Raw genomic sequence first — 44,691 nt, 5'->3', positions numbered from 1 at the left:
CTTAAAATATAAAACGCCCGATGAAGTACACCAGGCGTTTTAATTAAAATACTGTCAACCTATATCAGGACGGGACACTTTTGTAAATAAAAAAGCCGCTATACAGCGGCTTTCTTGATCATTTTTCAACAATCTTAAAATTGTCTTGGTCTAGAACGGTAGTACCCATATACAAGAATGATGTTGGGTGGGTGAGTGCTAGTTACCTTTGTTAGGGGGGGGAGTAATTTTTGGTGTGGTTATAGTTTACACTAATTATAATTGTGTAAAGTAAAGAGTGGGATAAGCCATTTTATCAGCGTTAATTTTACAGTTTGATACCAGTTATATCCCTTATTCTAAGTAATTTCTTTGATACTTATTTGTAACGTGACCTATTGGTGAGTATGTTCAATATTTAGGTTTTTAACCGTTACGTTCATTGTAAATATAAAGTTAATGTCACTTTGGTGCTCTATCTCTCTATAGTACTCAGGAAACTCATACTCAGAACTATTTATTGATGTTATATTATCAGCTTACAAGTATTTAATTTGCGATATAATTTTTAGAATCAATTTGCTTATTATTTTCAACTAAATAGATTTAAAGAAGATATAAATGAAATTAGAAGACTGGAAAGAAAAAAATCCGTATTTCATAGAGTCAGTGAAAGTAACGAAGCTATTATCCAAGTATGATATTACTTGGAAGTTATCAGACACTAATGTCTTAGTTGGAAAAAATGGTTCTGGTAAAAGTACACTTCTTCAATTATTGCATCTAGCGCTTGATGGACCTGATGGAAAAGACAGAAGCATTAATTCTGTTGCTCCAAAGTTTGATAGCATTACTGTCACACTTAACAATGGCATGGCTACTACAGTGTCATCAGGATCTAACAATAACCATAATCAAAAACTTAAAAAGCTACTTGAAAATGTAATTTCTGATCCTGAATTTAGGGAAAAGATGCGAAAGAATTCCGAAGATAAGAATGATGTAGACTTTAAAACACTTTTGGAAGCTTTAAATGTAGATATGAATGAAGAAGGTACTGGCAAAGTAAAACGTACTATCTCAGGCTCAAGTAATTTTATTGATTATTCAAAAGATGATAATGGAATTAATTTATTTAAACAGAATATTTCTATGGAATTCATTTCGACCTTCGACATGCTGTTGTTATCGAAAGAAGAGTATGCCGAATTTGGTGAGAGCACTTATTCACAAATTGATATTATGATAAAAAAAGAAGTATCTAAGCTAAAAAGCTTAATGATTTCTTTAAATAATGAAACATCTACAGAATATACAACTTTGCCGTATAAGAAAGATTTCAACACAATAAAAAGTAGCCGTTTTAGCCAGCTAAATATCTTCATCAAAGAAGTAAATAAATTATTTAACCCTGAAGATAAGCACTTTTCCTTCACTAATGACGGTAGTTTATTAGTCAAAACAATGGGAAAAGAAATATCTGTTGAAGAGTTATCTTCTGGAGAGAAGCAATTACTTATTATTTTGTTAAAAGTAGCTAACACCGGCTATAAACATTCAATAATATTTTTAGATGAGCCAGAAATATCTCTTCATTTGAGTTGGCAAGAAAAGCTGATTTCATCTGTTCGTAGAATAAACCCAAAATCTCAGTTAATTATTGTTTCTCACTCGCCTGGTCTGGTGATGGATGGTTGGATGGATAAAGCTGTTGATATGGCTGATATTTCTGATAAGTGGACTGGGGAATAAGATGCCTAATAAAAGTTTAGATTATGGTTTCAATTCCAAATATATCGCAGGGTATGTAAAATTTAAGCATGGGTTAAATTCTAAGGTTCAAGGCGTTATATATATTGAAAATGAAAAAGATAAGGCTTTCTGGTCTACATACCTAGGGGAAGAAATAGTTTCTCGTTATACTTTTAGCATGGCCTCTGGGCCAGATTGTGAAGAAACTCCTATTAGAGGAAAGTGTCGCTTTGAGCCATATCTTTCTGGTGCATCCAAAGAGGTTGTTTTTGCTATTGATGCTGATTTTGACTTCCTAACACCCGATAGAAACGATAAGTGTAAAAAAATATGTGAAAGTCCATATATTATACATACTTATGGGTACAGCAAAGAAAGCTTTACTAATTCATACAATGTTATTGATGCTTGTTTAGAGCAATATCATTACTTTAATGCCCATGAATATAGAATAAAAGACTTTATCGAAAATTACTCCAAGCGTATCTATTCATGTGTTGTTAAGTATTTGTTTTTATTGAATATTGATCAAGTTCCGTTAAATGATAGTGAATTTTATAATATTATTATTTATGCTGACTGTTATAGTTTATATTTTAAAGATGAATGGGACTCATTTGATAATGAGTTAAATGCTTTAAATAATAAATTTTCTAATGTTCTAGTTGCTTTAGGGGCTAGCACTAATGAATTCGAAACAAAGTTAAATGAATGTGGATTAATTGAAACAACGGTATATCAATATATCTCTGGACATAAATTAGAAGATCAGATAATTAAGCCAATTATAAACTCGATAAAAAGTGCTCTAATTAAAGAGGGAAGAGAAAGTTATATAAATAGCGGTGCAAGGGGAAAAGAAATAAGTAATCGACAGCAAGAATTGGTTAATCATTTTAAGGATAATGTAAACTTTCATACTTTAAAATGCTCATCAGAAGCATGGCTGGACAATCATTTATACGCTATATCGAAAGCTCAATCTCAGGCTTTAGTTTAAAATACCAAGTCCCTCAACTACAGGCACATCTTGCTATGCAAAAACGCAGAATAAAATGTGGATAACGCTTCGCGTTAACACTCTATTTATTTCCGCTTGTACCCGTAGTCACTCCTTTAGGTAATAAATTATTTTTTATTTTTTAAAAGGCAAAACAGGTAGCTATTACGTTTGTGAGAGTTGCTTGGCTGTTTTGTAATGTAAAAAGTGTAAAAGTGTTGGACAGCCACTCATTGAAGTTAACAATATCAATAAGCCAATAAAGAACGATACTCAATTTGGCTACGACAACTTCCCCGTTAAGTTTTTCTGAATAAATCACAGCCTTTAGCAAGCTAAGGCCGGGAGCTATTTATGCGACAACATAGTGTTATGAGCGGACTAAGCTCTGCGTGTCCTTTGACGTTGCTAGCTCATTTCGAGACATGGATGTCGAGTATGAGCGGTGCCAGTCTCTTTGCTTGCTTTCTCTGCTGGAAGAGAGAAAGTAAAGTCGCGACAGGGCGAAGTCAATGCTAACTAGAATCGAGTAGATCTGACGAGCGCAGACGAGATTTAACTGTAATTGGTTATAATACCAATCATACTAATTAACTGATCTATTTTACTTGTTAAAATAACTTATTTCTTCGTTGTAACTTTCATAAAGGAAACAACCGTTTAGTTCAATTTACGCCTTGAACTAAGTCATTTTTCCTGCGCAAAATTTAGATCACTTATTTAATGTAATCGGTATAAGTAAAAAAACAGGATGAATCCTGCGTCCCAAAATCAATATTTCAAAATCAACTCACTAAATCCAAGATATAAAAAAACCTAGCATTGCTAGGTTTTTTAATATTCTAAAATTTAACAAATTATCTCAAAAAGATAACTCAATCCTAGAACGGAATATCGTCATCGAAATCCATTGATGGCTCGTTAAAACTTGCTGGAGCTGTTGGTGCAGGTTTTGCAGCCGGTGCCGGAGCAGCAGGACGAGGTGCTGGTGGTGGCGTTGGTTGAGGAGCCTGTTGTGGTTGGTACGCAGGTGCCATTTGTGGTGGAGCCGATTGTGCTGGTGGCTGTTGAGGTTGATTACCCCAAGCTTGTTGCGGTGCTGCTTGTTGCGGCGCTTGATTTGAGTAACCACCAGGTTGTTGTCCACCTTGATAAGGTTGGCCTTGTCCTGGTGCTTGATTACGTGCATCTAGCATTTGAATATCGTTAGCAATGATCTCTGTTTTGTAACGATCTTGACCATCTTGACCTTGCCATTTATTGGTTTGTAATTTACCTTCAACATATACTTTTGCACCTTTCTTAAGGTACTGACCTACCATTTCGCCGAATTTTCCGAAAACAACAATGTTGTGCCACTCTGATTTATTTTCGTATTCACCTGTTTGTTTGTTTTTCCAACTTTCAGTGGTTGCAATTGAAAAGTTAGCTACTGCGCCACCATTTTGGGTGTAACGCATTTCAGGATCTTTACCTAGGTTTCCCACTAGGACTACTTTGTTTACACTACGGTTAAACATGTTTTTGCTCCGCTATTTCGACTTTACTTAAAATATTGCCAGCGCTCCATAAACATCATGACGCGCTAAAATTTGTTGTGCTTATTGCTGTTCAAAAACCTGTGCATTGACCTGACTATTAACAACTTATTTTCTGACATTACGCTGATTCGACAGTTCGAAAAGGACGATGATTTAAGTCAGAGGTTATTTGTTCTATAAATATACTTTAAAAGCAAAAATAGTCAGTTTACTGCGGTTGTAGATGCCGAGAGAAAATAAAAACTATATTTAGTATTAATTCTGCTAAGCATAAAAAACAAGCCACTACTGTTGACTAGTTTATAGGAAAAAGCCCCTGTAATACTACCGAAAATTTATCTAAAAGATGAAGTGGACCATAAAACTTAGCTATAGAGCTTGAGCTATCTAGTGTGAGCAATCTAAACAGAAAAATATAAAAAGCGAGCCGATAAAATATAGCCGAAGCAAGGCATATTAAATTTATGTACAGATTTTGCTTTAAACAAATTTAATGGCCTAAACGAGCATCCTAATTAAGGTGTTTAGCGATGGATTATGTTTATTTATTTTCAACACAGGTTTTTAGCGCATTCACTAGGCAAACTATTTATACTAGTTGGGTTATTTTATCTATTTTGGAGTTTTTTGTGCTCAGTTACCGTCATTCATACCATGCAGGGAATTATGCAGATGTGTTAAAACATACTGTAATGGTTTCTATCCTTGATTATCTATTACAAAAAGATAAGCCATTTTGTTATCTGGATACCCACTCTGGTTGTGGCGCTTATCAATTAGACTCAGAGCAATCATTAAAAACCGGTGAGTTTAAAGATGGGATTGCTAAGTTATGGGGGAAACAAAATCTACCTGTACCTGTGTCTCGCTATTTAGAGCAAGTGAGTACATTTAATGGTGTGGATAAATTAAATTCATACCCAGGATCGCCAATGATCTGTAACCAAATGCGCCGTGATGATGACCGTATGTTCTTGTTTGAGCTACACCCTAATGAGTTTACTAATATGCGAGGTAACTTCTCAGGCGACCGTCGTATAAAAATGGCTAATACTGATGGTTTACAAGGTTTAGTTGCTAATATGCCACCAAAAGAGCGCCGTGGCTTAGTATTGATTGATCCTTCATATGAAATTAAAACAGAGTATGAAGAAGTTGTTGAAAGTTTAATTGCCGCGCACCGTCGTTTTGCTACCGGCACTTATGCGTTGTGGTATCCAGTGGTAAAACGGACTGTTATTAATAAGATGGAACGTGCACTAAAAGCATCGGGCATTAAAAATATTCAATTATTCGAATTAGCCATTGAAGCTGATTCTGAAGAGCATGGTATGACGGCGAGTGGCATGATTGTAATTAATCCCCCTTGGACGCTTTTGAAAGAGATGCAGCACAGTTTGCCTTTCCTCGCTGAAACTTTAGGTATTGATGGACAAGGACAATATCGAGTAGAGACATTAGTCGCTGAGTAAGAGTAAATTAATCAAGAACCTAACCTTAAATTTTAGTGGTTAGGTTGTTCTTGTATTGCTCTTTATCATACCGTTTAAGTGTTAAGTTTATGCAAACTTACAGTCTTCTTGTAATAGGTTAATCCCCTTAGCCATTTTATCATTTATTTAAAAACACCTTGTTGATTAAAAAATTATTGCTATCTCTGCATTTATAGCTACTTTCGCCGCACCGAGTGGCGTGATATATTAGCCTCCATTTATTTTTGATCTGTTTAGGGCTTAAATCCTCCTTGTTTTAAGAAAGCCTAAATCGACACTTTTACACGGAATATATCATGACTAAATCGACATCTGATATTCGCCAAGGATTCATGGACTTCTTTGGTAAAAAAGGGCATCAGACAGTGAGCAGCAGTTCACTTGTTCCTGATAATGACCCGACACTGCTATTTACAAATGCAGGGATGAACCAATTTAAGGATACTTTTTTAGGTTCTGAAACAAGATCTTACACGCGTGCTACTTCAAGCCAACGCTGTGTACGTGCTGGTGGTAAACATAACGATTTAGATAACGTGGGTTACACTGCGCGTCACCATACTTTCTTTGAAATGTTAGGTAACTTTAGCTTTGGTGATTACTTCAAAGAGCAAGCTATTGCATTCTCGTGGGAATACTTAACAGAAGAGTTGAACATTCCAAAAGAAAAACTGTTAGTAACAGTTTACGAAAGTGACGATGAAGCATTTTCATTGTGGGCTGATAAAATCGGCGTACCAGAAGATAAAATTATTCGTATCGGTGATAAATCGCCTGAGAAAAAATTTGAGTCAGATAACTTCTGGTCAATGGGTGACACAGGGCCATGCGGCCCTTGCTCTGAGATTTTCTATGATCATGGTGAGCATATTTGGGGTGGTCCTCCAGGCACTCCTGAAGAAGATGGCGATCGCTTTATCGAGATTTGGAACATTGTATTCATGCAATTTAACCGAAGCGCAGATGGAACGATGGAAGATTTACCAAACCCATCGATTGATACCGGAATGGGATTAGAACGTATTTCTGCGATCATTCAAAACGGCCATTCAAATTACGATATCGACCTTTTCCAAGGCTTGATCAAAAAAGTAGCCGAAGTTACTGGTGCACAAGATCTTGAAGATAAGTCTTTACGTGTAGTTGCCGATCATATTCGTTCATGTGGTTTCTTAATCTGCGATGGTGTTATGCCATCTAACGAAGGTCGTGGCTATGTGTTGCGTCGTATTATTCGTCGTGCCGTTCGTCATGGACATAAGCTAGGCGCACAAGGCGTCTTCTTCTATAAAGTGTACGAAGAGCTGATTAATCAAATGGGTGATGCTTACCCAGAGCTAGAAAAACAACGTGAATTTGTAGAAAAGATCTTACGTTTAGAAGAAGAGCAATTCGGTAAAACCTTAGAGCGTGGTTTACAAATCTTAGATAACGAATTAGAGGCGTTAACAGGCTCAGTTATCCCGGGTGATATTGTTTTCAAACTTTACGATACTTACGGTTTCCCTGCTGATTTAACTGCTGATATCGCACGTGAACGTGAATTAACTATCGACCAAGATGGTTTTGATGCAGCAATGACTGAGCAACGTACGCGTGCTCAACAAGCTAACAACTTTGGTAAAGATTACAACGATGTTTTAAAAGTTGAAGATAAAACTAAGTTTCTTGGTTACCAAACATTAGAAGCTGAAGGCACTGTGGCTTCGTTAATTAAACAAGGTGAGTTTGTACAAACCTTAGCTGAAGGTGATAACGCACAAGTTATCTTATCACAGACACCTTTTTATGCTGAGTCTGGTGGTCAAGTAGGTGATGCGGGTGTGTTAACATTCGGCGAAGTAAAATTTGTAGTTACTGATACTAAAAAATCAGGTGATGCATTCCTGCATATTGGTTACTTGAGCGCAGGTACATTAACGATTGGTGATACAGTACAAGCGCAAGTAGAAGCAGACCGTCGTAAAGCAATTGCCTTACATCACTCGGCAACGCACCTATTACACGCTGCATTACGTGAAACCTTAGGTGAGCATGTTACGCAGAAAGGTTCATTATGTGATGCTGAGAAATTACGTTTTGATTTCTCGCATTTTGAAGCTTTATCTACAGACACGTTGAATAAAGTTACTTACTTAGTTAACCAAGCAATTCGTAACAACTTTGAAGTTGTGACGCAATTGATGGATATTGAGCAAGCCAAAGAAAGTGGTGCAATGGCATTGTTTGGTGAAAAATACGATGACATGGTACGCGTAGTGACAATGGGCGACTTCTCTGTTGAACTTTGTGGCGGTACACATGCTCAACGTACGGGTGACATGGGCTTATTTTTAATTACATCTGAAGCGGGTACCGCGGCTGGCGTTCGTCGTATTGAAGCAGCGGTTGGTGAAGCTGCGAGTGGTGTATTACAAAACCTTCGTGAGCAATTCTCTAAAGCTTGTGACTTAGTAAAAGGTGATACTTTCACGCTAGGTGAAAAGATCATGGGCACGTTAGATCGTAATAAAGCGCTAGAGAAAGAGTTAGCACAATTAAAAGCGAAAATTGCTAGTGAAGCTGGCTCTAATCTAACTGACCAAGCCGTTGACGTGAATGGTGTAAAAGTTGTTGTTGCTCATATGGAAGGGGTAGACCCTAAATCATTGCGTACTAGCGTTGATGAAATGAAGAACAAGTTACAGTCAGGTGTCGTAGTATTAGCAACAACTGTAGGGGATGACAAAGTTAGCCTTGTGGTTGGTGTGACTAAAGACTTAATTGGTAAAGTGAAAGCGGGTGAATTAGTGAATGTTGTTGCTGTTCCTGTTGGTGGTAAAGGTGGCGGTCGTCCTGATATGGCGATGGCAGGCGGAAACAATCCAGCTGCTTTAAAAGATGCATTAGCGTTAGTTAACCCTTGGTTAACCGAACGTTTGTAAGAATTAAGAGTCTATACCCGTGAGTATAGCAAGGAAATGAGATGGCACTGATAGTTCAAAAATATGGCGGTACTTCAGTAGGTACTGTGGAGCGTATTAAAGCGGTTGCAGACAAAGTAAAGGCGACAAGAGAAGCGGGTCATGATGTAGTGGTTGTTTTATCTGCGATGTCAGGTGAAACAAATCGCTTAATTGCCTTAGCTAAAGAGTTTGTTGAAAAGCCAAGTGCACGTGAAATGGACGTGTTATTAACAACAGGAGAGCAAACAACCATTGCATTATTGTCAATGGCGTTGCATAACCTGGATGTTGAAGCTGTGTCCATGACAGGTGACCAAATTCGCATGAAAACGGATTCTAGCCACTCTAAAGCACGTATTTTAAATGTTGAAACTGAAAACCTTCAGAAGTATTTAAAAGCGGGTAAAGTGGTTGTTGTTGCTGGTTTCCAAGGCCGTAGTGAAGAAAATAACATCACAACGTTAGGTCGTGGTGGTAGTGATACTTCTGCTGTGGCTATCGCTGCTGCATTAAAAGCCGATGAATGTCAGATCTATACAGATGTTGATGGAGTATATACAACTGACCCTCGTGTTGAGCCAAATGCACGTCGCCTTGATAGCATCACTTTCGAAGAGATGTTAGAAATGGCTAGCCTAGGCGCTAAGGTCTTACAGATTCGCTCTGTAGAATTTGCAGGAAAATACAACGTGCCACTACGTGTACTTTCTAGTTTTAAAGATGGTGGTGGTACGTTAATTAGTTATGAGGAAAATAAAATGGAATCTCCTGTTATCTCTGGGATCGCATTCAACCGTGATGAAGCTCGTTTAACTTTATCTGGCGTGCCTGATCAACCAACCATTGCTGCTCAAATTCTTTCACCTATTGGTGCTGCTAATATCGATATCGATATGATTGTGCAAAATACATTAGGTGACGGTAAAACTGATTTTACGTTCACAGTACACCGTGATGATTACGCAGAAGCAACTAAGCTATTGAATGTTGTTTGTGCTGACTTAAAGGCTGATTCAGTGCAAGGTAATAACGAAATAGCCAAAGTGTCTATCGTTGGTGTAGGTATGTGGAATCATCCTGGTGTTGCACAAAAAATGTTTGAAACATTAGGTGCAGAAGGTATTAACATGCATCAAATTGCTACTTCTGAAATCAAAATCTCAGTATTAGTAGATGGTAAATATTTAGAATTAGCTGTACGTGCTTTACATAAAGCATTTGAGCTTGAGACTGAGCCAAAGCAAGAAAAATAAAATATGCGATAACACAGTAAATATAAATAGTAATTTTACTGTGTTATGAGTCATACTAATATAATCATTATATTCAACAGAATAATTTAGGAGCTTAAATATGCTAATTTTGACACGCCGTGTAGGCGAAACGCTTATGATTGGTGACAACGTAACTGTAACAGTATTAGGTGTTAAAGGTAATCAAGTACGTGTTGGTGTTAATGCGCCAAAAGATGTATCTGTACATCGTGAAGAGATCTACATGCGTATTCAAGCTGAAAAGAACGCAACCACTAGTTAAGTTATTAACTAGTTTGTTGTTATTCTTTGTATAGTGGCTAAAAACCACTATCAACAGTAATAAACAAAATGTTGAAAAGAAGAGCTAATTAGCTCTTTTTTTATGTCTGTTGTTTTTTTGTGATTAACTAAGTTGGTGAATAACACTGTAATTTACGAAATATTTTAAGGGGCGTTGGCTTTAGCCTGCAGTGTTTTGGCTTTGTGCTTTATCGATATTTATGGGAATTACGACACATCTTTTCAGGGGCGCTGGCTTTAGCCTGCAGTGTTTTGGTTTTTGTGTGTGGTTTTAGTATTTTTATCCTGTAAATCTTTGCTGCTTCGTTAATTCCAAAGCAACTAATAGCAGCATGCGATGACTCGCATACTAGCTTTAGCCTGCAGTGTTTTGGTTTTGTATATTTTTAAGTATTTTGATCCTGTAAACCTTTGCCGCTTCGTTGAGTCCAAAGCAACTAATATCAGTATGCGATGACTCGCATACAGGCAGACTAAAGTCAGCGCCCCTAATATTAGACTTCGTCTAATAGCTAACGCAGCTTATTTGCGTTTGTTAATGGATAGCACGAAAGACTTTCGATTTAATGTTTTATCGATATTTATGAAAGTCACGACACATCTTTTCAGGGGCGCTGGCTTTAGCCTGCAGTATTTTGGTTTTTGTGTGTGGTTTTAGTATTTTTATCCTGTAAATCTTTGCCGCTTCGCTAATTCCAAAGTAACTAATATCCATATGCGATGACTCGCATACTAGCTCTAGCTTGCAGTGTTTTGGTTTTTATGTGTTTTTAAGTATTTTGACCCTATAAATCTTTGCTGCTTCGTTAATTCCAAAGCAACTAATAGCTGTTTGCGATGACTCGCAGTCTGGCTTTAGCCTGCAGTATTTTGCTTTTTATATTTTTAAGTATTTTGAACCTATAACTCTTTGCTACTTCGTTAATTCTAAAGCAACTAATAGCAGTATGCGATGACTCGCATACAGGCAGACTAAAGTCAGCGCACCTAATATTAGACTTCGTCAAATAGCTAACGCAGCTTATTTGCGTTTGTTAATGGATAATACGAAAGATATTTCGATTTAATGTTTTATCTATATTTATGAAAGTCACGACACATCTTTTCAGGGGCGTTGGTTTGATCTGTAGTGTTTTGGCTTTGTGCTTTATTGATATTTATGGAAGTTACGATATTTCTTTTCAGGGGCGCTGGCTTTAGCCTGCAGTGTTTTGGCTTTGTGCTTCATCGATATTTATGGAAGTCACGACACATCTTTTAAGGGGCGCTGGCTTTAGCCTGCAATGTTTTGGTTTTTGCTTGGGGTAATGCAGTTAAATAGCAGTATGCGATGGCTCACAGACTAAAGTCCGCGGCCCAAATATCAAATTTGTTCTAATGGTTATTCCAGCTTGCTGTAGTTTTAGCTTTTTATTTTGCAGTACTGGGATTATTAAACAGAAGTCTAAAGCATAAATGTAAGCGCTCTCTGATCTCTTTTGCCATTTCCTTAATAATTACTCCTTTTTTATCAGTTAACTACTTTTCGATATAATCTTTCTCGGGAAGTCTCAATTGCCTTGCGATGAAAGCACTATAAAACTTACTTTTATAGTGCTTTAAAATCCCTCATTTAACGTAAAAAACAAGCAGTTTGTTTAATTAGCAAGCAAGCGAAACTTTTTCTTTAAAAAAAGTTTGACTTGTTTTCATAAGACAGTAATATGTGCGCCAACAAGACGACGGTGGGGTGGCCGAGTGGCCGAAGGCGCTCCCCTGCTAAGGGAGTAACGGGTTTATAGCCTGTTCGAGGGTTCGAATCCCTCCTCCACCGCCATTCTTGTAGATTCTTAAAGCGGGTGTAGCTCAGCTGGATAGAGTACCTGGCTACGAACCAGGCGGTCAGGGGTTCGAATCCCTTCACCCGCACCATATTTTTATTTGCACGAAAATACGGTGAGCTTAAGAATTGAATAAAAACAAAAGAATATCGCGGCGGGTGTAGCTCAGCTGGATAGAGTACCTGGCTACGAACCAGGCGGTCAGGGGTTCGAATCCCTTCACCCGCACCATTCTTTAGAGGCTTACCTTTGGTAAGTTTTTTTGTTTTTAGAGCTTTATTAATATTATTCCCAATAATATTAAACACCAATGCGGGTGTAGCTCAGCTGGATAGAGTACCTGGCTACGAACCAGGCGGTCAGGGGTTCGAATCCCTTCACCCGCACCATTTCTTTATATATTTATTATATCTGACTATATTTATTCAATTATTGTGAATTATAATTCATCTTACTGTTTTTTATTAAACTCACTCTGCTTATTTACATTCCTTATACTTTTTCATGTTTTTTAATAACATTTTTGTATTCTTTGTTGTGTGTATCTTTCTACCTCTTTTTTATTTGGCATGACTGCATGTTTATTTAGTTTGATTGCAAATTAAGTCATGTTTTATATAGTAAGTTAGTTACATAAATTTGATAGGAATAACATTAAATAGTGAATTTTAAATCTCAACTCTGCTTAGTCGGTCAACTTCGCTCGCTTTCATTTTAAAGGTCAAACCAGTACAATAAATCGCTGCTAGATAATATTTTATTAATCTTGATATATATTAATAAGTTAATTTCATTGAATAGCTTATTATTGAATCATTATTTTTAAAATGAAATGCATTCTGGCAGGTATTCAAAGTCCACTTTACCACAGCATAAAATATGCATTATTTGAATAAATATTCACTTTTGTGTTTTGTTAGTGGTTAAGTTGGATATTTACAAAAGGATAAGGATACGTCTATGGATATTTCAGGCTCTTTAGTTACGGCTTTAATGTTACTGGGTCTTGGTATGGCATTTGTTTATTTGTTTTTAGGGTTATTATTTATTTGTATTACGTTAATGGCGAAATACATCCCTGCAGATAAACCTGTTGCAACTCCGCAAAGAAAAACACCTGCTGTTCCTTCAGCAAGTGACACTCAGGTTAACCCGCAAGTTATTGCTGCTATTACTTCGGCAGTGCAACAATACCGTAAAGCACAATCAGCATAATGGACAAAAAATTAATAAAGGAGCAAGTGAATATGTCTAAGCCTCTAGCAATCACAGAAGTTGTGTTACGTGATGCACACCAATCATTATTTGCAACACGCATGCGCATTGACGATATGCTACCCATTGCAGAGAAACTAGATAAAGTAGGCTACTGGTCTTTAGAGACGTGGGGCGGGGCTACTTTTGATTCATGTATTCGTTATTTAGGTGAAGATCCATGGGATCGTATTCGCGCACTCAAAGCTGCGATGCCTAATACACCACAACAAATGCTATTAAGAGCACAAAACCTATTAGGTTACCGTCACTATGCTGATGATGTTGTGCAAAAATTTGTTGAGCGTGCACATACTAATGGCGTAGACGTATTCCGTATCTTTGATGCGATGAACGATCTTCGTAACTTTGATACGGCGATTAAATCAGCAATCGAAGTTGGTGCTCATGCGCAAGGTACCCTGTCTTACACTACTAGTCCTGTACACACTATCGATGGTTGGGTAGACATGGCAAAGCGCCTTGAGGATATGGGGGCTCACTCTATCTGTATTAAAGATATGGCTGGTCTATTAAAGCCTTATGTTGCAGAAGAACTAGTAACAAAAATTAAAGCATGCACTGATATTCCATTAGCGTTGCATTGTCATGCTACGACCGGTTTAAGTGTTGCAACTCAACAAAAAGCGATTGATTCAGGCGTTGATATTATCGATACGGCTATCTCATCAATGAGTATGACTTACGGTCATTCGCCAACAGAAACATTAGTTTCTATTGTGGAAGGGACTGCACGTGATACCGGCTTAGATTTACATCAATTGGAAGATATCTCTTCTTACTTCCGTGAAGTTCGTAAAAAGTACGTTAAATTTGAAGGCGAATTAAAAGGCGTAGATCCTCGTATTTTATTAGCACAAGTACCGGGTGGCATGCTAACTAACATGGAAAGCCAGCTTAAGCAGCAAGGTGCTGGTGATAAAATGGATGAAGTGTTAAAAGAGATCCCACGTGTTCGTGAAGATCTAGGCTTTATTCCGCTAGTGACTCCAACGTCGCAAATTGTAGGTACGCAGTCGGTTATTAATGTATTAATGGGTGAGCGTTACAAAAACATCACTAAAGAAACCGCTGGTGTATTGAAGGGTGAATATGGATCGACACCTGCTGCTGTTAATACAGAGTTACAAGCGAAAGTTCTGGATGGAGCAAGTGCTATTACTTGTCGTCCTGCTGATAATATTGCGCCTGAAATGGCTTCTATTGAAGCTGAGTTCAAAAAGTTAGCTGCAGAGAAAGGCATTAAAGTTGCTGAAAATGAAATAGATGATGCACTGATTTATGCACTATTTCCTGAGATCGGTTTAAAGTTCTTAGAGAACCGTAATAACCCAGATGCTTTTGAGCCTGTACCAAGTGCCGATGACATGGTTGTCGCATCAACTAATAAAGATCCAGAGTCTTACTCTGTTTCCGTTGATGGCCAATTATATACTGTACAAGTGGGACCAGAGGGAAGCATTGATGGTATTGCGCCAGTTAAAGCGAGTGGTACTGCACTGCAAGCAACAACATCAGGTACACCTCCTGCAGCTCCAGTTGCTGCGACCGGTGAAGGTGAAGATGTGCCAGCACCTTTGGCTGGTAATATTTTCAAAGTATTATCGAAGGTTGGTGATCAAGTTAATGAAGGTGACGTTTTATTAATCATGGAAGCGATGAAAATGGAAACTGAGATACGTTCACCTAAGTCAGGCACAGTACAAGCAGTCAACACCCGTGAAGGTGATGCGGTTACTGTTGGCGAATCATTGTTCTCAATAGGTTAAGGAAGATAACGTGAATGGATTAATGACACTATGGGCTGATACTGGGATTGCAAATTTCCAGTGGCCTGAATTAGTGATGATGGCAGTTGGGGCTTTATTATTATACCTAGCCATTGTCCGTAAATTTGAGCCTTTATTACTATTACCTATTGGGTTTGGTGCTATTTTAGCAAATATTCCTAATGCTGGATTTAATGATGAAGGTGGAATGCTTTATTACATCTACCATATTGGGATTGAAACAGGAATTTTCCCATTAATCATCTTTATGGGAGTAGGAGCGTTAACGGACTTTGGGGCGCTAATTGCTAATCCTAAGACCTTATTCTTAGGTGCTGCTGCACAGTTTGGTATTTTTGCTACTTTATTTGGTGCAATTTTACTAAACCTAGTACCTGGGTTTGAATTTAGCTTAGCGGATGCTTCTGCGATTGCTATTATTGGTGGTGCTGATGGACCAACAGCTATTTTCTTAGCGTCTAAGTTGGCTCCTGACTTACTCGGTGCGATTGCTGTTGCTGCCTACTCATATATGGCTTTGGTTCCTATTATCCAACCGCCTATTATGCGCGCTTTAACAACGCCAGAAGAGCGTCAAATCAAAATGGAACAGTTACGACCAGTGAGCAAAAAGGAAAAAATTATTTTCCCATTGGCCGTATTATTTATGACTATTCTATTTTTACCAGCAGCGACACCTCTAGTGGGTATGTTCTGCTTAGGTAACTTAATGCGTGAATCTGGTGTAGTGGATCGTTTAAGCTCTACAGCACAAAACGAGCTGATCAATATCGTGACTATTTTCTTAGGTTTAGGTGTTGGTTCTAAATTGTCTGCTGATAAGTTCTTAAACTTAGAAACCTTAGGTATTTTAGGCTTGGGAGCAGTAGCCTTCTCAATTGGTACGGCATCAGGCGTATTAATGGCAAAAGGGATGGGGCGTTTCTCGAAAAGTCCAATTAACCCTCTAATTGGTGCTGCCGGTGTTTCTGCAGTGCCAATGGCAGCACGTGTAGCGAATAAAGTAGGGTTAGAAGCTAACCCTCATAACTTCCTATTAATGCATGCCATGGGACCAAATGTTGCCGGCGTACTTGGTAGTGCTGTTGCTGCAGGTGTGTTGTTAGCAATTGTTGGTTAACCTACTCGTTTAATATAGTTTAATTTCTAAGGCCACTTCATTATAGTGGCCTTTTTTGTGCCTAATCAATTGGAGTGCTTAAGGTCATGAGTGATTATTGGCTGTTATTTAGCAGTGGCTTTATCTCTTCGACATTATTCCCTGGTGGTTCAGAAGTCTTGTTCATTTACTACTTAAAACAAGCGTTGAATTTAAAATGGGGATATTTCTTAGCAGTTACATTTGGTAATAGCTTAGGGGCAATCACCACTTATTTATTAGGCTATTACTTTTCCTTTGGTCAAGATAAAGCGGCTTTAAAATACCCTAAAACTTTAGCGTTTTGTAAAAAGTGGGGAAATATCGCTTTGTTATTGAGTTGGTTACCGGTTATTGGTGATGTAATTTGCTTATTTGCAGGCTGGTTAAAGTTACCCCGTACAACCGCCTTCTTTAATATCGTATTGAGTAAAAGCGTACGTTACTTGTTTTTGATGTGGTTGTTTATCTACTAACTATTAAAGTAACGGCTTTGTCTAAATACAACGTTAAAATAAGCGTGAAATAACCTAGTTATTAGAACAAATGTTCAAGTTTTGTCGTTTACTGGAAGGATTCAGAAAATCCTTATTTAGTTCAATGAAGTTCGGTGGTAAAGTTAGCGCTCTAAAAATTACTCAGGGGCTTACTTTTGGCTAACAATTTTCAACAGCGTATCACTATCCTCAGCAAATACTCTACAAGTCTCACTGAATTTGGTCGCGGTATTGAGCGCGAAACATTACGTGTTAATGCAGACGGAAAGTTATCTCAGGAGAAGCATCCCAACGCTTATGGTTGTGCACTTACTCATGACTCAATCACCACTGACTTTGCAGAAAGCTTACTAGAATTTATTACTCCTGTTGCAAAAGGGGTGGATCAGCTATTCGATTACTTAAATGATATTCATCATCATGTCGCTGTAAATTTGCCAAGTGAACAGTATCTTTGGCCAATGAGTATGCCTTGTTATGTGCAAACTGAAGATCATGTTGAGCTAGCGCAATTTGGTACTTCTAATATCGGTAAGATGAAAACAACTTATCGAGAAGGTTTAAAAAACCGTTACGGCAGTATGATGCAAATTATTTCAGGTGTGCATTATAACTTTTCATTACCTCAAGGTTTCTGGGATGTATGGGCAGAACTTCATAATTCTCCATTAACAGGCCAAGAAGCGCAATCAGCAGGTTATATGGGACTGATTCGTAACTATTTACGTTATGGTTGGGTGATCCCTTATTTATTCGGTGCTTCACCTGCGATATGTAAATCCTTTCTGCAAGGTAAAGAGACAAAGTTATCTTTTGAAAATACAGGTAAAGGCACGATTTATTTACCGTATGGAACATCGTTGCGCCTGAGTGACCTAGGTTATACCAACAGTTCTCAGTCTGGCTTAAATATTTGTTATAACAATTTAGATGATTATTTAAGTAGTGTACGCAAAGCCCTATCAATGAAAGACCCTAGCTTTACTGAAATGGGAGTTGTTAAAGATGGTGAGTACTTACAACTTAATGATAATGTACTGCAAATTGAAAATGAACTATACGCCTCTATACGTGCGAAACGAGTACAAAAGGCTAATGAAACACCTTCTCAAGCTTTAAAAGCACGTGGTATCGAGTATATTGAAATTCGTTCATTGGATGTCAATCCATTTTGTAAATTAGGTATTACTAAAGAGCAGGTGCACTTTTTAGATTTATTCTTAACTTGGTGTGCAAGTATTGATTCACCTGAATTGTCTCAAGAAGAATATAAAGCCTGTGCAAGCAACTTCAATGAAGTGGTAACTCGAGGCCGAGATCCTGAGCTAACGTTGAAAATTGCAGAGCAAACATACGATATAGCAGGTTGGGGTGAGTGGTTGAATTCACAGTTAACAGAAATGGCTATTTTATTAGATAAAAATAACGATGATGATTGCTACCAAAATGCAATGAAGCATATTAGCCCTCGTTTCAGCCATCCTGAAAATACTAGCTCTGCACGTATTTTAGAGCGCATTAAGCAGACACAAGGTGATAATGGTTCGTTAGCGTTACAGTTAAGTAAACAGTATAAAGCTGAATTAACTGAGCAATCTTATGTTCTTTGGTCTGAACAAGAGTTTGCAGAACAAAAGCAACAGTCTATTGTTAAGCAAAAACAGATTGAAGATGCTGATACATTAACTTTTCCTGACTTTTTAGCTGATTACTTTGAGAATGCTAATAAACAGTAGTTAATGAATTATGATATCGATAATACTCATCTCATTATGGAATAAGCTAAAGTAATCAGTTATTTCAATGTTTTGAATTATGGTCTGATTAAAATAGGAGGCAAAAGAAATGTATTTAGTTAAAAAATTAAGTCTTTTACTTTTGCCTTTATCTTTAGTGGCTTGTTCCAGTGCACCTCCGCAAAACCCAGAAAATATTTGTGATATTTTCTTTGAATATCGTGATTGGTATTCTGCTTCTAAAGATATGAATGAACGGTGGGGAACACCTATTCATGTACCAATGGCGATGATGTATCAAGAAAGCAGTTTTAGACATGATGCGGCTCCACCAATGGAATATTTTTGGTTTATCCCAATAGGCCGAGTCAGTGATGCCTATGGCTATGCTCAGGCTCGTGATGCAGCTTGGGGTGATTACCAAAGAGAATCAGGTAATTCCTGGTCATCTCGTGATGACTTTAGCGATGCCATTGATTTTATGGGATGGTACACCAATAAAACTCATAAAATTAATGGTGTTTCAAAGTGGGATGCATATAACCAGTATTTGAATTATCATGAAGGCTGGACTGGCTATAAGAAAAAGACTTATAACCAAAAAGCTTGGTTAATTAATGTATCGAAAAAAGTTGATTCACGTTCCAAGCGTTATGCAACTCAGTTAAAAGGTTGCCAAGAAAATTTAGATTCTAGCTGGTTATGGCGCATATTTTTCGCATAACAAGCTCAAATTAATTTATTAAATTAAAAACAACACGTCACTTAGTAAAAAGGAAAGACCATGCCATTATTAGATAGCTTTACCGTTGATCATACGATCATGAAAGCACCCGCTGTGCGTATTGCTAAAACAATGCAAACGCCAAGCAAAGATACTATTACAGTCTTTGACCTTCGCTTTACCGCTCCTAATAAGGATATTCTATCAGAAAAAGGGATTCATACTCTTGAGCACCTTTACGCAGGATTTATGCGTGATCACTTAAATAGTGACAACGTCGAGATCATTGATATTTCTCCAATGGGATGTCGTACTGGTTTTTACATGAGCTTAATCGGTGCGCCGACAGAAGATCAAGTAGGTAAAGCTTGGTTAGCAGCAATGCAAGACGTTTTAAACGTTGCAGATCAAAACGAAATTCCTGAATTAAATGAATACCAATGCGGTACGTATGCAATGCATTCACTTGAAGAAGCAAAACAGATTGCACAAGCAATTATTGATGCAGGTGTTGGTGTAAATAAAAATGATGATATTTCTTTGTCAGAAGAGCAGTTACAAGCTCTTTAATTACCAATAATATATCTTCATTGATGAAACTTAAAAGGCTGCGTGAAGCAGCCTTTTTTAGTGATTAATTTCCATCGTTAAGCTTTATTTAGCTGTCCTTTCAATAAACAAATGCCCCAGCCCTACTATTGCAGCGCCACCTACGATATTACCTAAAGTGACAGGTATTAGATTATTTATTATAAAGTGGCTAATAGTGAGGTCTGCAAAACTATTTGCAGTGTAGCCCAATTCTATTAGTAGTTCTGTAGGGAATACATGTTGTAAGGTAATACCTAATGGCACCATAAATAAATTAGCGATGCTGTGCTCAAATCCGCTGCTTACAAACATAGTAACAGGCAAAATTAGCAATATTGCTTTAGTTAAAATATCCTTGGTCATGAACGTCATCCACACGCCTAAACATACTAGTAAGTTACATAAAATTCCCAAAGAGAATGCTTGTATCCAAGTATGATGAAGTTTATGTTGGGCAATGTTAAGCGCGTTGATACCCCATTGACCACCATCCTGTAAATGCATTTTTGCAGCAACGATTAATAATAACATGACCATCGCACCCACAAAGTTTCCTATATAAACTCGTAACCAACAGCTAATAAGTTGTTTAAGTGTGATCTGTTTTTGCGCCCAAGCTACACTGCTCAGCACTGTACTAGTAAAGAGCTCCGCTCCACACACTACGACTAAAATTAAACCTAAGCTAAAAGCAAAACCACCTGCAAATTTCGTGATCCCCCAAGACCCGGTTGCGCCGGTGGTAACAGTAATGTAAAAAACAAAAGCAATAGCGATAAAGATTCCGGCAAAAATAGACAATCCAAAAGAAGGAAGTAATTTCTTTTTAGCCTTTTTATAGCCATACTCGCTGGCAGTGGATACGGCTGATTCGTTAGCCGAAGGTATACTGACATTAATCTTATTGATGGCATTATTCATATAAATTCACTAGACCTCTGAAATAATCAAAATAACAATAATACCAATCACACTAATTAACTGATCTATTTAACTTAAATTACGCCTTGAGTTCAGTCATTTTTCCTGCGCAAAATTTAGAGCTCTTATTTAATATAATTGGTATAAGTTATTTATATTACTGTTATTAATAGAGTTCTATTATGGTGTGATGACGGGAAGTAGTATTGATATACATCAAATTGCACAATAAAAAAGCAAACCCGAAGGTTTGCTTTTTAAAGTGACTTGAAGATAGAGGTTTTAATTTATGGCGCTTCTTCGGTGTACAAAGCAGGAAGGATTTTAACTAACTTCACCATATTATTTTCAACTTCCATTATTTCCATAGGGTAGCCACAAATACGTGTGCTAACCGCAGAAGTTGGAATCGTTTCTAAATGCTCTAGTATCAAACCATTTAAGGTACGTGGTCCATCAGTTGGTAAAGACCAACCCATTTCTTTGTTGAGATCTCGTATTCCGATACTGCCTTCAATAATGTAAGTATCATCTTGTTGTTTATGTATCTCTTCCGAACTGTGAGGTTCATGGGTTGTTGTAAAGTCCCCAACTATTTCTTCTAAAATATCGGCGAGAGTCACTAGTCCTTGGATATCACCATACTCATCAACCACTAATCCCATACGTTCTTTGTTCTGTTGGAATTTAATTAGTTGCGTATTGAGAGGCGTACCTTCAGGGATAAAGTACAACTCGCGAACGCTTCTCAATAGTGTTGTTTTAGAAAAGTCCTCTTTTAAAAAGTTGATTAAAGAATCTCGTGCATGCAGAAAACCAATCGCATCATCAATTGTGTCTCGGTAAAGCAGGGTCATAGTGTGAGTGCGATGCTTAAGCTGTTTTAAAATGGTTTCCCAATCTTGGTTGATATCAATGGCGGCAATTTCATTTCGCGGTACCATGATCTCATCAACAGTCACTTTTTCCAGCTCTAAAATACTTAATAACATTTGTTGATGGTGCTCAGGTATCATTGAGCCAGCTTCATTTACGACAGAGCGTAATTCATCACTTGATAGGGCGTTGTCACTTTGTTCATTGACGTTAATACCAAATATTCTTAATAGACCATTAGAGATGCCATTAATACACCAAACAAATGGGCTTAATATTTTTTGTAGTGGGGTTAAAAGTAAAGAGCTAGGGAAAGCAATTTTTTCTGGGTATAACACTGCTAAGGTTTTCGGTGTTACTTCTGCAAAAATCAATATTACAAAAGTTAATACTCCAGTTGCAATAGCAATACCTGCATCGCCAAATAAACGCTGGCCAATAATCGTCGCAATTGCGGATGCTAAAATGTTAACCAAGTTGTTACCGATTAGGATTAATCCAATTAATTTATCCGGCTTATTTAATAACTTTTCAACACGTATTGCAGTTTTATTTTTATCTTCGGCTAAGTGACGTAAGCGATAGCGATTCAAAGACATCATACTGGTTTCAGAGCTTGAGAAGTAAGCCGAAATGATGATTAAAATGACTAAGCTAATAAATAGTGCACTTGTAGGTATATCGTTCAAAAGTTGTCTCTATGGTTGCTTTAAAAAATTAACATTAATAACCTCGATATTAGCGAAGAAACACCGATATAACAAAGTAGATTTTCGAAAAATGAAGATTAATAATAAATTTTAGATAGAAACCATAAAAGCCTCGAATAAGTTTTATCAAAGAAGTCAATTTCATTGATTTTTGTATTTAAAAATAAGCAATTTCTTTGTTGATTTCAATGATAGTTAACCCTTTTTAACATGATTTAATTAATTCCATTTTATTTTTGTTAATTGCTTGTTTTTCATGCACTTTACAGTGGATAATAGCGATTTTTTATAACGGAATATAATTATCAAATCACTTATCATTTTATCACTATTGCCATTCTCTTTATCCATTCACGCAGAAAATACACAAATACAGTCTTTTTCAAGCGCAAAGAAGAAATTAGAAAAAGAGGTTTATTTAACGTCTAAAGATCGCCATACACTATATTGTGAAGCCGAGTTTGATAGCGAAAAAAATATTATCCCACCTAATGGCTTCGAAAGTGACAAATATCAAAAAAGAGCTAAGCGTATTGAATGGGAGCATGTTGTTCCTGCAGAGAACTTTGGTCGAAACTTTAATGAATGGCGTACTGGTGACCCAATATGTGTAACCAGTAAAGGTAAAGCTTATAAAGGACGTCGTTGTGCTGAAAAGGCCAATGAAGAATATCGTTACATGCAAGCGGATATGTATAACTTATATCCCGCAATTGGTTCAGTTAATGCTAGTCGTCGTAATTACAATTTTGTTATGTTGGGGGATGTTAAAAGTAGTTTTGGTAGCTGCGCTATGAAAATTGAAAATAGTAAAGCAGAGCCACCAGTAGCAAGTCGTGGAGCGATTGCCCGCACTTATTTATATATGGATGGTTTTTATGACCGCTATAAAATGAGTAAACAACAACGACAATTAATGAATGCTTGGAATAAGACTTATCCCGTTGAAGCTTGGGAATGTGAACGTGCTAAACGTATTAGCCAAGTTCAGGGGAGTAATAATGAAATTCTGGAGCAGAGTTGCCAAGCGGCTGGCTTTAATTAAATAAAAAATTTAGTTAGATAATGAAGAGACAGTGGCAGGTTAGCGCTACTGTCTCTATAAAACTCTATAAGATAATTTCTCTTACTACTCGACTACCAAAGTAAGCGAGAGTTAGTAAAGAAGAGCCTGCAATAGTAATGTAGATAACTAAACGTCCTCTCCAACCATTCTTGTAGCGTCCCCATAATAAGACTGCATACACAACCCAAGCTATCATGGTTAATACAGCTTTATGCGCATTTTCAGATTCAAACATATCCTCTAAAAATATAAAGCCAGTGACTAGAGTCCCAGTTAATAAGATAAAGCCAATGAAAATCAATTGAAATAAGCTTTTTTCTAAGGTCATTAATGGTGGAAGATTAACTTTACCAATCAGCATTTTATGTTTCTTTAAGCGGTGATCTACATAAGCAAGTTGCATTGCAAAAAGGCTAGCAATGGTCATTAGCGCATAGGCAAGAATAGCCAAAATAATGTGTATACCTAGCTGTGGATGATTTTCTAGATGAGTAATGTAATGACTTGGTAAAAACATAAGAGCAATAAAATTGATCGCATTAAACCCGTAAACAACTGGCAACAGTACACCGGTGTTAATCTTTTTACTCATTGCAAAAGACAGCAGTGCAATTACAAATGTCGCTAATGATAAAACATTTAAAATAGGCAGGTTTTGACCATTAATCAAAAAGATATGTTGATATAGCCAAAATGCATGCGTTAAAAGTGCAATGCTTGAGAGACTTATCAGGGAAAAAGTGAGAGTCTGATTATGTGAAAAGAGCTGACGACTAGCATGCACGCCACTTAATACATAAAATACAATGCTGATAATGGCCAGTAGATCCATATATTGTTACCTATTTTCATAAAATGAGTCTGATTAAGGCTCACATTATAAGCTTTATTAGACAGATGAGAAGTTAATAGTATTTTTCATTAACTATAAAAGCAATTATAACTATTATCATTTAGCTTTTTTGTGCTGTAGTTACAATTAAAATAGCTAAGTGTTAGTGATAATAGAAACCAATGTTACTGACCAATCGTTGCAACTGAGTAAGCTCAATTACTGTAGTGTTTTGCACCTTGGGTGATAACGGGTATAATGTCAGAATCCTAATAATTTATAGCAATGAGTCATAAACATGTTTGAGAACTTAACGGACAGATTGTCGAAAACGCTGAAAAATATCAGCGGCAAAGGTCGATTAACAGAAGATAATATTAAAGGTACATTACGCGAAGTGCGTATGGCACTGTTAGAAGCGGATGTAGCATTACCTGTTGTTCGTGATTTTATTCAAGCTGTTAAAAAGCGTGCTATTGGTAGAGAAGTAACTAAAACATTAAACCCAGGACAAGCGTTTATCAAGATCGTACAAAGCGAACTTGAATCTGCTATGGGTGAAGTAAATGAAAACTTAAACCTAGCGACTCAGCCGCCAGCTGTATTATTAATGGCGGGTTTACAAGGTGCAGGTAAGACTACGTCTGTAGCTAAACTTTCATTACTCTTAAAGAACAAAGAAAAAAAATCTGTTCTAGTGGTGAGTGCCGATATCTATCGCCCAGCGGCAATCAAGCAATTAGAAACATTGGCATCTGAAGTTGATGTAGAGTTCTTCCCAAGTGATATCACACAAAAACCGATTGATATTGCTAACGCAGCTATTGCACATGCGAAAAAGAAATTCATTGATGTTGTGATTGTCGATACTGCGGGTCGTTTACACGTAGATGGCGAAATGATGGATGAAATTAAAGATCTCCATCAAGCGATTAATCCGGTTGAAACGTTATTTGTTGTTGATGCAATGACGGGTCAAGATGCTGCCAATACAGCACAAGCCTTTAACGAAGCCTTACCATTAACGGGTGTTATCTTAACTAAAGCCGATGGTGATGCTCGTGGTGGTGCAGCGTTATCTATTCGTCATATTACTGGTAAACCAATTAAGTTTATCGGTATGGGCGAAAAAATTGATGCATTAGAACCGTTCTATCCAGATCGTATTGCTTCTCGTATCTTAGGTATGGGTGATGTACTTTCATTAATTGAAGAGCTTGAAACTAAAGTCGATAAAGATAAAGCGGCGAAATTAGCAAGCAAAGTACAAAAAGGTAAAGGTTTTGATCTAGAAGATTTCCGTGACCAGTTAGTGCAAATGAAAAGCATGGGCGGCATGATGGGAATGATGGATAAGTTACCAGGAATGTCTAACGTACCTGATGCGATGAAAGACCAAGTTAACGATAAAGCAACTAATCAAATGGAAGCGATCATTAACTCAATGACTAAAAAAGAGCGTGCTAAACCTGAAATTATTAAAGGTGGTCGTAAGCGCCGTATTGCAGCTGGTTCAGGTACGCAAATACAAGATGTAAATAAACTACTTAAACAGTTTACGCAAATGCAGAAGATGATGAAAAAAATGTCTGGTAAAGGCGGTATGCGTAAAATGATGGGTGGAATGCAAGGTATGATGGGCGGCATGGGCGGCGGTATGCCTGGAATGGGGGGCGGCATGCCTGGCGGGATGAAAATGCCTCCTGGTTTAGGCGGTTTCCGTAAAAAATAAGCGCCTACAAAGCTTATAGAAATTGGTTGTAAAGCCCCGTTGAAAGCGATTCAACGGGGCTTTTTGTTTTTTTAGGATTAACTACTCTTTGTAAATTGTGATTTTGATTGTTCTTTTCTCAAATAAGAGTATAATTTTGCGGCTTTCTACAGAAGCAGGTGGTCAGAATTCACTGACTTTCGACGTTTAACAATATAAAGAGGACGATATGGTAACTATTCGTTTAGCTCGTGGTGGCGCTAAAAAACGCCCATTCTACCAAGTGGTAGTAACTGATAGCCGTAGCCCACGTGACGGCCGTTTCCTTGAAAAAGTTGGTTTCTTTAACCCAACAGCACAAGGTCAATCAGAAAAATTACGTTTAGATACAGATCGCATCAACCATTGGGTTGGTCTTGGCGCACAGCTAAGTGATCGTGTAGCTAAATTAGTAAAAGATAACGCAGTAGCTGCTTAATTGCAGTTAGGTGAAGGGGATATTCGGTGAGCGATAAAGCACAACCAATAGAGATAGGCAAGTTTGGTGCGGTTTACGGCATCAAAGGCTGGTTAAAAGTCCACTCCTACACCGATGATCCAGAGAGTATTTTTCAATACAAACCATTGTTAATGAAATCTGCTGGTGGAATTCAAGAAGTTATTATTACCGATTGGAAGCGCCACAATAAAGGTTTCGTTGCAAAAGTAGATGGTTATGATGTTCGTGAAGAAGTACAAGCCTTAGTAGGTATTGAGCTTTTAGTGAATCCATCAAGTCTTCCTGAATTGGAAGCTGACTTTTACTGGCGAGATTTGGTCGGGTGTCAGGTTAAAACTGACAAAGGCTATCATCTTGGTGTTGTCACCGATTTGATGGAAACAGGTTCAAATGATGTACTTGTTGTAAAAGCCAACTCGAATGATGCTTTTGGGCAAAAAGAACGGTTAGTTCCGTTCATCGAAGAGCAAGTAATATCAAATGTTGATATTGCAGGCCAACTAATTACTGTTAATTGGGAACCTGATTTCTAATTACCCTAGGAGAAAAGTTATGTGGTTAGGGGTTATTAGCCTCTTCCCGGACATGTTTCGGGCCATTAGCGAAAATGGGGTAACAGGTCGAGCGATTAAAAATAACCTGATCTCTATCCAATGTTGGAATCCTCGTGATTTTACATTAGATAAACATAGAACGGTCGATGATCGTCCTTATGGTGGTGGGCCTGGTATGTTGATGATGGTGCAACCTTTACGGGATGCAATCAACGCAGCAAAACAGAGTGCAAGAGAAGCAGGGCATGAGGCAAAGGTGATTTACCTTTCTCCTCAAGGTCGACGTTTAGACCATCAAGGTGCACAGTCACTATCAAGCTCTGATGCTTTGATATTAGTGGCAGGGCGCTACGAAGGGATAGACGAACGCATAATCGAAAGCTTAATAGACGAAGAATGGTCTGTTGGTGATTATGTGTTAAGCGGTGGTGAGCTACCGGCGATGATTTTAATGGATGCTGTGGTACGTTTTGTACCGGGTGTACTAGGTCATAGTCAATCAGCTGAACAAGACTCCTTTGCGGATGGCTTGTTGGACTGTCCTCACTATACAAGGCCTGAGGTGTTAGATGGAAAACAAGTGCCAAGTGTTTTATTGAGTGGTGATCATGAGAAAATTCGTCAATGGCGATTAACTCAATCATTACAACGCACGAAACAAAGAAGACCCGATTTATTACAAAACCTAGCTCTGACTGACGAGCAAGCAAAATTGCTTGCTGCTCTGGACAGTAGCTCCAACTAGACAGCGATGTTATTAGTTAACTAGGCATAAAAAGGTATAAAAATGAGCAAGATTATTGAAGCAATTGAAAACGAACAACTTCGTACAGATATCCCTGAGTTCTCTCAAGGTGATACTGTTGTTGTACGTGTTCGCGTAAAAGAAGGTGAAAAAGAGCGTCTTCAAGCATTTGAAGGTGTTGTTATTGCTAAGCGTAACCGTGGTTTACATTCAGCATTCACAGTTCGTAAAATCTCGAGCGGTGAAGGTGTTGAGCGTGTATTCCAAACTCACAGCCCACTTGTAGGAAGCGTTGAAGTTAAACGTCGCGGTCTGGTTCGCCAAGCTAAACTTTACTACTTACGTGAACTTACTGGTAAAGCTGCTCGTATTAAAGAGAAGCTAGGTAAGTAATTTCATAGTTTTAGCTTAATAAAATAAGCTGAAACATGTAAGTTGCAAATTGCTATAATAAAAAGGTCTGCTAATGCAGGCCTTTTTTTTTGCTTTAATTCTTTACTGTAATACAAGCTTGTCTGATTTGAATTAAGGTGTTTTTACTCAGCGAACATTATAATACTTAATGAATAGTTTTTACTTAGCGGATCTTGCAACCAATTGTTTTTAGTCTATTATTTTTTAATAGTTAATTCGCTAGGTTGAAAGCATGGATATGAATACCTACTGGGAGTGGGAATGAGAACGATCTTATTAAAATACACTTTACTTAGCATTGGCCTAATATCGACGATATTAGGTGCGTTAGGTGTTATTTTACCGCTCTTGCCCGCCACACCTTTTTTTATACTCGCGCTATTTTGTTTTTCAAAAAGCAGTCCTAAGTTTCAACAATGGTTATTAAACTTACCGGGTATTGGTAATGACCTGAGAAACTGGCAGACACATAAAAAAATTCATAAAGAGCGTAAACCTGCAATCTACTTGAGTGTGGTTATTAGCTTTCTTATCTCTATTACCCTATTAATAGGGAAACCATATTTACAACTTATGTTGATTACCATGATGTGTATATTACTTTTATTTATTAGACGCCTACCTGAGTATTAATCTTCATTTACCTACAAATTTGATGTTTTGAAAATGTGATTTGATGATGTCTGTGATAATCTAAGCTGATATATGGTTTAGAGATAAATAAAATGAAAATAACCCTACCTGAATACGATAAAGCCAATGTATTAGTTGTTGGTGATGTAATGTTAGACCGTTATTGGCACGGTCCTGCTGCTCGAATTTCTCCAGAAGCCCCTGTTCCTGTTGTTAATGTTAAACAGATTGAGGAGCGTCCAGGCGGTGCCGCAAATGTTGCTTTAAATATTGCTGCTTTAGGAGCTAAATCAACCATTATCGGTTTAGTTGGTGAAGATGAAGCTGCTCAAGCCATTACAGACAGCTTAAGTTCGGTCAATGTCGATACTGACTTTGTTGCAGTAAAAAGTGCGCCGACCATTACTAAACTACGTGTATTAAGTCGTCATCAGCAATTGATTCGTTTAGATTTTGAAACATCATTTAGTGATGTTGATAGTGCGCCAATGATTGCTAATATGAATAATGCATTAGCAGGTAAGAACCCTGTTGTTGTTTTTTCTGATTACAATAAAGGCTCTCTTGCTGACGTTCAAAAGATGATTCAAATTGCTAAGCAACAGGGAGCAAGAATATTAGTGGATCCAAAGGGGACTGATTTTGAAAAGTACCGTGGCGCTACTTTATTAACACCAAATTTATCTGAGTTTGAAGCGGTTGTTGGGCATTGTGCAAACGATCAAATATTATTTGAACGTGCAGCTCAATTGGTAAAAGATCTAGATTTAGAAGCGATGCTAGTAACACGAAGTGAACACGGTATGACCTTGATTCGTGAGAAGCAAGCACCTTTTCATTTACCTACACAAGCACAAGAAGTCTTTGATGTAACTGGAGCTGGAGACACGGTTATTGCTGTACTAGCAGCTTCTATTGCTGCTGGCAGTAGTTTTGAAGATGCTTGTGCTCTAGCAAATGCAGGAGCAGGAGTAGTTGTTGGAAAAATTGGCACCTCAACAGTGAATACTATTGAATTAGCTAATGCAGTATTTAGCCAGCAAGAGATTGGCTTTGGTGTACTATCAGAAGAACAGTTGAAGTTAGCTGTGAAATTAGCGCAGCATCGCGGTGAGAAAGTAGTCATGACAAATGGTTGTTTTGATATTTTACATGCGGGTCATGTGTCATACCTTAATACTGCAAGAGAGCAGGGTGAACGACTTATTGTTGCTGTTAACAGTGACCAATCTGTACGACGTTTGAAAGGTGATGGCCGACCAGTAAACCCTGTAGATCGACGTATGGCAGTATTAGCTGGTCTAGGCGCTGTAGATTGGGTTGTTGAGTTTACCGAAGATACCCCTCAGCGTTTAATTGCTGGTGTATTACCCGACCTGTTAGTAAAAGGTGGTGATTATAAACCTGAAGAGATTGCTGGCGGTGATGAAGTGATTGCTAATGGTGGTGAAGTGCGCGTTTTACAATTTAAAGATGGCTGTTCAACTTCAGAAATAATTAATACGATTCGTAGCAATTAGCAATTAATTACATATTTATCATACAAAAAAGGGAAGCAGTTGCTTCCCTTTTGTCTATTTATTGAGTGCTTTCATTTAAGAGTTATTACTCTTTTTACGTTCATTAGTTTGTTTTGAAAGCCCTGCTGATATATCAAAAATATCTTGCTCGGTCAAAGTGCCTGCTGATAGTTTGAGTTGCAACATGTTAATAACGTAATCATAACGTGCATTTGCTAATAAGTTTTCAGAATCGTACAAGCTACGGGTTGCATCTAATACATCAACAATAGTACGAGTTCCAACTTCAAAGCTTGCTTCAGCTGCATCTAATGCACTTTGTGATGAAATAACGGTTTGTTCATAAGCACGTATAGAGCTTACGGAAGCTTGTACGTTATTGTAACCACTGTTAATACTCACTTCAGTACTACGAAAAGTCTCTACTAAATCTTGGCTAGCCATTACATAACTGTATTGCGCTTGTTTTACTTGTGAAGTGATTGAGCCACCAGTATAAATGGGAACTTCTAAGTTTAACCCTGCCGTCGCAGATTTAGCCGCATAAGAACTTGAAGAAGATTCGTCATAATTATAATTGTCATAATCTAAATCTAATGTGAAATCAATCGTTGGCCCATGTCCTGCTTCGGCTAAGTCGATATTCATTTTTGCTAACTCTTTGGCGATACGTTTAGAGTGTAGCTCTAAATTATGCTCAACCGCTTTATTGCGCCATAAATTTACATCGCCTTCTAAAGTCGTTGGTTGAAAATTATCTGTATCGAGGTATGTTACTTCTTTAACATCTTCACCAGTTAATTGACGTAATACATAATAATTATTTGCCAGCGTATTTTTTGCTGTGATCAAATCTGCAACTGTTCTATCGTATTCAGCTTGCGCTTCATGAACATCAGTAATGGCAATTAATCCCACATCAAAACGCTGTTTAGTTTGTTCTAATTGGCGCTCAACAGCGCGCTTATTTGCTTCAACTGATTTGACTGATTCATCGGCACGCAGCACGTCAAAATAAGCAACAGCAACGCGATAGATTAAATTCTGTGCAGCATAGCCATAAGCGGTACCAAATTGAATAGCTTGCTTTTCAGCAATATCGGTATTTTGCCAGTATGCACCATTATAGATAGATTGGGTTAAGTTGAAACCTGCACCAAAATAATTATAACGGCTACTTTCTCTGCTTGACTGTACTCTATTAGCATCTAGCCCAAACCCTATTTGCGGCAATAAGTCTGCTTTAGATTCATTTACCTGCTCTTTATAAAATTCGTATTCTGCTTTGCTTTTTAAAATAACAGGATCTTTTTGTTTAGCTGTTTCATAAACTTGTTTTAAAGTATCAGCATTAGTAGCTAGACTTGATAAACCTAACAAGGTCGCGATATAAATGCGTTTTAGCGTCATGGTAAGAAGATCCTATTGGGTATATTGGTATGATACCGATCACGGTAATTAACTGATCTATTTTACTTGTTAAAATAACTTATTTATTCGTTGTCATTTTCGCAAATAGAACAACTATTAAAGAATTAACATCTTATCATTAATTCTCCGATAGACTATTAACGAAGTTAATCGACGAAAGGCTTAATTGCACCTTTAACCCAGTCATTTTTCTGCGTAAAATTTAGATCGCTTATTCAATGTCATTGGTATTATTATTTTAGTAAGCCTAACAACTGTAAAGTTAAGTATGGGTTAAGCATATTATAAAACGATAATTTAAACTATTTTTTGTTATCTTTATTATTGTAAATTTATATTAAATATAAAGAATAATGTACGATGTACAATAAAATGATATTCAGGCTTTAGTGTCTGATTCTTTTTATAAAGTTTTATTTAAAATGTATAAAGTGACCATTTTCCATAAGCAGTTTTCTGAAGAATGGAATCAACCCAGTCAAAGAGAGTTTTATTTAGAATAGGCGTTTAGCTTTGATTTTAAATACATTTTTATAAAGTCATTTATTCGTACAACCATTAAATTATGAACAATATGCTATATCTTTTTAAAAAATGAGTAAATCGTTTATTGATGCTTTTTATGCATTTTAGTATTTCATTTAAGCTATCAATCTAACCTATTTACTTGATCTCTTTGTAATATAGAATCGAGTTACTAAACTATCAGAAACGCAATAATGGAAGATAAATATGTACGATATAAATGATGTTGAAATTATGGCGAGCAAACCTTTATATAAAGGTTTTTTTAAATGTAATAAATTGACACTTCGACATAAGCTATTTTCTGGAGAATGGAGCCAGCCTATTCAAAGAGAGTGTTTTGAAAGAGGTAAAGCGGCTGCTTTATTAGCCTACGATAAAGCACATGATAAGGTGGTATTAGTTGAACAATTTCGCCTAGGTGCGATAGATTCCGGACGTTCTCCTTGGTTATTAGAATTGATTGCAGGCATGATTGATGAAGGGCAAAGTGCAGAACAAACAGTAATACGTGAAGCTTATGAAGAAGCTGGGTTAGTAATTGAAAATTGTCAATTCATGTTAAGTTATTATGTTAGTCCAGGGGGCTCTACCGAAACCGTTGATCTATTTGTTGCGAATGTTGACAGCACTGATGTGCAAGGTGTATTTGGTTTAGCCGGTGAAGGCGAAGATATACGAGTGCATGTAGTATCAAGAACTGAAGCGTATGAATGGGTAAAAACAGGAAAAATTAATAATGGGATTACTATTATTGGTTTGCAATGGTTGGAACTGAACCATAAAGAGGGGTTAAATATCTAACTCAATATACAATTATTATCTTTCATTTATTGAAAGTGTGGTGCTGTCGACATTTTTAATGATTAAATCATTTTCATTTTTATGACAATGGTAAAATAAATCGCTTAAATTCCATAAAACTACTGTAGTTAGTAGTATTTTTTCATTGTAGCAGAGCGAAATAGATAATAGATGAATGGTGTAAATCAGACAGTTGTAAACCTAGTGCCTGACCCGAAAGGGGATATTAAGCTATTACAAATCACCGATACTCATCTTTTTGCTGATGCTGGGAAAGATTTGTTAGGCATAAAAACCGTTGCTAGTTACGATGCGATAATAAAGCATGCTGCAAAATATGCAGGACAATGTGCAGCGGTATTGTGCACAGGGGATTTATCTCAGGATCATTCAGCTCAATCTTATGTGGATTTTAGTGATCGTATAAAAACACTGGAAATGCCTTGTTACTGGTTACCTGGTAATCATGATATGCAAGAGATTATGTTGCCGTCATTGTTAGCTGAGGGGCTAGCGCAGACTAAACAAATTATTAGTGAACATTGGCAGATTATTTTATTAGACTCTCAAGTCTCAGGTGTCCCTTATGGGCACTTAAGCGAATCGCAATTATCTTTTTTAGAGAAGAAATTACAAGAATATCCAGAAAAACATACTTTGATCGCAGTCCATCATCATGTTTTACCTGTTGGTGCTGCATGGTTGGATCAGCATATCCTCAAAAATAATGACCAATTCATTGCATTGATTAGCAAGTTTGATAACGTCAAGGCAGTGTTATCTGGTCATGTTCATCAATCATTCGATACCGTCAAAAACAAAGTCCGATATATAACAAGTCCATCAACGTGCGTTCAATTTAAACCACAAAGCGATGACTTTGCTGTTGATGACAAACCACCTGGATATCGCTATTTAGTGTTAACAAAGTCAGGTAAAATAGAGACTCAAGTAGAGCGGCTCAAACCTGGTGAATTTACAACAGATGAGAATGCAACAGGCTATTAATATTATATAAAGAGGTAAAATGAGAGACCCTAACATAACTAAAGTCCTACTTTCGTTACACGGTTTTCATAGTTCTCCTGGTTCATTAAAAGCGCAGCAAATGCGCGAATATCTAGCTTCAGAACATCCTGATATCCATTTTGTTTGTCCGCAACTTCCAGTGTTTCCACAACAGATGTGGGAAACAATTCAGTCTATCTTTAGTCAATATGAAGGTTGTGAAATTTCTGTAATGGGAAGTTCTTTAGGCGGTTTTTTAGCAACTAAAGTTGCACAAGAATATTCTGCCAAGGTTATATTGATCAACCCCGCTGTGACTCCTGATTTATTATTAACACGCTACCAAGGGGAGCAAACTCATCCGCATTTATTGAAAAAATATTTTATCGACCAAGGTTATGTTCAGCAGCTCGTTGCGTTGAATATAGATAATATAAATCACCCTGAAAATATTTGGGTATTATTACAAGAAGGCGATGAAGTATTGGATTATCGTGAGGCCTTACGAAAGTACTCTCAGTGTAAAATAACCTGTGAGAAGGGAGGCGATCATAGCTTTGTTGGTTTCGAACGTTACTTAGCAGAAATAATTCACTTTCTTTATTAAATACATACAATCAATATATTTGTTCTGTGTTAACTTAAGCACAGAAAAATAACCCAAGATCAACACTACATAATAGACGTCAAATAGGTGCATGCATGAGCGAACAGTATAATTCGGATTCCATTGAAGTATTAAACGGACTAGACCCCGTTCGCCATCGACCTGGTATGTATACAGAAACTAATCGTCCTAACCATTTAGGTCAGGAAGTTATTGATAACTCTGTAGATGAAGCATTAGCCGGCCACGCAAGTTCAATTCAAGTTATTTTACACGAAGATCAATCTTTAGAGGTCATCGATGATGGTCGAGGTATGCCTATTGATATTCACCCAGAAGAGAAAATTACTGGTGTCGAGCTGATTTTTTGTAAGCTACATGCTGGGGGTAAATTTTCTGGTAAAAACTATGAAATATCAGGCGGTTTGCATGGGGTCGGTATCTCTGTGGTAAATGCATTATCAACACGAGTTGATGTGCAAATTCGACGTGATGCTAAAGTTTTCCATATTGCCTTTGAAAATGGCGACAAAGTTGAAGAGCTGAGTGAAGTCGGTGTTTGTGGTAAACGTAATACCGGTACAAGCGTTCACTTTAGACCAGATCCTAAGTATTTTGATAGTTTTAAATTTTCAGTCTCTCGTTTATTACACTTATTAAAAGCAAAAGCAGTTTTATGCCCTGGTTTAAGCATTAAATTTAAAGATCGTGTTAATAAAAATAATTATGAGTGGTGTTATCAAGATGGCCTTAATGATTACTTATTAGAAGCGGTTGCTGAAAATGAATTACTACCTTCTGCACCTTTTGTAGGTAAGTTTTCTGCGAATAGTGAAATGGCCGATTGGGCAGTTGTATGGTTGCCAGAAGGTGGTGATTCAATTACCGAAAGTTATGTAAACCTTATTCCTACCGCTCAAGGTGGGACGCATGTAAATGGCTTTCGTCAGGGGTTATTGGATGCAATGCGCGAATTTTGTGATATTCGTAACCTATTGCCGCGCGGCTTAAAATTAAGCCCTGAAGATATTTGGGATAAATGTAGCTATATATTATCAGTTAAAATTAAAGAGCCGCAATTCGCAGGACAAACTAAAGAGCGCTTGTCATCACGTCAATGTTCGGTATTTGTTTCGGGAGTGGTGAAAGATGCATTTAGCTTGTGGCTGAACGCTAATGTAAGTGAAGCTGAAATACTAGCAGATTTCTGTATTAATAATGCGCAAACTCGAAATCGTAAAAGCAAAAAAGTTGCTCGTAAAAAGATCACTCAAGGGCCTGCTTTACCTGGGAAATTGACTGATTGTTCGACACAAGATCCCGAGCGTGGAGAGTTGTTTTTAGTGGAAGGAGACTCTGCTGGCGGTAGTGCAAAGCAAGCGCGAGATAGAGAGTTTCAAGCGATTATGCCATTACGCGGTAAGATCAAAAATACATGGGAAGACGAATCGGATATCATTTTAAACTCTGAAGAGATTCATAATATCTCTGTTGCCATCGGGATTGACCCTGCTTCTAGTGATTTATCAGCGTTACGTTATGGGAAAATATGTATCTTAGCCGATGCGGATTCAGATGGGTTACATATCGCAACACTGATTTGTGCTCTATTTGTAAAACACTTCAGAGCCGTTGTAGATGCAGGTCACTTTTATGTTGCGATGCCGCCGCTATACCGTATTGATATCGGAAAAGAGGTCTATTATGCGTTAGATGAAAGCGAAAAGAATGGCATATTAGACCGCATTCAAGCAGAAAAGAAACGCGGTAAAGTTAATGTGCAACGATTCAAAGGCTTGGGTGAAATGAATCCATTACAACTACGTGAAACTACGATGGATCCGAATACTCGTCGCTTAGTTCAGCTTACCATTGAAGATGCAGATAAAATGTTGCAAATGATGGATATGTTATTGGCTAAAAAACGAGCGGGAGACCGTAAGGTTTGGCTAGAAACAAGTGGTGATATGGCCGCGATTGATTAATGTTGTTTAAAGCATAAGTTGTCAACTATAAGTATAAGTTACTTTAAATAGCCGATAAATACAGAACAAGAAGCCAGTTTAATCAACTGGCTTTTTTATTTGTATTTTCACCTGTTTTTGATTCTACTCATAACTGAATGAAAATATCTGTTTACTAGAGACTTTATCTTGTCCTTTAAGGCTAGGCATGAAACGCTCTTGCGCGATAAATTCTATAACAGCTTGGTCCAGTTCCTTGTAACCGCTGGACTTTACAATTTCAGCTTCTCTAGTGCTGCCTGTGGGTAATACCGTCATAGAAGCAACAACTTGTCCTTTCTTCTGCAATTTTTCTGCAACCTGTGGGTAATTAGGTTTTTTACCTGATATGGCAACGGCTTCTGGTAATTTAATGCTGTTGTTTAAGCTAAGTTGTTCAGTATCGATTTTAGGCTTAAAGGTTGGCTTAGGTGTTTTCGCTGTCGTCGTAATGGTCTTTTTAGTTAGTGCTTTGTTATTCGTTAAGGTGTTTTGAGGAGCGATAGTGTTTTTTAACTTTGGTGCTATTATTTTTTTCGGTTGTGTTTTCACTTTTGTGGAGTCGGAAACTATTTCTTTCTTAACATTTCTTATTTTAGTTAATTTAGTTAACTTAGGTAAGTTCACTATTTCTTGTTCAAATAGTTCTGCCTTTAGCAAAGCTGTTTCTGTTGCTTTGTGTGTTTTAGGGGTTACTAAATAGTTTCTATTGCTAAACTCAGTGGGCCTCTGAGTTACCTTTTGATTTTCAGATCTAGTCGTTATTGGTTGTTCTGGTTGCGTTACTTGCACTAGTTGAGTACTGACAGTTTGCTTAGTGTTAAGCTCTGTAGTATTTTTTATCGGCGCATCAGTACTAACTATTTCTGCAGCTTCTATTTTTTCTGTCTGGATTACAGACATTTCGCTTTGAATGCTTCTTTCTTTTGTTTTATTTACTGTACCTGTATCTGTATCTTTATCAGTAACTTTTATTGTTGCTATATACTCTTCTGCTTCGCTTATCTGCAAATCTAATTTTGTGCTATCTACATCAGGTATAGCAATTGGTATTTGCTGCTTGTTAACTTTATTTGTAATGGATTGAGTACTACTGAACATTTGCTCAGTTTCAGAATTTACAGGCTCTTTTGTATCTGTGAAATAAAAGAATAAATAGTGCAACAACAGACTAATAATAATAAATGTAAAATAATGATATGACGTTTTCATGGAATATTTTTGCTCTATCTAAATTACTTGAATGAGTGTCTATTGAAGCTTATTACTATGCTCGTAAAGGTCTGCTTTCTTTAAAGACAATTCCTGATTATACATTTTAGCAATGGCGGAATGAGGTACCTGTTTAATGGCTTCAGTTTGTTCATGAAGAGCCACATTCACTTCACCTGTTTCATCTGAGAACTCATAATGATATGGCATTTCTTGTTGCTCTGATACGGTTTTATTTTCTTGTTTAACAACTTCTTTTTCGTCTGTAAAAACTTCTGGTGTGGTTTGAACTAGTCGATATTGCATGCAGATATGGTTGAATTGATGTCTAATATTTTCTAGATGTAATGTTTGTTTTATAAGTAAAGCTCGAAATAGTTGTTGTGGCATTAAAATGAATAGCAGTATTGCCACACTAGAAACGAGAGGAATAAGCGACTTTGCAATACTTGGTATAATGATCGCAGTGTCTCGTATTTGCTGCTGGCTAAACATATCAAGCGATTGAGCTAATATTAATAATGCGCCTGAGACACCTAATATTGGGGCGATAAACATCGCAGAGCGTAATAATTTTTGTCCACGTGACATATGATTTATTTGTACTTTTTGAGCGTAATCCATGCGTTCTTTAGGCGACAACGGCAATAGATTAATCCCTTCTTGCAACATAATTAATGCTGGGGTTTTAAGAGATTGACAAGCTAGTAAGGCTTCGGTCTTTTGTTGTCTGGTTAGGGAAGCAAAACACTCTTGTACAACAAAGCGTTCTTTTTGCAAGCTGTAAATGAACCAAAAGAATAGACGTTCTAAAACAATAACATTGGTAATAATAGACAGTAATAATAATATCCACATAACAGAGCCACCTTGTTGAAACCAAGTTGGCATATGTTGTGTTATGGGATCTAACCATGTTAAAAAATGTGGGGGAGACATACCTGTACTCATTCTCTAGTGCATCCTAGCAATCTAACAATTAATAGTATTGAGAATAATAGAAAATCTAGAATTTTCCCACTTAATTAGTGGTAATTGTTATTTATTTGATCTCTTTCCAGTTTATATCATTTTCATCAAGACGTTCATGAGCAATATAATGTAGGTAAAAACCGCTATTAACTAAGCTATCATCATCTGGATTTAAATGCATATCTTGCCCACTTTTATGCTTACTGAAACCAAGCAGAATCATGTCGTAACGATGTTTAAATGTATCGAATAATTCACCAAACGTAACGTTTTTTTCAAGCTCAGGTACTAAAAAGCTGTATAACGTTGCACCATCTAGTGTTGATAATAGTTTTTCAGTAACTTTACTTGAACCTGGATCTTGCATACTTCTGACCATCATTTGTGCACTATTATCAATGCTACATTCGATGTTAGGACAATGCATTTTTAATAGTTGTGCTTTGGTTTCATCGAAAAAATGTGCTGTAATATTGGCATTTTTATCCGCAAAGGTAGCAATGCTGAGGGCAATTGATAATGTTTCATCATCAGATTGTCCATCTATGATGATACGCTGAGCCTTGCGCAAAGCGATTCTGTCTAATTCTTTAGTATCTGAAAAAGCGCCTAGTTTTGCAAAAGAGACTTCTTCTACTTCGGGTAGTGGGTTTTTCATATCTTGGGTAACACACAGTAAAATACGACGTTGTTGACGTTTTTTATCACCCAAAATTAACTGCACAATTTGGTTTGTTGAGTGTTTATCCCAACATAATAATAGAATATGGTCAGTTAAGTGTGAGTAGTCATTGCTGCCGTTCATATTTTTTCTCGCTATATCAATGAATAGTTGTGTTGTTTTACCGATAAATGAAGCAAATACAATTAAGCCTGAAGGGATTTGCCATAGTGCAACAATTGCTTTACCTAAATCAGTTGTTGGGCTGAAGTCACCGAAACCAACAGTAGAGACAACAACCATATTGTAATAAAAGAATCTAAGCGGGTCCGTTATTAGCTCAAGCTCTTGTGCAAGAAAAAATAAAAAATACGTTATTATTGCTTGCATTAGCAATAAAGCAAACATCGCAGGCCAAGTTAATCTTCGACTGAACTTTTGTAAAATTTTAACAATTGTGGGTGACCATAAATAAGTGCGCATATGAATATCTTAGTTATTATTAGCATGTGATAAAAAGTATCGGTATGCAGGGTTTAATGTTTCATCTTTATAACTATAACCCAGAGCATTTAAATGTTCAGTAAATTCAGCTGTTTGTGCATCACTTACTTCAAACCCAGCTAGTACTTGACCATAGGCTGCACCGTGATTACGGTAATGAAATAAAGTAATGTTTGCATGCATGCCTAGTAGGTTTAAAAACTTTAATAGGGCGTTAGGGTGTTCAGGAAATTCAAAACTGTATAAACGCTCGGTGAGTTGTTGAGAAGGAACACCGCCAACCATATAACGAACGTGTAGCTTAGCCATTTCATCGTGACTTAAGTCTGCTACCGAGTAACCTGCTTCGGTTAAACCTTCTGTTAAGCTAGCTAATTCATCGAATCCTTGTGGTGTTCTTACTCCGACAAAAATATTTGCTAACTGGCTATCGCTGTAACGGTAGTTAAACTCTGTGATTACACGGCCATCAAGTTGGTTACAGAAAGCTAAGAATGCACCTTGTTTCTCTGGAATAGTGACAGCTAAGATACTTTCATTTTGCTCGCCTAACTCACAGCGCTCGGATACATAACGTAAGCTATGAAAATTAACATTTGCACCACTCAAAATAGCTGTTAAACGTTGATCTTTTATTTGATGTTGATGAGCATACTTTTTTAAACCTGCAAGTGAAAGAGCTCCAGCAGGTTCTGCAATAGCTCTCGTATCATCAAAGATATCTTTAACTGATGCGCAGATTTCATCACTGCTAACAGTGATCACTTCATCGATGTATTGTTGGCATAAGCGGAAGGTTTCCTTACCAATCGTTTTTACTGCAACACCGTCTGCAAATAACCCGACTTTAGGCAAGGTAACAGGTTCTCCAGCCGCTAATGCCGCTTTTAAACATGCAGCGTCTTCAGGTTCAACAGCGATAATTTTAATATGTGGCAGTAATTGCTTAATATATACCGCGATTCCGGCCGCTAGACCACCACCGCCAACAGGCACAAATATCTTATCAATATGTGCATCTTGCTGTAGCAGCTCTTTACCTACTGTACCTTGACCAGCAATAATGTGTGGGTCATCAAAAGGATGGATCAGGGTATAACCATGCTGCTCTGCTAACGCCAATGAATGGGCATTTGCCGCATCAAAGCTTTCACCTATTAATACAACGGTGGCACCAAAACTACGCACAGAACTCACTTTTATATCAGGTGTTGTTTTTGGCATCACAATAGTGGCTTTTACACCCATTCTTTGTGCCGATAGTGCAAGACCTTGCGCATGGTTACCTGCAGATGCTGCAATGACACCGTTTTCTTTTTGAGCGTCAGTTAAGCTAGCTAGTTTATTATAAGCACCACGTAGTTTGAAAGAATGAACAGGTTGTAAGTCTTCTCGTTTCAGTAATATATGATTATCTAAACGTTTAGATAACTTATTTAAAGGTTGTAGCTTTGTCTCAATAGCCGCTTCATAGATAGGTGCTAATAAGATATTTTTTAAATATTGTTCACTGGTGATATTTGACATTACAAGCCTTGTTATTATTATTTTTGTAGTTCTACTATTGCGGGTAAAATGGTTATTTTACCGTTGCAAATAGTTTACCTAAACGAGTTACACTTGATGGTTCAAGTTGCTCGTCAAACTCTATACTATCTTTAGGGAAGAGGGCAACAATAGTACTGCCTAGTTTAAAGCGGCCCATCTCTTCACCTTTTTCGATGACTATATCTTGGTCTTGGTAATCCCAGTATTGTAATTCTTTATTTTTCTGCGCTTTTAATGTTCCTTCCCATACTGTTTCAATACTACCTACAATAGTTGCACCGACTAATACCATCGCCATCGGGCCTATTGCAGTGGAGAAAATAGCGACCGCACGTTCGTTACGTGCAAATAAATTGGGTACATTTTGAGCTGTTAGTGGGTTTACTGAAAACAGGTCTCCAGGAATAAAAATAAGTTGCTCTAATTTACCTGTAATAGGCATATGTATACGATGATAATCTTTAGGCGCTAAATAAATAGTAGAGAACAATCCGTCGTCAAATGGCGCTGCAACATCATCACGTCCACCAACTAATTCACGCAAACTGAAGTCATGGCCTTTTGCTTGGAAAATACGGCCTTGCTTAATCTCACCTTGTTGACTGATGCAGCCATCTACCGGTATCGCAAGGTTTTGATCACCTTCAATAATAGGGCGCAAACCGCTTTTTAGTTCTCGAGTAAAAAAGTCGTTAAAAGTATCAAAATCTTCTGCCTCAGAGTGCTTTGCTTCACTCATATCGATATTGAACTGTTTAATGAACTTTTTAATTAGGAAGGTTGTGAATGCACCCATCTTAGCTTCTGCTAGCTTACCCGCTATGAAAGTAAATAAGTGTTTTGGCAGAATATATTGGAAAACGATTTTCATTTGGTCGTTCATATTAAAACTCTCTGTGTTCAATGTAATTAAAGTATAAAGCGCTCACTAATATGTTGTATTTAATACACATTAGGGTCGCGATGACGTGCATTTTTTGCGTCATCCATTGTTTCTAAAATACGTAGGAAGCTATTGAATCGTGAACTATCAATATGCCCATCTTCAACAGCAGCTACTAGGGCGCAACCAGGATCTGCTTGGTGTTTACAGTCTCTAAAACGACAACCGCCTAAAAACTCTCTAAATTCTATAAATCCACTAGCAATACGTTCAGCTTCTAAATGCCAAAGCGAGAATTCACGAATTCCTGGACTATCAATTAAATCACCGCCTTCTGCAAAGTGATATAGGCGAGCGGTTGTGGTGGTATGTTTACCTAATCCTGAACCCTCTGATATTTCACCAGTTAAGGCTTCAACTTCTGGTAATAACATATTAAGTAAGGATGTTTTACCTACACCTGATTGTCCGACAAAGATATTCACTTTGTCTTTCATTACTGATTTTAAGTGATCTAATCCATCACCTAACTTAGAGCTATAAATGACTTGGTAGCCAATATCTCGGTAGCTTTGTAACTCTTTATCAATTAGTTCTGCAGAGGCTTCATCCAATAAGTCGACTTTATTGAGTACGATAATCGGAGTAATACCAATATCTTCACAAGCAACAAGGTAGCGGTCGATAATGTTACGAGAAAACTCAGGAGCAATAGAGCTAACAATAATGATGTGATCAATATTCGCGGCAATCGGTTTAATACCATCATAATAATCTGGGCGAGTTAATACGGTTTTACGAGGATGAACAGCTTCAATCACACCACTTATACCTTGGTGGGACTCTTTGCCTGCACGCCATACTACGCGATCGCCTGTAACTAAAGACCGGATTGAACGACGTAATGTACAGCGCTCTACTTTACCTTGGTCATCTTCAATATCAGCATGTTGCCCAAATCGACTCACCACTAACCCTTCCAGTTGTGGACCGAGTTCAGCTTCATCCCATTGTGTATCGTTCTTAGGGGTTAAGCGTTTGTTATGATTACTTTGAACACGACGGATTTGGTTTTTACTGAGTTTTTTCTTCTTAGCCACAGACTTCCTTTGCTACCACTGGTGATTTGAATCGAGTATTATACTCTATTCTTATATTAAATAGCGATTCATCAATAGAAAAGGGTGCTAGGAAAATGAATAAAGATAATTTGGTGTGGATTGATTTAGAGATGACCGGGTTGAATCCTGATACCGATAAAATTATTGAGATCGCCACTATTGTGACTGATAGCGATTTAAATATTTTAGCTGAAGGGCCGCAATTTGTAATCCATCAAAGCGATGCTGCATTAGATGCTATGGATGAGTGGTGCACAGAACATCATGGAAATTCAGGACTAACGGCTCGAGTAAAAGCCAGTGACATCAGTTGTGCTCAAGCAGAACAGGAAACGCTGGATTTTCTTAAAAAATGGGTCCCTGCAGGAGCGGCTCCATTGTGTGGAAATAGCATCGGCCAAGATCGTCGCTTTATGGTGAAACATATGCCAACCTTAGAGGCTTATTTTCATTATCGTAGTATCGATGTTAGTACTATTAAAGAATTAGGTCGTCGTTGGGCACCGGAAATGGTTGCTGCACACAAAAAGACGGGGACACATCTCGCGTTGCAAGATATTAAAGAGTCAATTTCTGAGTTACAGCATTACCAGAAACATTTTTTTACTTATTAATCACAGTTAAAATAGAGCAAACGAGCTGCTATAGATAGACGATTTAACAAAGAAGTCTACTTAAATAATGTCACTATGCGGTTTTATTTATGACGGATAGTGATTTGTTAGCTTGCTTTTTAGACAAGTTATCAGGCGGTTGCTTAAAAACTCTGCAAGCGAACTAAGTTAAGTAGAAAATAGCTAAAAAAAGCTTGCAATCATTACCGCCATCTCTATAATTCGCACCTCGTAACGGACAGGTGTCACCAAATGCCTTATTAGCTGTTGCTAGGAAATATGAAGCGGTACTAGCTCAGTTGGTAGAGCACAACCTTGCCAAGGTTGGGGTCACGAGTTCGAGTCTCGTGTACCGCTCCAAACATTTAATCGCCAGATTAAAGTTTTTCCAAATAGTTTTTAGATGAAGCGGTACTAGCTCAGTTGGTAGAGCACAACCTTGCCAAGGTTGGGGTCACGAGTTCGAGTCTCGTGTACCGC

At 37.4% G+C, this 44,691-nt stretch carries 36 protein-coding genes, 6 tRNA genes and 1 pseudogene; 32 read left to right on the top strand and 11 right to left on the bottom strand.

Going from position 1 to position 44,691, the window contains the following annotated elements; genetic code table 11:
- Nucleotides 1-678: 678 nt before the first annotated feature.
- Together V5290_RS15875 and V5290_RS15870 are read left to right on the top strand one after the other, a co-directional pair.
- A pseudogene (locus tag V5290_RS15875) lies at nucleotides 679-1,731 on the top strand (AAA family ATPase); the annotation flags it as partial.
- Nucleotide 1,732: 1 nt separating this feature from the next.
- Entirely contained in the window at nucleotides 1,733-2,731 is a 999-nt protein-coding gene (locus tag V5290_RS15870) for a DUF4435 domain-containing protein (RefSeq protein WP_333387998.1), read from the top strand.
- A gap of 881 nt (nucleotides 2,732-3,612) precedes the next feature.
- Here V5290_RS15870 and V5290_RS15865 read toward each other — a convergent pair.
- Nucleotides 3,613-4,251, bottom strand: coding sequence for a single-stranded DNA-binding protein (locus V5290_RS15865; RefSeq protein WP_333387995.1), 639 nt, complete (start codon nucleotides 4,249-4,251; stop codon nucleotides 3,613-3,615).
- 650 nt (nucleotides 4,252-4,901) lie between these two features.
- On the opposite strand from V5290_RS15865, the gene V5290_RS15860 reads away from it, so the two are divergent.
- From V5290_RS15860 to luxS, 15 genes are all read left to right on the top strand, one after another.
- Nucleotides 4,902-5,744: a 23S rRNA (adenine(2030)-N(6))-methyltransferase RlmJ gene (locus V5290_RS15860; protein WP_416351622.1), complete on the top strand. Its 843-nt coding sequence runs from the start codon at nucleotides 4,902-4,904 to the stop codon at nucleotides 5,742-5,744.
- A gap of 317 nt (nucleotides 5,745-6,061) precedes the next feature.
- Nucleotides 6,062-8,689 (top strand): alanine--tRNA ligase, encoded by a 2,628-nt coding sequence (gene alaS / locus V5290_RS15855; RefSeq protein ID WP_333387989.1) that lies wholly within the window; start codon nucleotides 6,062-6,064, stop codon nucleotides 8,687-8,689.
- A gap of 41 nt (nucleotides 8,690-8,730) precedes the next feature.
- Nucleotides 8,731-9,963, top strand: a complete 1,233-nt coding sequence (locus tag V5290_RS15850; RefSeq protein ID WP_333387987.1) for an aspartate kinase — start codon at nucleotides 8,731-8,733, stop codon at nucleotides 9,961-9,963.
- A 100-nt stretch (nucleotides 9,964-10,063) separates the two neighbouring features.
- Nucleotides 10,064-10,246 (top strand): carbon storage regulator CsrA, encoded by a 183-nt coding sequence (gene csrA / locus V5290_RS15845; protein ID WP_333387984.1) that lies wholly within the window; start codon nucleotides 10,064-10,066, stop codon nucleotides 10,244-10,246.
- A gap of 1,743 nt (nucleotides 10,247-11,989) precedes the next feature.
- A tRNA-Ser gene (locus tag V5290_RS15840) sits at nucleotides 11,990-12,082 on the top strand.
- Between the two features lie 18 nt (nucleotides 12,083-12,100).
- Nucleotides 12,101-12,177 (top strand) — tRNA-Arg (locus tag V5290_RS15835).
- A 63-nt stretch (nucleotides 12,178-12,240) separates the two neighbouring features.
- Nucleotides 12,241-12,317 (top strand) — tRNA-Arg (locus V5290_RS15830).
- Between the two features lie 81 nt (nucleotides 12,318-12,398).
- Nucleotides 12,399-12,475, top strand: a tRNA-Arg gene (locus V5290_RS15825).
- 571 nt (nucleotides 12,476-13,046) lie between these two features.
- Nucleotides 13,047-13,301: an OadG family transporter subunit gene (locus V5290_RS15820; protein ID WP_333387981.1), complete on the top strand. Its 255-nt coding sequence runs from the start codon at nucleotides 13,047-13,049 to the stop codon at nucleotides 13,299-13,301.
- 32 nt (nucleotides 13,302-13,333) lie between these two features.
- Nucleotides 13,334-15,130, top strand: coding sequence for a sodium-extruding oxaloacetate decarboxylase subunit alpha (oadA, locus tag V5290_RS15815; protein ID WP_333387979.1), 1,797 nt, complete (start codon nucleotides 13,334-13,336; stop codon nucleotides 15,128-15,130).
- A gap of 22 nt (nucleotides 15,131-15,152) precedes the next feature.
- Complete coding sequence (locus tag V5290_RS15810) at nucleotides 15,153-16,271, top strand: sodium ion-translocating decarboxylase subunit beta (protein ID WP_416351621.1); 1,119 nt, start codon at nucleotides 15,153-15,155, stop codon at nucleotides 16,269-16,271.
- A gap of 86 nt (nucleotides 16,272-16,357) precedes the next feature.
- The gene (locus tag V5290_RS15805) at nucleotides 16,358-16,765 is read left to right on the top strand and encodes a DedA family protein (RefSeq protein ID WP_333387973.1); all 408 of its coding nucleotides are present in this window, start codon (nucleotides 16,358-16,360) and stop codon (nucleotides 16,763-16,765) included.
- A gap of 176 nt (nucleotides 16,766-16,941) precedes the next feature.
- Nucleotides 16,942-18,522, top strand: coding sequence for a glutamate--cysteine ligase (gshA, locus tag V5290_RS15800; RefSeq protein ID WP_333387970.1), 1,581 nt, complete (start codon nucleotides 16,942-16,944; stop codon nucleotides 18,520-18,522).
- A gap of 109 nt (nucleotides 18,523-18,631) precedes the next feature.
- Nucleotides 18,632-19,246 carry a hypothetical protein gene (locus V5290_RS15795; RefSeq protein WP_333387968.1) on the top strand — a complete coding sequence of 205 codons (615 nt, stop codon included), beginning with the start codon at nucleotides 18,632-18,634 and terminating at the stop codon, nucleotides 19,244-19,246.
- Between the two features lie 60 nt (nucleotides 19,247-19,306).
- Entirely contained in the window at nucleotides 19,307-19,816 is a 510-nt protein-coding gene (gene luxS / locus V5290_RS15790) for an S-ribosylhomocysteine lyase (protein ID WP_333387965.1), read from the top strand.
- Nucleotides 19,817-19,900: 84 nt separating this feature from the next.
- Here luxS and focA read toward each other — a convergent pair whose 3' ends face one another.
- A complete protein-coding gene (focA, locus tag V5290_RS15785) occupies nucleotides 19,901-20,758 on the bottom strand; it encodes a formate transporter FocA (protein ID WP_333387962.1) in 858 nt (285 codons plus the stop codon).
- A 287-nt stretch (nucleotides 20,759-21,045) separates the two neighbouring features.
- Nucleotides 21,046-22,323, bottom strand: a complete 1,278-nt coding sequence (locus V5290_RS15780) for an HlyC/CorC family transporter (RefSeq protein ID WP_333387959.1) — start codon at nucleotides 22,321-22,323, stop codon at nucleotides 21,046-21,048.
- Between the two features lie 352 nt (nucleotides 22,324-22,675).
- Here V5290_RS15780 and V5290_RS15775 point away from each other — a divergent pair, with 352 nt between their 5' ends.
- Nucleotides 22,676-23,389, top strand: a complete 714-nt coding sequence (locus V5290_RS15775; protein WP_333387956.1) for an endonuclease — start codon at nucleotides 22,676-22,678, stop codon at nucleotides 23,387-23,389.
- A 64-nt stretch (nucleotides 23,390-23,453) separates the two neighbouring features.
- Here the strand turns inward: V5290_RS15775 and V5290_RS15770 are convergent, their stop codons facing one another.
- Nucleotides 23,454-24,242 carry a cytochrome C assembly family protein gene (locus V5290_RS15770; protein WP_333387953.1) on the bottom strand — a complete coding sequence of 263 codons (789 nt, stop codon included), beginning with the start codon at nucleotides 24,240-24,242 and terminating at the stop codon, nucleotides 23,454-23,456.
- Nucleotides 24,243-24,540: 298 nt separating this feature from the next.
- Here V5290_RS15770 and ffh point away from each other — a divergent pair, with 298 nt between their 5' ends.
- The 7 genes from ffh to hldE all read left to right on the top strand — a co-directional run bounded on the left by ffh (nucleotide 24,541) and on the right by hldE (nucleotide 30,318).
- The gene (gene ffh, locus V5290_RS15765) at nucleotides 24,541-25,974 is read left to right on the top strand and encodes a signal recognition particle protein (protein ID WP_333387950.1); all 1,434 of its coding nucleotides are present in this window, start codon (nucleotides 24,541-24,543) and stop codon (nucleotides 25,972-25,974) included.
- A gap of 208 nt (nucleotides 25,975-26,182) precedes the next feature.
- Nucleotides 26,183-26,431: a 30S ribosomal protein S16 gene (gene rpsP, locus V5290_RS15760; protein ID WP_028869134.1), complete on the top strand. Its 249-nt coding sequence runs from the start codon at nucleotides 26,183-26,185 to the stop codon at nucleotides 26,429-26,431.
- A 26-nt stretch (nucleotides 26,432-26,457) separates the two neighbouring features.
- A complete protein-coding gene (rimM, locus tag V5290_RS15755; RefSeq protein WP_333387945.1) occupies nucleotides 26,458-26,985 on the top strand; it encodes a ribosome maturation factor RimM in 528 nt (175 codons plus the stop codon).
- Nucleotides 26,986-27,004: 19 nt separating this feature from the next.
- Nucleotides 27,005-27,751: a tRNA (guanosine(37)-N1)-methyltransferase TrmD gene (gene trmD / locus V5290_RS15750; RefSeq protein WP_333387942.1), complete on the top strand. Its 747-nt coding sequence runs from the start codon at nucleotides 27,005-27,007 to the stop codon at nucleotides 27,749-27,751.
- Between the two features lie 42 nt (nucleotides 27,752-27,793).
- Nucleotides 27,794-28,144 (top strand): 50S ribosomal protein L19, encoded by a 351-nt coding sequence (gene rplS / locus V5290_RS15745; RefSeq protein WP_113818297.1) that lies wholly within the window; start codon nucleotides 27,794-27,796, stop codon nucleotides 28,142-28,144.
- Between the two features lie 282 nt (nucleotides 28,145-28,426).
- Nucleotides 28,427-28,798, top strand: a complete 372-nt coding sequence (locus tag V5290_RS15740; RefSeq protein ID WP_333387936.1) for a YbaN family protein — start codon at nucleotides 28,427-28,429, stop codon at nucleotides 28,796-28,798.
- 92 nt (nucleotides 28,799-28,890) lie between these two features.
- Nucleotides 28,891-30,318: a bifunctional D-glycero-beta-D-manno-heptose-7-phosphate kinase/D-glycero-beta-D-manno-heptose 1-phosphate adenylyltransferase HldE gene (gene hldE, locus V5290_RS15735; RefSeq protein WP_333387933.1), complete on the top strand. Its 1,428-nt coding sequence runs from the start codon at nucleotides 28,891-28,893 to the stop codon at nucleotides 30,316-30,318.
- A 75-nt stretch (nucleotides 30,319-30,393) separates the two neighbouring features.
- Here the strand turns inward: hldE and V5290_RS15730 are convergent, their stop codons facing one another.
- The gene (locus V5290_RS15730; protein WP_333387930.1) at nucleotides 30,394-31,728 is read right to left on the bottom strand and encodes a TolC family outer membrane protein; all 1,335 of its coding nucleotides are present in this window, start codon (nucleotides 31,726-31,728) and stop codon (nucleotides 30,394-30,396) included.
- 753 nt (nucleotides 31,729-32,481) lie between these two features.
- On the opposite strand from V5290_RS15730, the gene nudF reads away from it, so the two are divergent.
- The 4 genes from nudF to parE all read left to right on the top strand — a co-directional run bounded on the left by nudF (nucleotide 32,482) and on the right by parE (nucleotide 36,678).
- Nucleotides 32,482-33,078, top strand: a complete 597-nt coding sequence (gene nudF, locus V5290_RS15725; protein ID WP_333387928.1) for an ADP-ribose diphosphatase — start codon at nucleotides 32,482-32,484, stop codon at nucleotides 33,076-33,078.
- 171 nt (nucleotides 33,079-33,249) lie between these two features.
- Complete coding sequence (cpdA, locus tag V5290_RS15720; protein ID WP_333387925.1) at nucleotides 33,250-34,086, top strand: 3',5'-cyclic-AMP phosphodiesterase; 837 nt, start codon at nucleotides 33,250-33,252, stop codon at nucleotides 34,084-34,086.
- A 19-nt stretch (nucleotides 34,087-34,105) separates the two neighbouring features.
- Nucleotides 34,106-34,693, top strand: coding sequence for a YqiA/YcfP family alpha/beta fold hydrolase (locus tag V5290_RS15715; protein ID WP_333387922.1), 588 nt, complete (start codon nucleotides 34,106-34,108; stop codon nucleotides 34,691-34,693).
- 95 nt (nucleotides 34,694-34,788) lie between these two features.
- Nucleotides 34,789-36,678: a DNA topoisomerase IV subunit B gene (parE, locus tag V5290_RS15710; protein ID WP_333387919.1), complete on the top strand. Its 1,890-nt coding sequence runs from the start codon at nucleotides 34,789-34,791 to the stop codon at nucleotides 36,676-36,678.
- A 123-nt stretch (nucleotides 36,679-36,801) separates the two neighbouring features.
- On the opposite strand, the gene V5290_RS15705 is transcribed toward parE, so the two are convergent.
- From V5290_RS15705 to rsgA, 6 genes are all read right to left on the bottom strand, one after another.
- Nucleotides 36,802-37,908: a TonB family protein gene (locus tag V5290_RS15705; RefSeq protein WP_333387917.1), complete on the bottom strand. Its 1,107-nt coding sequence runs from the start codon at nucleotides 37,906-37,908 to the stop codon at nucleotides 36,802-36,804.
- Nucleotides 37,909-37,947: 39 nt separating this feature from the next.
- Nucleotides 37,948-38,859, bottom strand: coding sequence for a MotA/TolQ/ExbB proton channel family protein (locus V5290_RS15700; RefSeq protein ID WP_333387913.1), 912 nt, complete (start codon nucleotides 38,857-38,859; stop codon nucleotides 37,948-37,950).
- 91 nt (nucleotides 38,860-38,950) lie between these two features.
- Complete coding sequence (locus tag V5290_RS15695; RefSeq protein WP_333387910.1) at nucleotides 38,951-40,024, bottom strand: potassium channel family protein; 1,074 nt, start codon at nucleotides 40,022-40,024, stop codon at nucleotides 38,951-38,953.
- Between the two features lie 9 nt (nucleotides 40,025-40,033).
- Entirely contained in the window at nucleotides 40,034-41,572 is a 1,539-nt protein-coding gene (ilvA, locus tag V5290_RS15690; protein ID WP_333387907.1) for a threonine ammonia-lyase, biosynthetic, read from the bottom strand.
- 52 nt (nucleotides 41,573-41,624) lie between these two features.
- Nucleotides 41,625-42,476, bottom strand: a complete 852-nt coding sequence (asd, locus tag V5290_RS15685; RefSeq protein WP_333387904.1) for an archaetidylserine decarboxylase — start codon at nucleotides 42,474-42,476, stop codon at nucleotides 41,625-41,627.
- A gap of 59 nt (nucleotides 42,477-42,535) precedes the next feature.
- On the bottom strand, nucleotides 42,536-43,576 hold the full coding sequence (gene rsgA / locus V5290_RS15680) for a small ribosomal subunit biogenesis GTPase RsgA (protein WP_333387901.1): 1,041 nt from the start codon (nucleotides 43,574-43,576) through the stop codon (nucleotides 42,536-42,538).
- A 95-nt stretch (nucleotides 43,577-43,671) separates the two neighbouring features.
- Here rsgA and orn point away from each other — a divergent pair, with 95 nt between their 5' ends.
- The 3 genes from orn (at nucleotide 43,672) to V5290_RS15665 (ending at nucleotide 44,691) form a co-directional block, all read left to right on the top strand.
- Entirely contained in the window at nucleotides 43,672-44,211 is a 540-nt protein-coding gene (gene orn / locus V5290_RS15675; RefSeq protein WP_333387898.1) for an oligoribonuclease, read from the top strand.
- Nucleotides 44,212-44,495: 284 nt separating this feature from the next.
- Nucleotides 44,496-44,571 (top strand) — tRNA-Gly (locus V5290_RS15670).
- A gap of 48 nt (nucleotides 44,572-44,619) precedes the next feature.
- Nucleotides 44,620-44,691: transfer RNA gene (locus V5290_RS15665), tRNA-Gly, on the top strand.

Origin of the sequence: Psychromonas arctica, assembly GCF_036697365.1 — a bacterium.
GTDB lineage: Bacteria > Pseudomonadota > Gammaproteobacteria > Enterobacterales > Psychromonadaceae > Psychromonas > Psychromonas arctica_A.
This window is presented reverse-complemented; position numbering and strand designations above follow the sequence as displayed.

Bases quoted from the DNA above. Each gene is read 5' to 3' on its own strand.
- V5290_RS15700 (WP_333387913.1), bottom strand. From the start codon at position 38,859: ATGAGTACAGGTATGTCTCCCCCACATTTTTTAACATGGTTAGATCCC.
- focA (WP_333387962.1), bottom strand. From the start codon at position 20,758: ATGAATAATGCCATCAATAAGATTAATGTCAGTATACCTTCGGCTAAC.
- rpsP (WP_028869134.1), top strand. From the start codon at position 26,183: ATGGTAACTATTCGTTTAGCTCGTGGTGGCGCTAAAAAACGCCCATTC.
- V5290_RS15820 (WP_333387981.1), top strand. From the start codon at position 13,047: ATGGATATTTCAGGCTCTTTAGTTACGGCTTTAATGTTACTGGGTCTT.
- V5290_RS15810 (WP_416351621.1), top strand. From the start codon at position 15,153: ATGACACTATGGGCTGATACTGGGATTGCAAATTTCCAGTGGCCTGAA.
- nudF (WP_333387928.1), top strand. From the start codon at position 32,482: ATGTACGATATAAATGATGTTGAAATTATGGCGAGCAAACCTTTATAT.
- V5290_RS15705 (WP_333387917.1), bottom strand. From the start codon at position 37,908: ATGAAAACGTCATATCATTATTTTACATTTATTATTATTAGTCTGTTG.
- V5290_RS15870 (WP_333387998.1), top strand. From the start codon at position 1,733: ATGCCTAATAAAAGTTTAGATTATGGTTTCAATTCCAAATATATCGCA.
- ffh (WP_333387950.1), top strand. From the start codon at position 24,541: ATGTTTGAGAACTTAACGGACAGATTGTCGAAAACGCTGAAAAATATC.
- parE (WP_333387919.1), top strand. From the start codon at position 34,789: ATGAGCGAACAGTATAATTCGGATTCCATTGAAGTATTAAACGGACTA.
- V5290_RS15695 (WP_333387910.1), bottom strand. From the start codon at position 40,024: ATGCGCACTTATTTATGGTCACCCACAATTGTTAAAATTTTACAAAAG.
- V5290_RS15715 (WP_333387922.1), top strand. From the start codon at position 34,106: ATGAGAGACCCTAACATAACTAAAGTCCTACTTTCGTTACACGGTTTT.
- csrA (WP_333387984.1), top strand. From the start codon at position 10,064: ATGCTAATTTTGACACGCCGTGTAGGCGAAACGCTTATGATTGGTGAC.
- V5290_RS15805 (WP_333387973.1), top strand. From the start codon at position 16,358: ATGAGTGATTATTGGCTGTTATTTAGCAGTGGCTTTATCTCTTCGACA.
- ilvA (WP_333387907.1), bottom strand. From the start codon at position 41,572: ATGTCAAATATCACCAGTGAACAATATTTAAAAAATATCTTATTAGCA.
- cpdA (WP_333387925.1), top strand. From the start codon at position 33,250: ATGAATGGTGTAAATCAGACAGTTGTAAACCTAGTGCCTGACCCGAAA.
- rplS (WP_113818297.1), top strand. From the start codon at position 27,794: ATGAGCAAGATTATTGAAGCAATTGAAAACGAACAACTTCGTACAGAT.
- alaS (WP_333387989.1), top strand. From the start codon at position 6,062: ATGACTAAATCGACATCTGATATTCGCCAAGGATTCATGGACTTCTTT.
- V5290_RS15730 (WP_333387930.1), bottom strand. From the start codon at position 31,728: ATGACGCTAAAACGCATTTATATCGCGACCTTGTTAGGTTTATCAAGT.
- V5290_RS15770 (WP_333387953.1), bottom strand. From the start codon at position 24,242: ATGGATCTACTGGCCATTATCAGCATTGTATTTTATGTATTAAGTGGC.
- V5290_RS15850 (WP_333387987.1), top strand. From the start codon at position 8,731: ATGGCACTGATAGTTCAAAAATATGGCGGTACTTCAGTAGGTACTGTG.
- hldE (WP_333387933.1), top strand. From the start codon at position 28,891: ATGAAAATAACCCTACCTGAATACGATAAAGCCAATGTATTAGTTGTT.
- orn (WP_333387898.1), top strand. From the start codon at position 43,672: ATGAATAAAGATAATTTGGTGTGGATTGATTTAGAGATGACCGGGTTG.
- V5290_RS15795 (WP_333387968.1), top strand. From the start codon at position 18,632: ATGTATTTAGTTAAAAAATTAAGTCTTTTACTTTTGCCTTTATCTTTA.
- V5290_RS15865 (WP_333387995.1), bottom strand. From the start codon at position 4,251: ATGTTTAACCGTAGTGTAAACAAAGTAGTCCTAGTGGGAAACCTAGGT.
- trmD (WP_333387942.1), top strand. From the start codon at position 27,005: ATGTGGTTAGGGGTTATTAGCCTCTTCCCGGACATGTTTCGGGCCATT.
- oadA (WP_333387979.1), top strand. From the start codon at position 13,334: ATGTCTAAGCCTCTAGCAATCACAGAAGTTGTGTTACGTGATGCACAC.
- asd (WP_333387904.1), bottom strand. From the start codon at position 42,476: ATGAACGACCAAATGAAAATCGTTTTCCAATATATTCTGCCAAAACAC.
- V5290_RS15740 (WP_333387936.1), top strand. From the start codon at position 28,427: ATGAGAACGATCTTATTAAAATACACTTTACTTAGCATTGGCCTAATA.
- luxS (WP_333387965.1), top strand. From the start codon at position 19,307: ATGCCATTATTAGATAGCTTTACCGTTGATCATACGATCATGAAAGCA.